34 protein-coding genes and 1 CRISPR repeat array (1 of these 35 running past the window's edge) are annotated in these 41935 nt (G+C 75.5%); of the genes, 16 read left to right on the top strand and 18 right to left on the bottom strand.

Features of this window, described 5'->3' with window-relative positions; all coding sequences use genetic code 11:
* Nucleotides 1–177 precede the first annotated feature (177 nt).
* Nucleotides 178–444, bottom strand: a complete 267-nt coding sequence (locus tag ACFC0B_RS11830; RefSeq protein ID WP_355376282.1) for a metal-sensitive transcriptional regulator — start codon at nt 442–444, stop codon at nt 178–180.
* 208 nt (nt 445–652) lie between these two features.
* The gene (locus ACFC0B_RS11825) at nt 653–1039 is read right to left on the bottom strand and encodes a PRC-barrel domain-containing protein (protein ID WP_376085114.1); all 387 of its coding nucleotides are present in this window, start codon (nt 1037–1039) and stop codon (nt 653–655) included.
* A gap of 303 nt (nt 1040–1342) precedes the next feature.
* Between ACFC0B_RS11825 and ACFC0B_RS11820 the strand changes: the two genes are divergently transcribed.
* Complete coding sequence (locus ACFC0B_RS11820) at nt 1343–2176, top strand: SAM-dependent methyltransferase (protein ID WP_376085040.1); 834 nt, start codon at nt 1343–1345, stop codon at nt 2174–2176.
* A 41-nt stretch (nt 2177–2217) separates the two neighbouring features.
* Here ACFC0B_RS11820 and ACFC0B_RS11815 read toward each other — a convergent pair whose 3' ends face one another.
* The gene (locus tag ACFC0B_RS11815) at nt 2218–3036 is read right to left on the bottom strand and encodes a class I SAM-dependent methyltransferase (RefSeq protein WP_376085038.1); all 819 of its coding nucleotides are present in this window, start codon (nt 3034–3036) and stop codon (nt 2218–2220) included.
* A gap of 181 nt (nt 3037–3217) precedes the next feature.
* Between ACFC0B_RS11815 and ACFC0B_RS11810 the strand changes: the two genes are divergently transcribed.
* Entirely contained in the window at nt 3218–3613 is a 396-nt protein-coding gene (locus ACFC0B_RS11810) for a hypothetical protein (protein ID WP_376085036.1), read from the top strand.
* A gap of 100 nt (nt 3614–3713) precedes the next feature.
* A complete protein-coding gene (locus ACFC0B_RS11805) occupies nt 3714–4613 on the top strand; it encodes a phosphotransferase (RefSeq protein WP_376085034.1) in 900 nt (299 codons plus the stop codon).
* A gap of 22 nt (nt 4614–4635) precedes the next feature.
* On the opposite strand, the gene ACFC0B_RS11800 is transcribed toward ACFC0B_RS11805, so the two are convergent.
* The 4 genes from ACFC0B_RS11800 to ACFC0B_RS11785 all read right to left on the bottom strand — a co-directional run bounded on the left by ACFC0B_RS11800 (nt 4636) and on the right by ACFC0B_RS11785 (nt 11306).
* On the bottom strand, nt 4636–5286 hold the full coding sequence (locus ACFC0B_RS11800) for a hypothetical protein (protein ID WP_376085032.1): 651 nt from the start codon (nt 5284–5286) through the stop codon (nt 4636–4638).
* Nucleotides 5287–6251: 965 nt separating this feature from the next.
* Complete coding sequence (locus ACFC0B_RS11795) at nt 6252–7739, bottom strand: SulP family inorganic anion transporter (protein ID WP_376085030.1); 1488 nt, start codon at nt 7737–7739, stop codon at nt 6252–6254.
* 118 nt (nt 7740–7857) lie between these two features.
* Complete coding sequence (locus ACFC0B_RS11790) at nt 7858–8460, bottom strand: carbonic anhydrase (RefSeq protein WP_376085028.1); 603 nt, start codon at nt 8458–8460, stop codon at nt 7858–7860.
* Between the two features lie 446 nt (nt 8461–8906).
* The gene (locus tag ACFC0B_RS11785; protein WP_376085026.1) at nt 8907–11306 is read right to left on the bottom strand and encodes a penicillin acylase family protein; all 2400 of its coding nucleotides are present in this window, start codon (nt 11304–11306) and stop codon (nt 8907–8909) included.
* Between the two features lie 323 nt (nt 11307–11629).
* Here ACFC0B_RS11785 and ACFC0B_RS11780 point away from each other — a divergent pair, with 323 nt between their 5' ends.
* Genes ACFC0B_RS11780 through ACFC0B_RS11770 form a run of 3 tightly spaced genes read left to right on the top strand, consistent with a single transcriptional unit; the run spans nt 11630 to nt 12622 of the window.
* Nucleotides 11630–11956, top strand: a complete 327-nt coding sequence (locus ACFC0B_RS11780) for a PadR family transcriptional regulator (RefSeq protein WP_376085025.1) — start codon at nt 11630–11632, stop codon at nt 11954–11956.
* The gene (locus tag ACFC0B_RS11775) at nt 11953–12309 is read left to right on the top strand and encodes a DUF1048 domain-containing protein (RefSeq protein WP_376085023.1); all 357 of its coding nucleotides are present in this window, start codon (nt 11953–11955) and stop codon (nt 12307–12309) included. Before ACFC0B_RS11780 ends, ACFC0B_RS11775 begins: the two co-directional genes overlap by 4 nt.
* A gap of 1 nt (nt 12310) precedes the next feature.
* Complete coding sequence (locus ACFC0B_RS11770) at nt 12311–12622, top strand: DUF1048 domain-containing protein (protein WP_376085021.1); 312 nt, start codon at nt 12311–12313, stop codon at nt 12620–12622.
* 12 nt (nt 12623–12634) lie between these two features.
* Here ACFC0B_RS11770 and ACFC0B_RS11765 read toward each other — a convergent pair whose 3' ends face one another.
* From ACFC0B_RS11765 to ACFC0B_RS11745, 5 genes are all read right to left on the bottom strand, one after another.
* Nucleotides 12635–13036 (bottom strand): hypothetical protein, encoded by a 402-nt coding sequence (locus ACFC0B_RS11765; protein WP_376085019.1) that lies wholly within the window; start codon nt 13034–13036, stop codon nt 12635–12637.
* On the bottom strand, nt 13033–13509 hold the full coding sequence (locus ACFC0B_RS11760; protein WP_376085017.1) for a hypothetical protein: 477 nt from the start codon (nt 13507–13509) through the stop codon (nt 13033–13035). Before ACFC0B_RS11760 ends, ACFC0B_RS11765 begins: the two co-directional genes overlap by 4 nt.
* Before the next feature lie 181 nt (nt 13510–13690).
* Nucleotides 13691–14573: a CRISPR direct-repeat array (repeat unit 28 nt; unit sequence GGACCATCCCCGCGCGTGCGGGGCCGAG).
* A 97-nt stretch (nt 14574–14670) separates the two neighbouring features.
* Entirely contained in the window at nt 14671–15354 is a 684-nt protein-coding gene (locus ACFC0B_RS11755; protein WP_376085015.1) for a response regulator, read from the bottom strand.
* Nucleotides 15351–16553 carry a sensor histidine kinase gene (locus ACFC0B_RS11750; RefSeq protein WP_376085013.1) on the bottom strand — a complete coding sequence of 401 codons (1203 nt, stop codon included), beginning with the start codon at nt 16551–16553 and terminating at the stop codon, nt 15351–15353. The genes ACFC0B_RS11755 and ACFC0B_RS11750 overlap by 4 nt, the downstream gene beginning before the upstream one ends.
* 240 nt (nt 16554–16793) lie before the next feature.
* On the bottom strand, nt 16794–19025 hold the full coding sequence (locus ACFC0B_RS11745; protein WP_376085011.1) for an MMPL family transporter: 2232 nt from the start codon (nt 19023–19025) through the stop codon (nt 16794–16796).
* Between the two features lie 497 nt (nt 19026–19522).
* Here ACFC0B_RS11745 and ACFC0B_RS11740 point away from each other — a divergent pair, with 497 nt between their 5' ends.
* Genes ACFC0B_RS11740 through ACFC0B_RS11730 form a run of 3 tightly spaced genes read left to right on the top strand, consistent with a single transcriptional unit; the run spans nt 19523 to nt 22751 of the window.
* Nucleotides 19523–20647, top strand: coding sequence for a DegT/DnrJ/EryC1/StrS family aminotransferase (locus ACFC0B_RS11740; RefSeq protein WP_376085009.1), 1125 nt, complete (start codon nt 19523–19525; stop codon nt 20645–20647).
* A 54-nt stretch (nt 20648–20701) separates the two neighbouring features.
* Nucleotides 20702–21646: an NAD-dependent epimerase/dehydratase family protein gene (locus ACFC0B_RS11735; RefSeq protein WP_376085007.1), complete on the top strand. Its 945-nt coding sequence runs from the start codon at nt 20702–20704 to the stop codon at nt 21644–21646.
* 19 nt (nt 21647–21665) lie between these two features.
* The gene (locus ACFC0B_RS11730; RefSeq protein ID WP_376085005.1) at nt 21666–22751 is read left to right on the top strand and encodes a hypothetical protein; all 1086 of its coding nucleotides are present in this window, start codon (nt 21666–21668) and stop codon (nt 22749–22751) included.
* 247 nt (nt 22752–22998) lie between these two features.
* Here the strand turns inward: ACFC0B_RS11730 and ACFC0B_RS11725 are convergent, their stop codons facing one another.
* Together ACFC0B_RS11725 and ACFC0B_RS11720 are read right to left on the bottom strand one after the other, a co-directional pair.
* Nucleotides 22999–25284: a hypothetical protein gene (locus ACFC0B_RS11725; protein WP_376085003.1), complete on the bottom strand. Its 2286-nt coding sequence runs from the start codon at nt 25282–25284 to the stop codon at nt 22999–23001.
* Complete coding sequence (locus ACFC0B_RS11720; protein WP_376085001.1) at nt 25281–25949, bottom strand: ABC transporter ATP-binding protein; 669 nt, start codon at nt 25947–25949, stop codon at nt 25281–25283. Before ACFC0B_RS11720 ends, ACFC0B_RS11725 begins: the two co-directional genes overlap by 4 nt.
* A gap of 110 nt (nt 25950–26059) precedes the next feature.
* Between ACFC0B_RS11720 and ACFC0B_RS11715 the strand changes: the two genes are divergently transcribed.
* Nucleotides 26060–26221, top strand: coding sequence for a hypothetical protein (locus ACFC0B_RS11715; protein ID WP_376084999.1), 162 nt, complete (start codon nt 26060–26062; stop codon nt 26219–26221).
* 36 nt (nt 26222–26257) lie between these two features.
* On the top strand, nt 26258–26962 hold the full coding sequence (locus ACFC0B_RS11710) for an alpha/beta fold hydrolase (RefSeq protein WP_376084997.1): 705 nt from the start codon (nt 26258–26260) through the stop codon (nt 26960–26962).
* A 236-nt stretch (nt 26963–27198) separates the two neighbouring features.
* Here the strand turns inward: ACFC0B_RS11710 and ACFC0B_RS11705 are convergent, their stop codons facing one another.
* The 4 genes from ACFC0B_RS11705 to ACFC0B_RS11690 all read right to left on the bottom strand — a co-directional run bounded on the left by ACFC0B_RS11705 (nt 27199) and on the right by ACFC0B_RS11690 (nt 35064).
* A complete protein-coding gene (locus ACFC0B_RS11705) occupies nt 27199–27972 on the bottom strand; it encodes a maleylpyruvate isomerase N-terminal domain-containing protein (protein ID WP_376084995.1) in 774 nt (257 codons plus the stop codon).
* A 277-nt stretch (nt 27973–28249) separates the two neighbouring features.
* Nucleotides 28250–30745: a hypothetical protein gene (locus tag ACFC0B_RS11700; RefSeq protein WP_376084994.1), complete on the bottom strand. Its 2496-nt coding sequence runs from the start codon at nt 30743–30745 to the stop codon at nt 28250–28252.
* Nucleotides 30742–31395: an ABC transporter ATP-binding protein gene (locus tag ACFC0B_RS11695; protein WP_376084992.1), complete on the bottom strand. Its 654-nt coding sequence runs from the start codon at nt 31393–31395 to the stop codon at nt 30742–30744. Before ACFC0B_RS11695 ends, ACFC0B_RS11700 begins: the two co-directional genes overlap by 4 nt.
* A gap of 213 nt (nt 31396–31608) precedes the next feature.
* Nucleotides 31609–35064 (bottom strand): hypothetical protein, encoded by a 3456-nt coding sequence (locus tag ACFC0B_RS11690; protein WP_376084991.1) that lies wholly within the window; start codon nt 35062–35064, stop codon nt 31609–31611.
* A gap of 171 nt (nt 35065–35235) precedes the next feature.
* Here ACFC0B_RS11690 and ACFC0B_RS11685 point away from each other — a divergent pair, with 171 nt between their 5' ends.
* From ACFC0B_RS11685 to ACFC0B_RS11665, 5 genes are all read left to right on the top strand, one after another.
* Entirely contained in the window at nt 35236–35877 is a 642-nt protein-coding gene (locus ACFC0B_RS11685) for a dihydrofolate reductase family protein (protein ID WP_376084989.1), read from the top strand.
* A 372-nt stretch (nt 35878–36249) separates the two neighbouring features.
* A complete protein-coding gene (locus ACFC0B_RS11680) occupies nt 36250–36681 on the top strand; it encodes a hypothetical protein (protein WP_376084987.1) in 432 nt (143 codons plus the stop codon).
* 175 nt (nt 36682–36856) lie between these two features.
* A complete protein-coding gene (secD, locus tag ACFC0B_RS11675; RefSeq protein WP_376084986.1) occupies nt 36857–39199 on the top strand; it encodes a protein translocase subunit SecD in 2343 nt (780 codons plus the stop codon).
* Nucleotides 39200–39371: 172 nt separating this feature from the next.
* Nucleotides 39372–41621 carry a hypothetical protein gene (locus ACFC0B_RS11670; protein ID WP_376084984.1) on the top strand — a complete coding sequence of 750 codons (2250 nt, stop codon included), beginning with the start codon at nt 39372–39374 and terminating at the stop codon, nt 41619–41621.
* Nucleotides 41611–41935, top strand: partial view of a hypothetical protein gene (locus ACFC0B_RS11665; RefSeq protein WP_376084983.1) — the 5' portion only. It continues 1013 nt past the right edge of the window; only the first 325 of its 1338 coding nucleotides appear in the window; its start codon is at nt 41611–41613; the stop codon falls past the right edge of the window. Before ACFC0B_RS11670 ends, ACFC0B_RS11665 begins: the two co-directional genes overlap by 11 nt.

Below are 41935 nucleotides of genomic sequence, written 5' to 3'. Positions count from 1 at the left end.
GGTGGGGGGGGTGGGGGGGCCCCGCCCCCCCCGGCGGGGGGGGGGGGGGGGGGGCCCCCCCGCGGGGGGGGGGGGCGCCGCCGGGGGGGCCCCCCCCCCCCCGCCGGGGGTCTGGGCGTGTCGGGGCCCTGCGGGGCAGCGGCCCAGGCCAGGGCGTTGCCCAGGCCAGGGCGCCGGTCAGGCCAGGGCCAGGAAGAGCTTCTCCAGCTCGGCCTCGCTCATCGGCGGCGCGTCGGCGTCGGCGCCCGCCATGCACTGGCGCATGCCGCTCGCCACGATCTTGAAACCGGCCCGGTCGAGGGCCCGGGAGACGGCGGCCAGCTGGGTCACCACGTCCTTGCAGTCGCGGCCGGCCTCGATCATCGCGATCACGCCCGCCAGCTGCCCCTGGGCGCGCCGGAGCCGGTTCAGGACCGCGCCGACGGCCTCCTCGTCCACCTGCATCTCAGGACCGCCTTCCGCTGTCGACTACCGGCTGTCCAGTGTACCCCGTGGGGTATCACTGCCCCGGTGGTCGACGGCGGGGGCCGCGGAGGCCGCCCGGCCGGGGAGCCGGGGCGGTCGGGGAGCCGGGGCGGTCGGGGAGCCGGGGCGGTCGAGGCGGCGCGGCCGGGGCGCATTCGAGGCGGCCCGGCCGGGGCGGTCGCGGAGGTCAGCGCCGGGCGAGCCTCCGCTCGCCGCCCGCGCCGGTGACGTACTCCAGGCCGTAGTGCGCGAACACCTCCGGTTCGGCCTCGGCGGGCAGCACGTCGTCGACGCCGATCGACGGTGCCTGCTTGACCAGCGCCCTCGGGAACGCCACCTTGACGTACCCCGGGCCCAGCACGGCTCCGTCGAGCGGGACAAAGACCAGCTTGCTGTTGACGTTCAGACCGACCGAGACGGCCGGGCCGACCGTCACGGTCGCGAAGTACGGCTCGTCGCTGGCGGTCTCGACGTAGACGGACTCCAGCTTGCCGATCTTGTGTCCCTTCTGGTCCACGACGGCCTGACCCCGCCACTCCCTGATGTCGGCCGGAACGATCTCGGCGACGGCCATGGCGACCTCCCGTAGCCGCCCCACGGCGGCGGCTCCTCGGTTGGGCAGTGCCCCGGACCCTCCCATCCTGCGCCGGGAGCGCGGAGACCGCCCGCCGAGCCCGGTCCTCACCCGATCGGGTGAACGTGCGGGTGTGCGGTCGTCCTGGGCGGGACCGGACCCCGTCGTAGCGAGTGACAGGTGGCAAGAGGCCCATTCCGCACAACCGGGGGTGAACCGACCAACAGCGCACACGCGTCCACCCGAACACCTACGCTGTCCGCCGACGGACCATCAGATCCCCTGGGCGGAGGCGCGGCAGCAGTGGTGAGTTACGAAGGCATGTGGGAGCAGGGCGAGCCGGGCGTCCCCGCCGACCTCCGCCCGGAGATCCCGCACCCCGCCCGGATGTACGACTACTACCTGGGAGGAAAGGACAACTTCCCTGCCGACCGCGAGGCCGCCGAGCGGGCTCTGGCGGCCAACCCCGAATTCCGGTCCACCGCGCGCGCCAACCGGGGCTTCCTCGCCCGGGCGGTACGGTGCGTGGCGGACCTCGGCATCGACCAGTTCCTTGACATCGGAACCGGCATCCCCACGGCCGGCAATACCCATGAGATCGCCCAGGCGGTCGACCCCGGCGCCCGGGTCCTCTACGTGGACAACGACCCGATCGTGCTCGCCCATGCCCGCGCCCTGATGGGCGGCACCGCCGTCGGCCGGACCACCGTCATCCAGGCCGACCTGCGCTCGCCCGTCGATCTCCTCGCCGACGCCCGGGCCGAGAAGCTGCTCGACCTCGACCGCCCGGTGGCCCTCGTGCTCGCCGCCGTCCTGCACTTCGTGCGGGACGAGGAGGGCCCGTACGAGGTGGTGCGCACGCTGCTGGACGCCCTCGCCCCCGGCAGCCACCTGATCCTGTCGCACGGCACCGCGGACTTCCTCCCCGCCGCGGTCCGCGACCGGGTGACGGGGGTCTACAGCAAGGCCACCGCTCCCCTGGTGGGCCGCACCCGGGACCAGGTGGGCGCCTTCCTCGACGGCCTGGAGGTCCTCGACCCCGGGGTCGTCACCGTTCCCCTCTGGCGCCCCGACGGCGCCCTGCCCGCGGGCGCCGACCGCGTCAGCATGTACGGCGCGGCGGCGCGCAAGCCCTGACCCCGGCGGAGGCGGCGGTCGGGCGCCGGCGGTGGGCGGGGCTACGCCGGTTTGCTCGCGCGGACTGAGTACATCAGCGGGACGCGCGGCTGCCCTTCCGGGAAGCGGAAGACCCCGTCCTGCCGGAGGACGGGGAAGCGGGCGAACACGGTGAAGTCGTGCTCGTGGAGGAACTCGATCCGCAGTCCCTCGGCCACCAGGGCACTGACGATCTCACCGATCCCGTGCTGCCACTCGACGGTCACGGTGGCGGCGGTGGGTGCCGGCTCGCCGTCGGTGTAGGTGCTGGCCTCGTCCCAGACCGTGCCCTCGCGGTCGAAGTAGTCGTACTCGACCGTCCGGCCGTCCTCGGCCAGGGTGTCGGCGAAGGGGTGGAACTCCGCGAGGTAGAGGAAGCCGCCCGGGGCGAGCAGGGTCGCCACCGTCCGCGCCCAGCGGGCGATGTCCGGCAGCCAGCAGAGCGCGCCCAGCCCGGTGTAGACGACGTCGAAGGTCCGCCCTTCGAGCGCGTCCACGGCGCCGTACACGTCGGAGACGACGAAGCGGGCGGTGTCCGCGCCGATCCGCTCGGCCAGGGCGGTCGCGGCCTCCACCGCCGGACGGGAGAAGTCCAGCCCGGTGACGGTCGCCCCGTGCCGGGCCCAGGACAGCGTGTCCTGCCCGAAGTGGCACTGGAGGTGGAGCAGGGTCTTCCCGGTCACATCGCCGACCTCGGCGAGCTCGAAGTCCCGCAGCGGCTCCTTGCCCGCGACGAACCCGGGCACGTCGTAGAAGTCACTGGCCACGTGCACCGGGACGCGCCAGTCCCAGTTGGCGCGGTTGGCCGCGAGCCAGTCAGCGGGCGTCGGGGTCTTCTTCATACCTTCCACGCTAGGCACCCTCCACGCCCCGCTCAAACCCTTTTCGGCCCGCGCCGTCGGACGTAGCGAATCTACGTCCGCCGCTTCGCACCGCCCGTCTGCCGCACTCCCCGGCGGTTCGCTACGTTGAACGGACATCGCGGTACGCAGCATCGGGGGTGGTGTGATGGTCCCGGGTCACGTGGGTGCCCTCGTCTCGTACGGCCTGCTGGCGGCGCTTCTCGGCGTCACCACCTTCTGGACCTTGCAGAACGGCGGCCCGCACACCACGCTGATCAGCGTCCTGACCGGAGTCTCCGCCGGCCTCGCCGTCCTGGTGGCGGCCGCCTTCGTCGCCGGACCCGGCACCCCGCTCGGCAGCCTCGCCGTCTTCCTCAACCTGCTGCTCTCCCTGGCCTGGAACATCGCGGCCCAGGGCCTGCTCGTCATCGGCGTCGTCCTGTCCATCACCCGCGGCGAGAGCGTGCTCGGCGACGACCGGCGCACCTGGCTCCTGGGCGCCGTGTTCTTCCTCGCCAGCGGCCTGCACTACGCGGGCGTCAAGCACCTCAACACGGCCATCGACCACTGGCGCTGAGCACGTCCGGCCGGCGGGGCGCGGCGTGCGCGCCGCCCGCATGACGAGCGGTCAGGCACCGGGAGCGGTCCGTTCGACGTCGATCAGTAGGGTTCGTCGCATGGACTTCCCTCGTGTCGATGCCGGTCCGCTCGACCGGTGGTGTGCGCGCCACCTCGGGTCGGGGATCGTGGCGGAGCGTTTTCGGAGCGGACGGCTCTCGGCCGTGATCGGCGCTGTGCTCGCCGACGGCCGGGAGGTCGTCGTCAAGGTCCGGGAGCCGGCCGCGCGGCTCGACGGGTGCTTCGCGGTTCAGGGGCTGCTGCACACGTCCGGGTACCCGGTGCCCGAGCCGATCCTCGGTCCGACGCCGTTCGGGAGGTGGACGGCCTGCGTCGAGGCGATGGTCGAGGGCGGCGAGGAACTCCCCTCCTCGGGGCGGGATCCGCGGCCGTTCGCCTCCGCGCTCGACGCCCTGGTGCGCGCCGCCCGTCCGTCGGCCGGCCGGGTGGACCTCGAACCCAAGCCGTCGTGGAACCGGTGGGACCACGCCGGGCCCGGGGTGTGGGCGACCGCCGAGGACGTCGAGCGGCCCTTCCACGCGGTGGCGGGGCCGGACTGGCTCGAACGGGCCGGCCGGGGCGCCCGGGAACGGATGGCCGACTGGCGGGCACCGACCGTCGTCGGCCACGGCGACTGGCACCGGAACAACTTCCGCTGGCGCGGCGAGGAACTCCACGTCGCCCACGACTGGGACAGCGCGATCAGCGGGACGGAGGCGGTGGTCGTGGGGATCGCCGCGGCCTATGTGGCCCCGTCCGTGGAGGAGTCGGCGGCGTTCCTCGCGGCGTACCAGGACATCGCCGGCCGGCGCTTCGAGCGCGACGAACTCGAAGCGTGCTGGGCGACCGGCCTCTGGCTGCGGGGGTGGAAGTCCAAGCGGCAGGTGGTGACCGGCGAACCGATCCGGTCGCTGACCGAGGAGGAGGCGGTCCGGCTGACCGCCCTCGCCGGGATCTGAGCGCGCCGCTACGGGGCTGCGGTCACGGCCGGAGCAGGCCGAACCGCGTGGCGAGGTGATCCGCCAGATCGGCGGCGGGCGTCGTGCCGTCGACCGTGAGGACGGCGGCGGTGTGGAGCGGGGCCTGGCGGCGGACCTCGTCGTCCCACAGCGCGTCGCGGGCGAGGCGCTCGGCGAGTGCGGTGCGCGGGTCCCGGTCGCCCCAGGTGGCCCTGGCCCGGGCGGGGTCGGCGTAGCGGGCGGCGAGTGCGGCCGCCCGGAAGGCGGGCGTGGGCAGCAGGAAGACGGCCTGCCCGGGGTGGCGGAGCAGGGGCGCGAGGTCGCGCGGGAGGATCCCGAAGTAGTCGACGAGGACGGGGCGGTCGGCGGGGAGCGCGAGGAGGTCGTCGACGAGGAACCCGGTCATCTCGCCGTGCAGGCTCGGCATGGCCCGGAACACCTGCCGCACGTCGCGGTCGCGCCACCGGACCCCGGGCGGCCGGTCCCGCAGAGCGGCGAGGTGCGGGTGGTGCTCGGCGCTGCACCGGTCGAGCCAGCGGTGCTCGGCGCGGTCGCCGTCGAGGACGGCGGCGCCGTGGCGCCCGGCGAGCAGGCCGGCCAGCGTGCTCTTGCCGGCCGCCGTGCCGCCGGCGATCCACCGTACGTGGGCCAGCCGGTCGGCGAGGGAGGTCATGGCCTCCATGGTCGGGGGCGCGACGCGAAAAATGCAGTCTTGTTCGTGGCCGCCGGCAGCCCGAGGATGGAGGAGAGGAGCCGTCCTCAGCCCGCCGGGGTGCGGCCCGAGGGGTGGCGGATCGCGGCAGGCCTGCCAGGGTGCCGCCGGAGGAGGCTGTGGTCGGGCCACGGCTGCCGGAACCGGAGCCGGAGCGGGAGGACGTCGTCGGGCTCGACGCCGTCGGGGAGGCGACCGGTGGCGGGCCCGAGCGGCCGTTCGGAGCGGAACGCGAGGTGGGCCCACACCTCCACCGCGAGCGGTACGGCGGTGGCCCCGGGCGGCGCCGGCCAGGGTTCGCCGGTCTGCGGGTGCTGCGGGGCGACGGCGATGGACGCCCCCGGACCGGGCTCGGGCAGCCCCGGCCCGGCGAGGGCCGTCCGGATCGGTCCGCGCCGCGCGGCGCGCTTCGTCGGCCAGGGTTCGCCAGGGGGTGACCGGACGGAGCCCGCCGGTCGGAACCTGGCGCACGGCCCCCGGATCCAGCCGGACGAGCTGCCGGAGGGAGCAGTCGTCGACGCGGGTGGCGACGAGCCGCCCGCACCCCGGGCGGGCGAGGCCGGGGCCGTCCCGGCCGTCGAGCCCGCAGCAGGAGCCGCCGGTGCGGGCGGGGACCGGAACCGTGCCGCGGATCTCCCCCCGGGGCGATGTGGACCGCCCCGGACGAAGGGTCCACCGCGTAGCCGCCCCGGTCATCAGCACCGGCATGGCGACGCCGTTGCCGACCGGTTAGCAGGCGTGGGCGGGAGACGCGACGCGTGACAACGGCGCCGAGAGGGCGGCGTCGCACCGCGCGCAGGCGAGGACCTCCCCGTGCCCCCTGTCGGTGGTTCCCGGGCACGCGAGTACCACCGCGCCGGGCGGGCCGTGGCCGGCGGTGTTCCGGCGGCCACGGCACGGGCGTACGCGAGTCGGGCGGAGGCGAGTCAGGCGGAAGCGGCGGGCAGGCCGAGGAGTTCGGCCGAGCCGCTGCGGTTGTGGCGTTCCTGCCAGAGTTCGAGGGCACTGCGGCAGGCGTGGTCGAGGTGGCGCACGCCGGCGAGGTCGAGGCGCACCGGGCGGTCGGCCGGCAGTCCCTCCAGGGACTCCAGGGTTTCGAGGAGGCGGGGCAGCCGGAGGAAGGTGGCGTTGCCGTGCAGGGTCACCCGGACGGCGCCGTCGGGGAGTTCGGTGACCGCGACCTGGAGATGGGAGGTGTCCCAGGCGCTCTTGAGCACCGCGAGGAGGAGGCCGAGCAGCACCCCTTCGAGGAGGTTGGTCGCCACGATGGCGATCGCCGTGACGGCCAGGATCGTCGCCTCGCCGCGGTCGGCCCGCCAGAGCGGCCGCAGGGTGCGGACCGGCACCAGCTTGGCCCCGGCGTGGACCAGGACGCCGGCCAGCGCGGCGAGCGGGATCGCGGAGAGGAATCCGGGGAGCAGGGCCGCGAAGAGCAGCAGCCAGAGGCCGTGCAGGACGCGGGAGGCCTTGGTGCGGGCGCCGGCCTGGACGTTGGCGGCGCTGCGGACGATGACGGCGGTCATCGGCAGGGCGCCGAGCAGGCCGCAGAGGGTGTTGCCGACGCCCTGGGCGAGCAGTTCGCGGTCGTAGTCGGTGCGCGGACCGTCGTGCAGCCGGTCGACGGCGGCCGCGCTGAACAGGCTCTCGGCCGAGGCGATCAGCGCGAAGGCGAAGGCCGTGCCGAGCACGCCGAGGCTGCCGAGCGCCGCGAGGTCGGAGGCTCCGGGGAAGTGCAGGACGCCGGTGAGTCCGGCGACCTCGACCCGGGCGACGGGCAGGTCGAACAGGGCGGTGACGGCCGTCGCCCCCGCGACGGCCGCGAGCGGCGCGGGCAGCACCCGGATCCGGGCGGGCAGACGCGGCCAGAGCAGCAGGACCGCCACCGTCCCGGCGCCGATGGCGGCCGCGGCGAGCGCGTGCGGGTCCCCGGCGGTGTCCGCGACCAGCCCCGGGAGTCCGGCGAGCTTGGCGGGGCCGCCGGCCGGGCCCTTGGCGTCGGCGAGCGAGTAGAGCTGACCGGCGATCAGCACCAGGCCGATCCCGGCCAGCATGCCCTGGACGACCGAGACGGAGATCGCCCGGAACAGCCGGCCGAGGCGGGCGGCGCCCAGGATGAGCTGGAGCAGGCCGGCGACGCCGGTGATGACGCCGAGGGTGGCGAGGCCGTGTTCCTGGACGGCCGCGAGGACCAGCACGGTCAGGCCGGCGGCGGGGCCGGACACCTGGAGGCTGCTGCCGGGCATCAGGCCGGTCACCAGGCCGCCGACGATGCCGGTGACCAGGCCGAGTTCGGCCGGGACGCCGGAGGCGACGGCGACGCCCACGCAGAGCGGGAGGGCGACCAGGAACACGACGAGGGAGGCGGGGAGGTCGGAGCGCAGAGTGCTCAGCCGAAGGGCGGGACGACGAGTCATCGGGTCCTCGGGAGAGGGTGGACGGTGCGGTGGACGGCGGAGTGGCGGTGCGAAGGAGGGCTGTGCGGCGCGGGGCAGTGCAACGCGGGGCGGTGCGACGGCGGGCCGTGCGGCGGGGTCACAGCGGGAGGAAGAGGCCGGCGTCGGGCCGGTGGGCGAGCACCAGTCCGGTGTGGATCTCGTAGAACCAGCCGTGCAGCCGGATCCGCCCCTCGCCCAGTCGGCGGGCGACGGCGGGGTAGCCGCGCAGCCGGTCGAGCTGGGCGAGCACGTGGCGCTGCACCGGGCCGGCCACCGTCGGGTCGAAGACGTCGGCGCCGTCCGCGCGGAGCGCGGCCCCGTCGGCGTGGCGCAGCCAGGAGCGGACGGCGGGCACGACGCTGAGGTCCTCGCCCCGGACGACGGCGCCGACGGCGCCGCAGTGCGAGTGGCCGCACACCACCAGGTCGCGGACACCGAGCACCTCGACGGCGTACTCGATGGTGGCGGTCTCCCCGGAGGCGTCGTCGGCCCGGTAGGCGGGCACGATGTTGCCCGCGGTGCGGAGTTCGAAGAGGTCGCCGGGGTCGGCGCCGGTGATCAGCGCGGGCACCACGCGGGAGTCGGAGCAGGTGATGAACAGGGCCTGCGGGGCCTGGCCGGCGGCGAGGCCGGTGAGTTCCCGGCCGGTGTCGCCCGCGCGCTGCGGGAACGCCCGGGCCCGGTCAATGAGCGGTTCCATGGGGGTGGATGCCTCCTTCGGTGACCCTCGCGGCGCCGGCCGGGAGGGGCGGTGGACGGGCAGGCACGTCGGAACCAGGCGTCTCCGGCGGGTGGGTGCGGCCGCGGCGGGCGGAAGGCACGCCGCAGGGCCGCGTCAGTGACCCTCGGTGTCCCCCCGGTGACCTGATGACGCGTCAAGAGGAAGTAAAACACGGGTATGGGGTCGGCAAAAGCGCGTCCAGGGCGCAGAGTGTGCCGATCTGGTTAACATCCTGTTGCCATGAACGGCACCAGGCCTTCCGCCTTGGCATTTGCACGCCCGGGGGAACTCGACGGGCCACCCAGGCGTTGGTGCACCGCGCATTCCGCACGCCCCTCGCGAGGTCGGCGCGCCCCTCAACACGCCTGCGGGCCACCGCCGTTCGGGGAACGGCGGTGGCCCGGGCGGACAGTTGTGACGGTGGGTCAGCGGCGCAGGGTGGTGACGGTGAGGCCCGGGGCGGAGCGGATCTCGGCCTCGGTGAAGCGCTCGGTCACCCACTGCTTGCGGGCGTAGCGGCGGGTCTGGTCGGTGAAGTGGGGCGAGGTCGGGTCGGCCGACTGCCCGTAGGTGAGCAGGGTCCGGGTGCGCGGGCCGCGGTCGGTCAGCTCGGTGGCCATCAGGAAGCTGGAGCCGTGCGGGACGCTCGCGCCGTCCGCCGGGTAGGTGCCGCCGCCCGCGCCCGAATCCGGCCCGGCCGTGAGCACGTTGAAGCAGCCGATCACACCGGAGCAGCCGTGCAGCGGGATCCCCGCCCAGCGCTGGACGCGGCCGATCGGGGCGTCCACCGGCAGCCCGGCGGCCGCCAGGCCGCGCACCGCGTCGGCGAACGCGCGCTGGGCGTCCGGGTGGTCGGCGGCGATGCCGCGCGGGGTGGTGAGCGGCCGGGCCGGGTCGTACGGGACCGTCTGCCAGGCCGTCGTCCGGGTCCGGGCCAGGGCGTCGCGGTACTCCTGCCAGAGCACGGCGCCCCGGCTGTCGGCGTCGGCCCGGCCGTTCCAGGCCGCGAGCACGTCGCACGCGGCGCGCAGGTCGACCCGGGCGCCGTCGGTGGCCGCGAGCACCGGGTGGGCGCGGCACAGGGCGACGGCGTCGTCGCGGTCCAGTTCGGCGCTCTGCACGCGGTTGCCGAACATGGTCGCCTGGAGGGAGGCGAGGGTGAAGCCGGGTGCGCCGAGGCCGTCGGTGCCGGCCCGGCGGTCGGCGATCATCCGCAGGCTCAGCTGCGGCCGCGCGGCGAGCTCCGGGGCGCCGTTGTAGACGGCGGGCAGACCGGCGAGCGGCGCGTCCGCGTTCGTCAGGTACGGCCCGTTGTTGGCGTTGGCCACGTAGTCGGCGCGGGTCAGCTCCGGGTGGTTGGCGGGACCGAACACCCCGGGGACCAGCGCGTCCGGGTCGCGGCCCGGGTCGCAGGCGGTGATCGCCCCGTCCAGCACGCCGTCGACGATGGGGTTGGGCACCAGGCAGCGCGCCCGCAGCGCGTCGGTGACGTGCGGGACGGCGGAGGAGTCGGTGAAGTAGGCGGTCCCGGAGGAGTCGACGGCCGTCGTGTACACCCACGGGGCGCCCTGATAGGTGCGCTGGGCCCGCCGCAGCTGGTCGAGGTTCTGCGACCGGCCCATCGCCACCCACTCGTTGAGGGAGCGGAGGTTGTCGGCGTTGGCGTCGCGCAGGGTGTAGGCGTGCTCGCCGGTCCAGCCCTCGGCCATGACGTAGCCGTGGCGGGAGCGGTAGACCGTCCGGTCGACGGTGGAGAGCGTGCCGTCGGCGGCCCGGACGGTGACCGGGAAGGTCTCCGCGGCCATCCGCTCGGCCTTGCCGTCCACCAGGTACGCGGTCGGGTCGCCCGGCACCAGCGAGAGCCGGTAGACGGTGGCGTGGTCGGCGTAGGTGGTGGTGTGGGTCCAGGCGAGGCCCTTGGTGTGGCCGATCTGCAGGAACGGGATGCCGTAGAGGCCGGCGCCGGCGACGTCCAGGACGCCCGGGATGGTCAACTGGGCCTGGTAGAAGCGCTCCGAACCGACCCACTTGAGGTGCGGGTTGGCCAGCAGCAGGCCGTTGCCGTCGCGGGCGGCGTCCCGTCCGATCGCCCAGGCGTTGCTGCCGGTGTCGGGGCTGTCGGCCGCCCGGCGCACCCAGGACGCCGGGCCCGGCACGGCGGCGGAGGCAGAGGCGGAGGCGGCCGACCGGTCGGAGGCGGGCACGGCGCCCGCTCCCGGGACGGCGGTGGCGGTGGAGCGCTTGGCGGTGCCCGCACCGGTGTTGACGTCGTAGAGGATGTTCCAGATGTCGTCGGCGGTGATCGGCCCGACCCATCCCCTCCCCCGGCAGGACGGGTCCGGGAGGCGGTCGGCGCCGGTGTCGCGCAGATAGCGGTTGTACCCCGCGACGTAGCCGTCGACCAGCTGCCGCACCTCGCCGGTCGGGCCGAGCGGCGCCGGCTGGGCCAGCAGCCGCCGCACCGTTCCGGAGCGCAGCACGCTCTGCTGGAAGGTGTCGCTCTCCAGGTTGCCGAGCCGGTCCACCGACTGGCCGTCCGGCCCGAACCAGCGCGAGCGCTCGCCGCGCACGGTGACCACCTGGTCGGCGAGCTGGCAGAGGCTGTCCTGGGCGAACGCGTACCCGTAGCCGTAGCCCACGCCCCCGAAGTCCTGGGCGAGGATGTGCGGGACGCCGTACTCGGTCCGGCGGATCTTGGCGGTCCAGCCGCCGCGGTCGGCCCCCGGGCCGGCCGCGAGGTCGGTGTCGGCGGCCTGCGCCGAGGCGGGCACCAGCGCGGAGAGCAGGCCCGCGGCCAGCCCGAGAGCGAGCGATCCTGCGGTCAATCGCCTCCTGGGCGAATGCTTCTGACGCTCGTTCACTGTCCTGTTGTCCGTCATGGCCCCCACGCTGCCGCCGCAGGCGCCCGCCGGTCATCGGCCCACGGGACGACCCGCCCCTCACCCGCTGGACCTACGGGCGTACCCCTCGGGGAGGGGGTGTTCCTTGCCCGAACCTCCCGTCCGGCGGAGGTCGGGCCCTTGTGATCACCGCCCGGGACCGGTCCGGCGCTCCGCTCGGCACGGCCCTGGCTCGTACCTCTACTCGGTGGTACCGTGTAGTGGTACTCAGTACTACGGAGTACCGGGAGGGCCGAGGAGGAGCCGCGATGGACGACCTGACGGAGATGCTGAAGGGCACGCTGGAGGGCTGCGTGCTGGAGATCATCGGCCGCGAGGAGACCTACGGCTACGCCATCACGCGCCGGCTGAACGAACTCGGCTTCGCCGACGTCGTCGAGGGGACGGTGTACACGATCCTGCTGCGACTGGAGCGGAACGGGCTCGTCCAGGCCGCGAAACGACCGTCCGGGCTGGGCCCGCCGCGCAAGTTCTACACGCTCAACGACGCCGGACGCGAGGAGCTCGCGACGTTCTGGACGAAGTGGCAGTACGTCTCATCGCGCATCAACGAGCTGAAGGAGGAGGGGAGATGAGCTTCTGGGAAACCGTCACGGGAAGCGGTCTCAGCCGGGAGTGGAAGGCGCTCGAAGCCCGGGCGGAGGCCCTGCCGGCCGACCACCGGGCGGCGTGGGACCAGGTCAAGGGCCACCTCGTCCCCTACGGGGACTTCTCGGGCCGCAACCTGATGCCGATCCTCGACGCCGCCCTGGGGCTGCTCGAAGAAGCCTCGGCCGACGGGCAGGGCGTCCACGAGGTGCTCGGCGACGACATCCCGGGCTTCTGCGCGGCGCTGGCCGGCGGCGAGGGGGCCCGGACCTACCGCGACCGGTGGCGCGAGCAGTTGAACAGGAACGTCGCAAGGAAACTGGGCCGGCTGGGAGGCTGACGTGGGTATCCAGGACATCATCGAGGGCAAGAAGCAGTGGCGGGCGCACCTGGCCCGGGTCAAGGCACTCCCGCCGGACTACCGGATCGTCTACCAGGAGATGCAGCGGTACCTGTTCAAGGTCGGCCCGGTCGACCTGCCCGACGGCCCGCTGCTCCCCGGGATCGTCGACTTCTTCGAGGAGGGCGCCGCGTCCGGCAAGGGCGTCCTGGAACTCATCGGCCCCGACGTCGCCGCCTTCTGCGACGGCCTGGTCGAGGGCTCGCGCACGTACGCGGACGTCTACCAGGAGTCCGTCAGGGGCGAGAAGTAGTACTCGTCCTCCTCAGCCACCCGGCCGAGGCACTACGGGGGCGCGCCACCGGAGGCGCGGACTCTCGCGCAGCTCGAAGTCGGGCGTGCCGTCGGCCCCCAGCCGGCGGACCGCCACCCCGCGGGTGCGGGCGGGCAGGACGGCGACGCCCAGCGGCAGTCCGGCGGCGTCCACCCACTCCAGGGGGTGGGACCGGCCTGAGCGGTCGGTGACCACCCACCGCTCCATCGGCCCACCCGCGCACGCCACGACCACCGGCTCGTGCTTCCCCCGTCCCATGATCGCCGCCGGCCCGCCGCCGAGCGGGAAGCTCCCACCCGCCCGGCCCCGCCCTCCGCGCGCAGCGATGGCCACCGCCACCTGCCCGTCGGGGAGCCGGTCCGCCGTCAGTGTCCACGCCCGTTGGTCCGTCATCGCTCCACCAGTTTCGAGACGCGGTCGGCCACCGGGTCGTAGCCGAGGACGGGGTACCCCAGGTCGCCTTCGGCGGCCATGGTCACCGGCCTGCCGAGTCGGCGGCCGATCGTCGACAACAGCCCGCAGAGGGTGTCCGCCCCCGCCTGGCCCTGCAACTCGCGCAGATCCACGTCGAAGTCGATCACCTCCTCCGACCAGGGCCGGAAGACCACCTCCACACCCGGCACCGGCCACACCCGCAGAACCTCGTCCACGTCGGACGACCGGGCGAAGACCGCGCCGGCCGACGGCAGCGGACCGCCGACCGGCCCGTCGGCGAACCGCCACGACCACCCGGGCATCGAGCCGACCAGGTCGAACAGCGCCTGCCAGTCCGCGACCGAGGTGTCCGCCACCTCCAGATCCGGCAGGGCACCCATCAGGTCGGGGTCGAAGAGGTCCCGCACGTCCTCCCACAGCAACTCGGCCATGCCGCCATCCTGCCGTGCCGGGCCCGACGGGCGCAGCCGAATTCCGCTCGTGGACGAACCGGCTGCCGGCCGGTCGGCGTGGTGCCGGCAGCCTTGGCCGATGCAGATTCGGCACACCGCACGGCCTCCCCGGCGGCGGCCCAGTCCCACGCACGAAGGCAGCCCAGCTGATCCCGCCCTTGGGGCCATCCCCGCACGTGCGGGGCCGAGCCGAACCGGGTGCCGTAGCAGGACGGGCACTTGGGACCATCCCCGCGCGTGCGGGGCCGAGTCAACAGGGCGATGTGTGCAGCCCGGCGGGCGGGGACCATCCCCGCGCGTGCGGGGCCGAGGAAAGCTGCGCCGTGATCCTGCAGTACAGGACGGGACCATCCCCGCGCGTGCGGGGCCGAGCTGAGCGACCGGCTGCGAGCTCGCGAGAAGTCGGGGACCATCCCCGCGCGTGCGGGGCCGAGGTCAGCACCTCGGGCGGCTCCGCCATCGGCGGGGGACCATCCCCGCGCGTGCGGGGCCGAGCAGGGCGTCGATCCATGTGGGGCCGGGTGTGCGGGACAATCCCCGCGCGTGCGGGGCCGAGGACGCCATCGTCCGCGGCGGCAGCATCGAGACGGGACCATCCCCGCGCGTGCGGGGCCGAGCTCGTCCAGGACCTGGACGCCCGGCCCAACGGCGGACCATCCCCGCGCGTGCGGGGCCGAGCCGCCCCCCGCCGGCTGGCGCTGAGCGCGGCGGGACCATCCCCGCGCGTGCGGGGCCGAGACGCCGGCGGCCTTGACCAGGTCGACGACGCTGGGACCATCCCCGCGCGTGCGGGGCCGAGTAGGTGCTCGCCGGGGTCTCGCCCTTGGGCGCCGGACCATCCCCGCGCGTGCGGGGCCGAGGCCCGCTGGCCCAGCGGGGCCGAAGCGAAGTTGGGACCATCCCCGCGCGTGCGGGGCCGAGCACCTCGACGGGCATCTCGACGACGGCCGGGGGGGACCATCCCCGCGCGTGCGGGGCCGAGATCAGGCCATCCGCATCGCGGAGGCTGTCGGCGGGACCATCCCCGCGCGTGCGGGGCCGAGGCTTGCTGAGCTGGGATGCTACCGGGCGAAAGCAGTGCAGCGCATCGGTTGACGGGGACGGGCCGGCGGCCAAGCCGCCGTGCCCGGGCTCCCCCGGCTACTTCGTCGGGCGCGGTGTCGGGACGAGGCCGGTCTGGTAGGCGAGGGCGACCAGCTGGGCGCGGTCGCGGGCGTCGAGTTTGGCCATGGCGCGGTGGATGTGGGTGCGGATGGTGAAGGGGCTGACGAACATCCGGGCCGCGATCTCCTCGTTGCTGAGGCCGGTGGCGGCCATGGCCATCACCTCGCGTTCGCGGGCGGTGAGGGCGGCGAGGCGTTCGGGGGCGGCGGCGGGGCCGCGGTCCGGTTCGGGGTGGGCGAGGAGCTGGTCGATGAGGGCGCGGGTGGCGGCGGCCGACAGCAGGGGGTCGCCGGCCGCGACGCGGCGCAGGGCGGCGAGCAGTTCGGTCGGCTCGGCGTCCTTGCCGAGGAAGCCGCCGGCGCCGGCCCGCAGGGCCTGGGCGACGTACTCGTCGATCTCGAAGGTGGTGAGGATGAGCACCCGGGTGCCGGAGAGGTCCGGGTCGCCGCAGATGGCGGCGGTCGCCGCGAGGCCGTCGACGCCGGGCATCCGGATGTCCATCAGCACCACGTCCGGACGGGTGGCCTGCGCCAGCTCGACGGCCTCGCGACCGTCGGCGGCCTCGCCGACCACCTCCATGTCGTCCTCGGCGTCGATGAGGACGCGGAAGGCCCCGCGCAGCAGCGCCTGGTCGTCGGCGAGCAGTACTCGGATGGTCACGGGTGTTCCTCTCGGGCGGCGGTGCGCAGGGGCAGTTCGGCGGAGACCAGGAAGCCGCCGCCGCGCCGGCGGTCGGCGGTGAGCCGCCCGCCGACGGCGGCGGCGCGTTCGCGCATGCCGATCAGGCCGAAGCCTCCGTCGGCGGGGACGGTGACGGCGGAGCGGGCGGCGGACGCCGGGCGGTCGTTGGCGACGGTCAGCAGCACCCGGCTGCCGGAGTACGTGAGGGTGACCTCGGCGGCGGTGCCGGCCGCGTGCTTGGCGACGTTGGTCAGGGACTCCTGGAGGATCCGGTACGCCGTGAGGTCCACGCCCGGGGAGAGCGGCTGCGGCTCCCCCTCGACGGCGAGCCGGACAGGCAGGCCGGCCCGTTCGAAGGCGCCGATGAGGTCGGGAAGCCGGTCCAGGCCGGGAGCCGGTTCGAGCGGCGCGTGCGGGTCGTCGGCGCGGCGCAGCAGGCCGACGGTGGCCTTGAGCTCGCGCAGCGCGGAGCCGGTGGCGTCGGTGAGGTGGCTGAGCATCTCGCGGGCCTGGGCGGGGTGGCGGTCGAGGAGGTGGACGGCGATGCCGGCCTGGGCGTTGGCGAGCGCGATGTGGTGGGCGACGACGTCGTGGAGGTCGCGGGCGATCCGGATGCGTTCGTCGGCGACCCGCCGGCGGGCCTCCTCCTCGCGGGTGCGCTCCGCGCGTTCGGCGCGTTCCTCGATGGCGGCCAGGTGCTCGCGGCGGCTGCGGACGGAGTCGCCGAAGGCGCCGGGCAGCAGGACCCAGGCGACGACGCCGATCTTGACGCTGAGGGAGGTGTGGGGCTCGTTGATGATCGTGGCGGCGGTCACCAGCACGGCCGAGACGGCGGTGGCGGCGCGCGCGGTGGTGCGGTCGGTGCGCACCGCGAGGAAGTAGAGGGCGGCGAGCAGCGGCGCGACGAGCCCCGCGTTGAGCTGGGTCGCGACGAAGCAGAGCGCCAGGCTGCAGGCGAGGGTGACCCCGAGGACGACGTAGGGCCGGCTGCGGTGGGCCAGGAGCACGGTGCTGGAGACGACGGCCAGGGCCAGCGCGGCCGGGTTCGGGTCGATGCGGTTGCCGAGGCGGTCGATGGTGGTCGTCCCGGCGGTGACGATGAACACGGCGACCACGAGCAGCGCGTCGAGCAGGCGGGGGTGGCGGCGGCGTACGCGGCGCAGCCAGGTGTCGGTCATGCTCGCTTCTCCCGGTCCGGGGCTGCCCTGGCGGGTCCCTCGGCCGGTCCCGGACGATCCGGCGAGGGGGGTGGGGGTACGGCCGGCGGTGGCGGCGTACTGCAGATGCAGTACGTGCGACCGCCGGGGTCGTCGTTCGAATGCGGTTCATACCATTTTGACCGGTCGGTGGGCCGACCGGTCGCGGACGGCCCTGCCGCGGCTCCCGTGGGGGTGGGAGCCGCGGCAGGGCCGGGTGGGTCAGACGCCCACGGAGTGGCGGGCCGGGTCGGCGCCGGGGCCCTCGGCCGGGGCCGGGACGGGCGCCGCGGTCTGCAGGCGGGCGCCCTCGACGTCGACGTCGGGGATGATCCGCTCCAGCTTCGCCGGCAGCCACCAGGCGCGGCGGCCGAGCAGGGCGAGGACGGCCGGGACGATCGCCATCCGGACCACGAAGGCGTCGAAGGCGACGGCGGCGGCCAGGCCGAAGCCCATCATCTTGACCATCGGCTCGGTCATGCCGATGAAGCCGGCGAAGACGCTGATCATGATGAGCGCGGCGGCGGTGACCACCCGGGCGTTGTAGCGGAAGCCGGTGACCACGGCCTCGCCGGGCTCCTCGCCGTGCACGAAGGCCTCCCGGATCCGGGTGACCAGGAACACCTCGTAGTCCATGGCCAGGCCGAACACCACGCCGATCATGAAGATCGGCATCATGCTCATCACCGGGCCGGTCTGCTCGATGCCGATCAGGTCGGCGAGCCAGCCCCACTGGAAGACCGCGACGACGGCGCCGAGCGCGGCGACCACCGAGAGCAGGAAGCCGAGGGCGGCCTTGAGCGGGACGAGGATCGAGCGGAAGACCACCAGGAGCAGCAGCACCGCGAGGCCGACGACGACCGCGAGGTAGGGCAGCAGGGCGTCGTTGAGCTTCTGCGAGACGTCGATGTTCATCGCCGTCGCACCGCTGACCAGCACGGTCGCACCGGTCGTGGACTTCAGCTCGGGGGCCTTGTCGCGGATGGCGTGGACGAGGTCGGTGGTCGCCGCCTCGCTCGGGCCGGTGGCCGGCACGGCGGTGACCAGCGCGGTGTCCCCGGCCTGGTTGAAGACCGCGGGCGCGACGGCGACCACGCCGGGCAGGGCCTTGACGGTCTCGCCGACCTTGGCGGCCGCGGCCTTGGGGTCGGCCGCGCCCTTGGCGTCGACCAGCACGGTCAGCGGGCCGTTGAAGCCGGGACCGAAGCCCTCGGAGAGGTGGTCGTAGGCGCGGCGCTGGGTGGTGGAGGTGGGCTTGGCCTCGTCGCCGGGCAGGCCGAGCCGCAGGTCCAGGGCCGGCAGGGCGAGGACGCCGAGGCCGACCACGCCGAGGACCAGCACCGTGACCGGGCGGCGCAGCACGAACCGGGCCCAGCGGGTGCCGCCGTTGGGGCGGTCGCCGGCGGCCGCGGCGTGCCCGCCCTTGCGGTCCTTGCGGTCCTTGCGGGACAGCGCCCTGTGGCCGAGGAAGCCGAGCAGCGCGGGGACGAGGGTGAGCGCGACCACGACGGCGATCACCACGGTGCCGGCCGCGGCCATACCCATCTTGGCGAGGATCGGGATCCCCACCACCGAGAGGCCGGCCAGCGCGATGATCACGGTGAGTCCGGCGAACACCACGGCCGAGCCGGCGGTGCCGACGGCCCGCCCGGCCGCCTCCTTCGGCTCGTGGCCGTCGAGGAGCTCGGCGCGGTAGCGGGAGACGATGAAGAGCGCGTAGTCGATGCCGACGGCGAGGCCGAGCATCATCGCCAGCGTGCTCGTGGTGGTGGACAGGCCGAGGGTGCTGCCGAGCGCGGTGATCAGGGCGATGCCGAGGCCGACGCCGATCAGGGCGGTGAGCAGCGGGAGTCCGGCGGCCAGCAGCGAACCGAAGGTGATCACCAGGACGACGGCGGATATCGCCATGCCGATCGCCTCGGCGGAACCGCCCGCCTCGCCGACCTCCATGAGCGCCGTGCCGCCGATGTCGACGGTGAGGCCCGCGTCGCGGGCGTGCTGGGCGGCGGTCTTCAGCGCCTCGGTGGCGCCCTCGCTGACCTTGCCGGGCTTCTCGCTGTAGCTGATCGTCGCGTAGGCGGTGGTGCCGTCCTGGGAGACCGCGCCGGCCTTGAACGGGCCGGTGGCACTGGCGACCTGCTCGCCGTGGGCGAGCTCGGCGACCGCGTTCTCGACCGTCTGCTGGTTGGCGGCGGCGGTGATCTTCTGGCCGGACGGGGCGACGAAGACCAGCCGGGCCGAGGCACCGTCGGACATGGCGCCGGGGAAGCGCTCGTCCATGAGGTCGAAGGCCTTCTGCGCCTCGGTGCCGGGCATCGCGAAGCCGTCGTCGGGCGCGGCCGGCGCCTTGGCGGCCAGCAGCCCGACGGCGGCCAGCAGGGCGACCCAGAGCAGGGTCACCAGCCGGCGCCTGAGGAAGGACCATCGGCCCAGGCGGTAGAGGAAAGTGGCCACGGGAGAGCGGACTCCTTCGGATGGCGGGCAGGTAGGGAGGACCGGGCTGCGTGTTCGGCCGGTGGGCCGGGGCGCCCGAGCATGGCCATCCTGCGTCGGCGGGGGTCTCCTCCGCGTCGGCTCTGTGCAGGCATTCCGGACTAATGCGGACGCAGCAGCGCGGCACCGGACGGAGTAGTCCCCGAGGCGGAGACCGGGCGCCGGGCTCCGACCTGCGGCCGAGGGCCGGTCGCGGCGGCGGGCGCCGGCGGCCGGTCCCCGGAGCGTCACCCGGGCGGAGGTGCGGACGGGCCGCGGCCCGCCGGGCGAAGTAGCGTGATGTGCCTGGCCCGGACGATTCGTCCTGGTCCGTACCGATCCCCACCGATGTGTCCCCGCGGCCTCCACGGTCTCCGTCAGCCCCGGCCGGTCCCCGACAGTCTCTGCCGGTCCCCGACGGCCTCTGCCGGTCCCCGACGGCCCGAGGGGCACAGCCCGTCCCGCAGCCGGAGGTGCCCATGGGCGTTCCCGCCGCCCGCATCGTGTTCGACGAGAACGACCGCGCGGCCGTCGCCGAGGCGGTGAGCGAGATGCTCGCCACCGGCGCGCTCACCCTCGGCCCCTGGACCGAGCGGTTCGAGCAGGCCTTCGCCGCCGAGCACGGCGCTTCGCACGCCGTCGCCGTCGCCAGCGGCACCGCCGCGCTGGAGATCATCCTGCGCGGCCTCGACGTCCGCGGCCGCGACGTGGTCGTCCCCGCCGTCACCTTCTACGCGACCGCCGGAGCCGTGCTGCACGCCGGCGCCCGGCCGGTGATCGCCGACGTCGACCCGGCCACCCTCGCGCTCGGCCCGGACACCCTGGAGGCCGCGCTCACCCCCGACACCGCCGCCGTCGTACTGGTCCACATCGGCGGGCTGATCACCCCCGAGGTGGACGCCCTGCGCGCGATCTGCGACGCCCGGGGCGTCCCGCTGGTCGAGGACGCCGCGCACGCCCACGGCAGCAGCTACCGTGGGCGGGCGGCCGGCGGCTTCGGCGCGGCCGGCGCGTTCTCCTTCTACCCGACCAAGGTCACCACCAGCGGCGAGGGCGGCATGATCCTCACCGAGTCCGCCGAGCTGCGCGACGAGGCCCGCGTCCATCGCGACCAGGGCAAGGGCTCGTTCACCACCAACCACCACGTCCGGCTCGGCGCCTCCTGGCGGATGAGCGAGCCGAACGCCGCCATCGGCACCGTCCACCTGCGCCGGCTCAAGGAGTTCGTGGAGACCAGGCGCCGGGTCGCCCAGCGCTACGACGCCGCGCTCGGCGCGCTCGACGGCCTGGACCCGGTCACCGAGCCGGCCGGCTGCCGCGGCAACTACTACAAGTACGTCGCCCTGCTGCCGCGCGGGGTGGACCGGGCCGCCTTCAAGCGCGCGGTCGCCGAGGAGTACGACGTACGGCTCTCCGGCGAGGTGTACGACCTGCCGCTGCACCTCCAGCCGGTGCTCGCCCCCTACCGGCGCGCGGACCTCCCGGTCGCCGAGGACGTCTGCGCGCGGCAGATCTGCCTGCCGGTCCACTCCGACATGACGGAGGACGAGACCGACCGGGTGATCGAGGCGGTGAGCGCCGTCCACCGCCGCTTCGCGGGATGACCCCGACACCGGCGCAGCACCCAGGCACAGCACGTAGACAAAGGAGAGGACACCGTGCGGATAGCAGTCACCGGGGGATGCGGATTCATCGGCTCACACGTCGTCGACCGGCTGCTCGCCGCCGGGCACGAGGTGCTCGCGGTGGACACCACCGACAAGTACCTCAACCCCGACGCCGACCACGCCCGGATCGACGTCCTCGACCTGCCCGCGCTCACCACCGCCCTGGACGGCTGCGAGGTGGTCTTCCACCTGGCCGCCCAGGCCGACGTCGAGCGGGTCGCCGCCGACCCGGTCGGCGCCGTCCGGGCCAACATCGACGGCACCGAGGCCGTCCTGGAGGCGGCCCGCCGCAACGACCTCAGCCGCACCGTCCTGGCCAGCACCGTCTGGGTGTACGGCGCCGCGCTCACCGAGGCCGCGCTGGACGGCGAGGAGCAGGAGCTGGACGAGCACGTGCCGATCGAGCTGGAGCGCAGCGGGCACCTGTACGTCGCCACCAAGCTGGCCGCCGAGATGCTGGTGCACAGCTACCGCCAGCTGTACGGCCGCCACTTCACCATCCTGCGGTACGGCATCCCGTACGGCCCCCGGATGCGCGACGAGCTGGTGGTCGCCCGGTTCGTGCAGGCCGCCCTCACCGGACGCCCGATCACCATCGCCGGCGACGGCCGGCAGAGCCGCAACTTCGTCTACGTCGAGGACCTCGCCGACGCCCACGTACGGGCCCTCTCCCCCGCCGCCGAGGACCAGACCTTCGCCCTGGAGGGCTCCACCGCCGTCTCCGTCCGCGACATCGCCGACACCGTCGACGAGCTGCTCGGCCCGGTCACCATCGAGCACATCGAGGCGCGGACCGCCGACTACGCCGCACGCCGGATCTCCGCCGCCCAGGCCAAACGGCTGCTGGGCTGGTCACCCCGGACCAACTTCGCCGACGGCGTGCAGCGCTACGCGGACTGGTACCGGGCGGAGGCCGCCCCGCAACCGGGCGCCTGAGAAAGGAGGGGGCGGAACCGTGCCGCACGCGCTGCTGGTCTCCGGCTCGCTCGGCCAGGGCCACGACGTGATGGCCCGGGCCTGCGCCGACTCCCTGGAGGCCCGCGGCTGGACGACCGGCACGGTCGACGCGATGGCCCTGCTCGGACAGCGCGCCGGCACCGCCGGGGAGGCGGTGTTCCGGCGGCTGCTCGGCCTGCCCGGCCTCTACGACGCGTTCCACTTCTCGGCACTGCGCCCCGGCGCCCGGATCGCGCTGCTCGCCGACGCGGCGGCGCGGCGGCGGCTGGTCCCGGCGCTGCGGGCGCTGCTCGGGGAGCAACGGCCGGAGCTGGTGGTGTCGGTGTTCGCCACCGCCACCTCGGCGGTCAACCGGCTCCGGGGCTCGGTCGGGCCCTTCCGCCACCTGGTGCTGTGCACGGACGTCACCCCGCACCGGCTCTGGGTGCAGGAGGAGACCGATCTCTTCCTGGTCACCTCCGAGGTCGCCGCCTGCGGCGTGCGCCGCTACCGCCCCGACGCCCCGGTCGCCGTCCTGCCCGCCCCGCTGCGCGCCCCCTTCTACCGCCCGCCCTCGCACGCCGGGGCGCGGGCGGAGCTGGGGGTGCCGGCGGAGGCGCGGTGCGTGCTGCTGATGTCCGGCGCGTGGGGCCTCGGCCCGCTCGCCCGGACCGCCGCCGCCCTCGCCGACGCCGGACCGCACGTCCTCGCCGTCGCCGGGAGCAACACCGAACTGGAACGCCGCCTGCGGAGCGCCGCCGCGCGCCGACCGAGGCTGCACCCCTTCGGCTGGACCGACCGGGTGCCCGCCCTGATGTCCGCCGCCGACCTGGTGGTGACCACCTCCGGCGACACCTGCAGCGAGGCCCGCGCCCTCGGCCGCCGTCTCCTCCTCCTCGACATCGTCCAGGGCCACGGCCGCGACAACCTCCAGCACGAACTGGAACTCGGCCACGCCGACGTCGTCTCCGCCCGCCCACCCGACGTCGTCCGCTCCACCCTCGCCGCCCTCGACCGCCCCGCCCCGCCCCCCTCCCCCGGCGCCACCCCGGAGGGCTGGCGCACGGGGTTCGCGGCGGCGCTGGAGAGGGTCGGTCTGGCCTGACCCCGCCCGCCCACGCCGAACCGATGCGCCGCGCCACTCCCGCCGGATAACATCGCAGCTCGGCAAGCCTCGGCCCCGCACACGCGGGGATGGCCCCCGCCCCGGGGAGGCGCCGACGGTGGCCGGCTTCTCGGCCCCGCACACGCGGGGATGGCCCCGTGGCCGGGTGCGGCAGATCGTCCTCCACCTCCTCGGCCCCGCACGCGCGGGGATGGCCCAGCCTCAGCGGCCGGTGATGAACCGGCACCTAGCGACGAGGGGTGCGCAGGGTGGCCCAGCTGCTGGCAGCGGCGGCGAGGACGACGACGCCGATGCCGGCACCCGCCGCGAGAAGGTAGGGAAGGCTGGTGTCGAGGTGGTCCTCGTTGATGCGTAGATAGGTGACGCCGACGGCCGTGGAGGCGAGGGTGGCCAGAGCCGCGGTGAGAGCGGCGGTGACGAGGGCTTCGGTGAGTTGGACGGCGGTCAGCCGGCCGCGGGCCATGCCGAGGGCCCGCAGGGCGAACCATTCCCGGCGGCGTCCGCCGTCCTCGGCGACGGTCAGCAGCGCGCCGAGGACGGTGAGGGCGGCAGCGGCGGTCAGCCCGAGCAGGACCCAGCTGCCGGTGCTGTCGGTGACCTCGGACAACTCGTAGGAGTTCTCCAGCCGGTAGGCGGGCGACGAGGACACCACCCAGGTCCTCGCCTCCTCCCAGGCCGGCAGGTCCACGGCGACACGCAGGTAGGCGGCGATCCTGAACGGGTCGCCGAGGTCGGCGAGGGTGGGGTCGTCGGGCGGCAGCACCATGACGGCCCAGACCGGCGTGTCCAGGCCGGCCGGCAGGTCGAGCGTCGTCGCGGCGGGCGGAACGCTCGCCTGCCGGGTCCGGTCGGCGGAGCGCAGGAGCAGGTCCCCTTCCACAGCCGACGGACCTTGCGCCGCAGGCTCCCCGTCCGCCGTCGGCGGGCCCCCGGCCCGCAGCGTCATCCGGCCGCCGACGCAGTCGGGCAGCGGCCGGGCAAAAAGCTCCTGCAACTGGCGGCAGTCGGCGACGAGCGCGGCGTGCGCGGGACGGGTGGCCGGGTCCTGGCCCGGGGCCCACAGGGCGACGGCGGGAACCACGCCGTGCACGGCCGCCGGGGGTTCCGTCAGCCGCAGGGGGACGGCTTCCAGGGTCTCGGCCTCGGCGAGCAGGTCGGTGTGGCCGGACGCGCGTGCCTGTGCGACCCAGGGCAGGTGGGGCTGGGCCACGACCTGGGAGACCGGCTGGGCGGCACCGACGGCGAAGACGGCGATCCCGACCATCCCGGCGACCCGGAAGCGGGACTGCGGATCCGCCGCCAGCCTCCGCATCGCCAGCAGCCACACCACGCCCGCCTCGACCCGCCCGAGGACCCGGGCCAGTTGCTGGCCCGTCCACGCGGCGGCGCTGGGCAGGCCCGCGCCGAGCAGCACGATCGCCGCCCACAGCAGCGGGTCACGCGGCTTGTGCCGGGAGTAGGCCACGGCCAGGAGCAGCAGTCCGGCGCCGAACAGCAGCGCCACCCACGGGCTGGTGAGCCGCACCGGCCGCAGGATCCGCACCTCGCGCGAGGCCCGGTCGGAGCCCGAGGCGGTGGCCGCGCCCAGGACTCCGGCGAGCACGGCGACGCCCAGAACGACCGCAACCGCCTGCCCGCCCGGCACCCGCAGGTCGGCGCCGAACAGCCGGCGGCCGGTGACCGGGAGGGCGAACATGTCCGGCAGCAGGAACGGCCAGGCGAGCGCGGCGGCCAGCGCGCCCGCCGCGACCGGCGCCGCCGTCTCCAGCGCACCGGCCAGCCGGGCGTGGGCGGCGGGCAGGCCGAGCAGGCGCAGCGCCTGGTAGCGGGTGGTGCGGACCTCGCGGCCGAAGCGGCTCGCGGTCAGGACGAGGGCGAAGGCGGGCATGACCAGGAAGAGCATGGAGCCGAGCGCCGGGTACCAGCCGAATCCGCCGCCGCCTCCACCGCCGAAGCCCGTCAACGGGCCCTGCTGGGTCCCCAGCTCTGCGGGCGTGACGCCGACGTAGGCGAGCAGCTGGCCGGCGCTGCCCACGGCACGGGGCGGAAGGACCTCGGTGTCCGTCCCGGCGAACCACCGTCCGATGGAGGCGGGGGCGCTGCGGATCAGCCGGTCAAGCGCGGGCGAGACCAGGGCCCGCCCGGGGCTCGGCCAGGCGGCGACACCGGGCGGGAGCGGGCCGCGGGCGTGCGGGTCGGCGACCCGCACGATCTTGACGGTGCGACCGCGGTACTCGTGCTCCAGTTCGCTCCAGCCGGTCTCGGCCACGCCGGGCCGGCTGAACACCGGTACCCCGCCGAAACCGGCCTGCGGGCCGAACACCGGAACCGCAGCGGCTGAGCGGGCACTCTCACGCCCCTTCATCGCCGCCGCACCGGCCGTGGCAAGGACCCCGAGTGCGGACACCGCCCCGACCAGGGCCAGCAGGACGACCCGGCGCCGCGCCTGACGGGACAGCACCGCCCGCCACGCGACCGCCAACGCCGCCCACACCGTGGCTTTCGGGTTCACGCCGGCTCCACCACCCGTCCTGCGGCCAGCACCACGGTCCGGTCGGTACGCGCCGCCAGGTGCCGATCGTGGGTGACCAGCACCACCGCCGCTCCGTGCTCCCGCGCCTGTTCCAGCAGCAGCCCGAACACCACCTCGGAGTTGCGGTCGTCCAGGGCTCCCGTCGGCTCGTCCGCGAACACCACGTCCGGACGGTGCACCAGTGCACGCGCGATCGCCGCCCGCTGCAGCTCGCCCCCGGACACCTCCCCGATCGTCCGGCGCCCCAGTCCCCCGACCCCCAGCGCCGCCAACTGCTCGCCGGCCCGCTGCCTGGCCTCCTTGGCCCGCAGCCCCTGCAACCGCAACGGCAGGGAGACGTTCTCCAGCAGGGTCAACTCCGGTACCAGGTCGCCGAACTGGAAGACGAAGCCGAAGTGCGAGCGGCGCAGCTCGTCGCGCCGGCGCACCGACATGGCCTCGACCGGCCGATCGCGGAACAGGACGCTGCCGCTGTCGGCGAGCAGGAGCCCGGAGAGGCAGTGCAGCAGCGTGGTCTTCCCCGATCCGGAGGCCCCCACCACCCCCACCACCTCCCCGGGGTCGACGCTCAGATCGACGCCCGCCACCGCGGCCGCCGGTCCGTAACTCAGATGCAGGGCCCGGGCTTTCAGCACTGGTGGCACGCGTTCACTCCTTGCGGGCCGTAGCAGCCCCGGTTGGTGTCGACGTCCAGTTGCCGGGAGACCCGGCTGCCGGCCGAGTGGTTCGAGTTGAACGAGGCGTCGACGTAGCAGTGGTCACCCTCATTGTGGTCGACGTCCCGGACATCGAACCGAGCGGCTTCGGCGGCGCCGGAGGGGAAGACCCGCAGCGGGGCGGACCGCTGGTCGCGGTCCCGGCCGGACCGGAGCCGAACGACGGTGCGAAGGCCGAGGAGTATCGTCAGGAGTCCTGAGCAGCCCCGCAGTCGAGACCACGGAGGCACCCGCAGATGACCGCCACCGAACGGCCGAGCTTCCTGCTGGTCCACGGGGCATGGCACGGTGCCTGGTGCTGGGACGCCGTGCGCTCCGCGCTGGATGCCGACGGCCGGCGGTCCCACGCCGTCGACCTGCCCAGCACCGACCCGTCGGCCGACCCGCGCGGAGGCAGCGCCCGGGCGGGCATGCGGGACGACGCGGAGGTCATCCGGGACAGCCTGCGGCGCATCGACGGCCCGGTGGTGGTGGTCGCCCACTCCTACGGCGGCGTCCCCAGCACCCAGGCCATCGCGGACGCCACCAACGTGACCCGCGCGATATACCTCGCCGCCTTCCAACTCGACGTCGGCGAGAGCCTCCTCAGCTTCCTCGGCACACCGGTTCCGGACGACGGCACGGGCCGCACCCCGCCCGACCCGAACGCACGGCAGGTGCTCTTCGCCGACGTGCCCGAGGCCGACGCCGAGCGCGCCGTGGCCCGGCTGCGCCCGCAGAGCATCCGCTCCTTCACGGAGCCGGTGACCACAGCGGGTTGGCGCACCGTCCCGTCAAGCTACATCGTCTGCGACCACGACCGGGCACTCGCCCCTTCCCGGCAGCACGAGCTCGCGACCCGCGCCGGCTCCGTGCATCAACTGCCGAGCAGCCACTCGCCGTTCCTCTCCATGCCCCGGCAACTCGCCACCCTGCTGGCCCGGATAGCCCCCGCTGGCTAGGGGCTGTCCTGGCGGCCACGAGCGGAGCCGGATGACGAGTGCTGCGGCGGTGACGGCGGCCGGGCGGCGCACCCGGATCCGTTCCGTGACAGCCTCGAAGCGGCCGCAGTCGACTCACTGACCGGGCGTCAGGCCGAGCGAGAGCCCTTCACCCTTGAACAGCAGGCCCGCGGCCTGCCCGGAGCCGCGCGATGTCCGCAGCCCCGGGCCGGGTGGCGCCCGCAAAAGCGCGTGTCCTACGCGTTCGGGTCCCACTCTGCGAGCTGCTCCATCGGCTCGGTGTCGCCGGTGTTCTCCAGGCCGTCGAGCGGGACGCGCGCGTAGAAGTAGAGGACCAGTTCGCTCGCTGCGCCTCGCATCACCAGGTCGCCCGGCTCCGCGTCGGCGGCGAGGTCGTCACAGCGGACGCCGTCGGCGTTGAGGGTCAGGCGCCAGGAGCGGCCCTCGGTCGCGTGCAGGTCGATGGTCGCCGGCTTGAACGGCCAGGGGACGGTCGTCGCCGAGACCGTCGTCAGGAACTCGTCGACGCCCTCGACCGCGATGTCCGTCGGCAGCGGCTGTGCGGCGCCCTGGGTGAGCTGGACGTCGTAGGTGTGGACCGCGATCTCCTGGATCTGGTGCCGGGCCAGGGCTCCGCTGGTCTCCGGGGCCTGCGAGCGGCCCCACCAGGTCCAGCAGCCGCGGTCCGGGCCGGCCTCGCGCAGCGCGTCGAGCATGAGCCCGGTCGACTCGGCGAGCCAGGCGTCCAGGGCTTCGCGGTCGCGGGGCGCGGTCGGGGCGCCCTTCGGGTCCGTCCTCGCCGGGGGCTCGGCGCCCGGGCCCGCCGCGACGATGGCGGCCTGGCGGCGGCGGCCGTCACCGAGGTGCTGCGCCAGTTCGCGCAGCGTCCAGTCCGGGCAGGTCGGGACCTGGACGTCAAGGTCGGGGGCGGACGCGATCGCGGCGCGGAACGCGGCCGAGCGGTCTTCGATCAGCCGCAGGACCTCGGGGAACTCCAAGATTTTTTGCACGCCGGTTGTGTATCACGGCGCGTCGGCCGCCGGGTAGCGAATTTTGTCGGACGAACGCGTCGACGGCCGGGCGGAACGAGGAGTGGAACGACAGCCAGTGCCGCATCCGGCGACGCCTGCCCCGTCGTGCCGTGTCGCCCGGTTGCTGTGCCGGGCGGCCCTGGGCGGTCAGGATGATCACGCGGCTGAACGTGTGCAGGTGCGTGAGATCGCTGCCGCCCGCACGGGAACGGCGAAGGCCCGTCACCGGGGGTGCCGGTGACGGGCCGTTCGGCCCTCAGCGCTCGCGCAGCCGGGAGTCGGTCCGGGGGCGCAGCGCGGCCGCCAGGGCCGACGAGGCCGTCGCGACGCCGAGCGCGGTGACGGCGATCGTCGACCACGGCATGGCCACCGGGATGTCCTCCGGCCACAGTTGGCTCCCGGCGACCAGCCAGCCGCCGAGGACGCCGATGAGCATGGCCAGGCCGGTGATGACCGCGGCCTGGGTCGCCAGGATCCGTCGCTGGACCCCGCCGCGGAAGCCGATGACCCGCAGCAGCAGCATGCGAGGGCGGATCTCCTGGGCGGCGCCGCCGGCGGCGGTCATCGCCGACACCAGGGCGATGACCGCGCCGATGGCGAGGGTCACCGACCAGCGCGCGGGCACCGGTGGCTCGTACCCTCGCTCGACGTGGAGGTCGGAGGTCGGGATGCCGAGCGGCTCCACGGCCCGGCCGAGCCGTTCCTCCAGGTCGGCCGGCGGGTTCTCGGGCAGGGTGGCCCGGTAGCCGACGGTGAAGGGCACCAGTCCGGCGGCGCGGGCGGTCGCGCTGCTCAGCAGGGCTTTCGCCTGGGTGAGCGTGACCGCGTCCACCGGGTCGGACCGGACGGCGTCCACCGGAACGGGCCGGGACGCCGCGTCGCCGGGTGCCGGTGGCAGCAGCAGTGCCACCGGGGCGGTTCCGGTCGGGGCGGTCCCGTCGAGGACGAGCAGCTGTGTCCCGCCGAGTGCCTGCCGTTCGCGGGGGGTGGGGGTGCGGCCGGTGAGGTCTCGGAACTGTTCGGGGGTGTCGACCACTTGGACGCTTCCGCCGGGCACGGTGCCGATCACGAGCCGGGCGGACGGCACCGAGAGCCGGTTGCCCTCGGCCGTGGGGCGGGCGCCGGCGGGGACGGCGGCGCGGATCTCCTCCACCGGTGCGTCCCGGCCGACGACGCCGCGGACGGCGGACAGGACCGTCTCCGAGGGTTCCGTGTAACGCAGGGGCAGTTCGACCTGGTTCAGGTGGCGCGAGCCGACGTGGGTGCGGCGGTCCTGCTCGGTCTGGGAAGCGACGAAGGAGGCCGTGCTGACGGCCAGGACCACGGCCAGGGCGCTGGAGGCGACGGCGGCGACCGGTCGGCGGCGTTCCCGGGCCAGGTCCCGCAGCGCGAAGCGTCCGGCCGGCGGCAGGCCTGCGGAGAGGCGGCCCAGGAGGTGCAGGAGGTCCGGCAGGGCGGTCAGGGCGGCCAGGACCATCAGGACCGCTCCGGCGGGGCCGATCACGCCGGCGCGCCGGGTCGTCGAGAACAGGAGCAGCAGCACACCTGAGGCCCCGGACACGGCGAGGACCGTGTGGCGGCGCGAGCGCCCACCGGCGCGCGGGGCGCGGGTGAGCCGCTCGCGCACCGATGCCGTCCGGGCGAGCCTGGTGGGCAGCCAGATGCCCGCGACGCCGCCGGCCACCGACCCGACGGCCAGCAGCGCGAGCGCGGCGAAGGGCACCGAGAACGCGCCGAGGTCCCGCTCCACGACCGAGCGGATCAGCGGCCGCAGGGCCTGGCCGAGGACGATGCCGCCCAGGACGCCGATGCCGGTGCCGATGGCGACGGCCGCGGTTCCGCCGGAGCGGGCCAGGCGCACCAGCCGGTCGCCGCTGAAGCCGACGGCGGACAGCATCGCCAACTGCCGGTTCAGTCGCCGCATCCGAAGGTTGAACGCGGCGGCGGCGCTGAACAGGACGAGTGCGAGTCCGGGGACGGCGAGCAGGCCCGGCTGGGCCTCCAGCAGGCTCCGGCCCGAGGAGAGGGCCTCGCGCGTGGTCACCTGCCAGTGCCGCTGTGCGGCCGCGGCGGTGATCCGCGCCTCGGTGGCGGCGTCGGTCCGCACCAGCCACTTGGTGGACAGGCCGATCAGGCCGGTGTGCGTCCGATCGTCCCAGCGGGAGAACAGTCCGGGGGCGCCGATGGCGAAGCGCGCCCGGTAGCCCGTCGGGTCCTCCACCGTCCCGACGATCCGCGCGGGTCCGGCGCCCTCGGGGGCCCAGGCGTAGCGGACGGTGTCACCCGGGGAGAGGTGCCGGTCCTCCGCCAGGGTGCGGGAGACCGCGATCTCGTCGGGGGCGCTCGGCAGCCGTCCCGAGAGGGTGCGCGTCATGCCGGAGAGCAGCGGGCTCGACCAGTCCGTCTCCCGGTAGGGGAGCTGCTCGGTCCGGCCCGAGACCACCACCGGGAGGGCCAGGGTCGAGCGGAGCGGGACGACCCCGTCGGAGGGCAGGGGGGCGCCGGGCACCGCCGAGGCGAGGTCCGGCTGCTCCGTTCCGACGACGGCCGGGGTCACCGCGAGGTTCGCCCGGCCGAGTTGGGAGCGGGCCTTCTGCGGGCCCGACGGGTTGAGCACCCCGATGGTCTGCATCGCCACCGTCGACAGCAGCACGGGGACGGCGAACAGCGCGATCAGGGTGAACCGGCGCCGGCCGCGGCCGACGACGAGCCGCCAGGCGAGCCAGAGCGCGGTGTCGCGTTCCCGCCTCATCCGTGTGATCCCGCGTTGCGCGGTTCGGCGTCGTTCGGGCGCGAGCCGCCGGCGGTGATCTCGACGATCCGGCCGTCCTGCATCCGCACGACGCGGTCGGCGTGTTCGGCGTTGGCCGGGTTGTGGGTGGAGACGATCGCCGTGACCCCGGAGTCGCACAGCTCGCGCAGCGTGCTCATGACCTGCGCGCCCGTCGCCGAGTCCAGGGCCCCGGTCGGTTCGTCGGCGAGCAGCAGCCGGCGCTCGCCGACCACCGCGCGAGCGATGGCCGCGCGCTGCTGCTGCCCACCCGACACCTCGTCGGGGAAGCGCGGGCCGAGGCCGGCGAGGCCGACCCGGGCGAGCGCCTCGTCGGCCCGCCGGCGGGCCTGCGCCCGGGCCACCCCGGCCCCCTCCAGCGGCAGCGCGACGTTCTCCTGCAGGGTCAGCTCGGGGAGCAGGTTGAACTCCTGGAACACGAAGCCGATGGAGACCATCCGTAACTGCGCGAGCCGGGCCTCCGACAGGCCGGGGAGGTCCATCCCCAGGACCTCCAGCCGCCCCGCCGTGGACCGGTCGAGGCCGCCGATCAGGTTCAGCAGCGTGGTCTTCCCGGAACCGCTGGTGCCCATGACGACGACGAACTCCCCGTCGGCGACTTCGAGATCCACACCGTTCACCGCGTGGACGTCCCCGCCGCTCGTTGGGTACGTCCGGTGAACCCCGGAGAGACTGACGCTTGCCATGTGTTCTTCCTCTTCGACCGGTGCAGAGCGGGCCGCCCCGAAGCGGCGGCCCGCCGGGTGTGCTCAAGCCTGACAGGCCTCTTCCTCGGCGCAGACCCCGCACACCGGGTGCCGCGCGCCGGACGGCCCGGCGGCGGGTCACTCTCGCTGGGTGACGGCCGCGAGGGCGCGGTCCCGGACGTCCGGCGAAGGATGCCGGCGCAGCTCGCGCAGGAGGGTCCGCCACTCCCGGGGCCAGCCGAGGCGGTCGCCGAACGCCTCGGTCAGCGCGGTCGCGAACAACCCGGCAGCTGCGGCGGTGTCGCCGTCCGGGCGGGCGGTGCGCACCAGCGCGTCGAGCGTCCCGGGCGGCGGCAACGGGCCCGAGGTGTGCTCGCGCAGCAGCGCCAGGGCGGTGAACGCGGCCGCCGCAGGCCGGTTCCGGTGGGCTTCGGCGAGCGCGCCGAGTGCGTCCGCCAGCGCCTGCGGCCCGGCCGCGGGGTCCACCAGCCGGCGCAGCGCGGCCGCTCTGATGTCCGCCAGGTCGGGTTCGGCCGCGAGCAGGTCGGCGACGCCGGCGAGCAGGGGGCGGTGGCGTTCATCGGCCGGGAGATCGGCGAGGTGGGCCAGCCTCCGGCGGGCCGGCAGGTCCCGGTCGTCCGCGGCGTGAGGGTCGTCCGTCCGCGTGGCGGCGGCGAGTTCGGTGAGCGTGCGGTGCAGGAGGCTGCCGGGGGCGGCGCCGCCGAGCGGGTGGGGCAGTCCGGAGGCGGCGAGCGTGCGGACGGCGCCCGCGGCCTCGCGCCAGCTTCCCCGGTTCGCGAGGTCGGTGACGGCCTGCCGGGCCACGTCCGCGGTCTGCGGGGCCCAGGCGGCCCAGCGCGGCAGCGTGGTGAGGGCGGGCCTGGCGACTTCCGGGTCCGGGGCGGCGGCGACGGAGGCCACCAGGTGGGCGTAGCGGGCCCGGTGGGTCTGAGGAAGGTGCCCGGGGTCGGCCCGCAGGACGGCGCGGCGCAGGGCCGGCGAACCCTGCCCGGCGGCCTCGGCGAGCAGCTCCCAGACCGGTTCGGCGTCCAGCAGATCGGCCGCGAAGGCGACCGCTGCGGCGCGCACGTCCTGGTGCTGGCCTTCGGCGCGGTACGCGGCGACGAGCAGGTCGGCGGCGGCCCGCGGGGGCAGGTGCTCGGCGGCCAGCCGCACCGCCTCCTTGCGGCTGGTCACCTTGGTGCCCTGCGCCCGGGACAGCAGCTCGCCGAGCCGCTCGGCGAGCTCGCCCGGCGGGGCGGACCGGGCGGCCCGGGCGGCCGCATACACCGCGACCCGGGCACGGTTGCCGCCCGCGTGGGCCAGCAGGTCGTCCAGCGCCTCGGCGGGCCGGTCCGTCCGGGCCAGCGCGGCGAGCGCCGCCTCGGCGAGCACCACCTCGGCCGAGTCCGGTTCGGCGGAGTCCTTGGGGGCGGAGTCCGGTTGGGCGGAGTCCTTGGGGGCGGAGTCCGGTTCGGCGGAGTCCTTGGGGGCGGAGTCCAGTTGGGCTCGGATGACCGCTTCGCCGTACTGCGGGATCGCGGCGGCGGCGTGGACGGCCGCGGCGCGACCGTGCAGCGGCACGGTGGGGTCGCTCGCCACTGCGGCGGCCAGGCCGGCGGCGGCCCGCCACTGGCGCGGCGTCCAGCGGCTCGCCGACCGGGTGGGTGGCAGGGTCGCCCGCTGCGGCCGTCGGAGGAACCGCCCGTACGGCGGCACGGGGTCGAGCAGGGGGTCGAGCAGGTCGGTGCGCTGCTCCACCAGCACCTGCCGAACCGGCGGCAGAACGGCGGCGGAGGGCTCGATCTGAAGGATCTCGGCCACCCGGGAACCGCGGGTGCGCGGGTCGTCCAGCCACAGGGCGGCGGCCGTGCCGAACGCGCCGTCCGGCCCGAACCGGAGGGCGTGCAGGAGGAGTTCCTGCAGGTCCGGGATGCCGCGGGCCCGTCGACCGAACGAACGGGCCAGGGTGAACAGGAGCCAGTGGTCCGCGGTGCCGGCCATGGTGTCCAGCCACGGCCGCAAGGTCGCGAACACGGCGTGTTCGTCTCCCCGCCGCAGCCGGTGCTCCAGTGGGCCGAGTTCGACCGTGCCGGTCTGCCCGGCGATCCGCCGCAGGCTCCGCAGCGCCCAGTCGACCAACTCGGCTCCACCGGCGAGGGCGTGCTCGCGCAGGACCTCGGTGACCAATCGCTGCAGGGCGGCGCGGGTGGCGTGCGAGCAGTCACGGGCGCCGATCGCGTCCTCGACGGCGGCGTCGAGGAGGGGCACCGCCGCCCGGGTCAGCAGCCGGGCGGGCACCCGGACGAGCGCGGTCAGCGCCGCGCAGCGCACCGGGTCCTGCTCGTTGCGCAGCCTCGGCAGCAGGCCGAGCGCGTCCTGGACGGCGGCCCGGTCGTCGGAGGCGGCCGCGTTGGCGAACAGGGCCGTCCACGCGGCGGCCCGGTCGCCGGCGTCCGGGCGGGAGAGAGCGGCCCGCAGCTCGGGCTGGGCCTCCTCGGTGGGCAGGTACGCCAGGGCGGGGGCGATCCGGGCCCAGGGACGGCCCTCCGCGCGGCGTGCGGCGACCTGCCGCCGCGCCTCGGCATGGCGGCGGGCGTGCGGGAACAGCGGGAGCAGGAGGGAGAGTTCGGCCTCCCGAGGGAGGGCTCCGGCGTACACGAGGTCGAGGAACGCCGCGCGCCGGCCCGGCGGGAGGGCCCGCAGCAGGGCGGCGAAGCAGCGGGGCGCGGCCAGCCAGTGGCGGCCCAGGTCGGGGAGCGAGGGCGGGTCGGCGCGCACCAGTCGGCGCAGCGTGCCGGTGGTGGGCGGTGCGGTGTACGGTCCGACCGCGCCGCGCCGTGGATCGGCGAGGAGCCGGACGGTGCGTTCGGCGTCCGTGGCGGCCAGCCGCGGCAGCTGGTCGCGGCGCAGCGGGAGGTCCGGGCCGAACCGCTCCAGCAGGTCGAGGACCCGTTCGGGGCGGGCGCGCACGGCGGCGCCGAGGGCGTCGGCAAGGGCGGGCCACTGCCCCAGCCGCAGCGTCTCGGGGTGCTCGGCGAGGACCCGCTCCAGGTGGTCCAGGACCTCGTCCGGGAAACGCGCGGCGAGCGGGGCGAGCGGGGCGGCGTGCGCGAGGTCGGGCAGGGTCCGGCCGACGAACGCGGGGCCGCAGGCGGACAGCAGCCGGGCGGCCTCGGTGTCGCCCCACTCGGCGCGCAGGTCCTCCACCAGCCGCTCGGCGAGCCGGTGGCGGCGGCCGTGCCGGACGACCCGGGCCAGCTGTCGGCGCAGGACGCGGGAGGCCCCGGTGAAGGCCGCCTCGATCGCCGCGTCCGGGATGCCCCGGGTGCGGGCGGCCCGCAGGGCGTACCCGCGGACCACCGGGTCGGGGTCGGTCAGCCGCTCGGTGAGGTGGTCGGTGGCGCCGCCGGCCGACGCGGCGAGCGCGGCCAGCCGGCGGCCGTACACACCGCGGCGTTCCAGCTCGGCCAGAAGCCCCGGGAGCCCGCCGTCGGCGGCGAGCTCCCGGGCCCTGCGGGCGACCAGCCGTTGACGCTCCGGGTGAGGGAGCGGGTCGAGGTCGGCGAGCAACTGATCGGCGTCGTGCGGCATGCGGTCATTGTGGCCGGGTGCGACAGGGGTGTCCCACCGGTTTTCCGCCGCCCGGCCCGGGTGAGCCGGACGGCGGGTACGGAGCAACCGGGTACCGGCGCGGCGATGAGTTCTCCGGCCCCGGCAGGTCTATATCTCGACCGCGACGACCAACTCATCGGGAGTACAGACATGGGCCTCATCCACATCGAGCTGTTCGCGACCCTCGACCTCGTCGGGCAGTCGCCCGGCGGACCGGACGAGGACCCGGCGGGGTTCCCCTTCGGCGGCTGGCAGGCGCCCCTGCTGAACGAGGTCACCGGAGCGCAGATCGGCGCCGCGTACGAGGGGACGGACGCCCTCCTGCTCGGCCGCCGTACGTACGACATCTTCGCCGGCTACTGGCCGCACCAGAAGGAGGGCGAGATCGCCGAGCTCTTCAACCGCGTCCCGAAGTACGTGGCCTCGCGCGGCACGCCGGACCTGTCGTGGGCCGGGTCCACGCACCTCGGCCCGGACCTGGCCGGCGCGGTGCGCGAGATCCGGGACCGGCACGAGCGGGTGAAGGTCGTCGGGAGCCTGAACCTGGTACAGGCCCTCCTGCGGGAGAAGCTCTTCGACCGCCTCGACCTCTGGGTGCACCCGATCGTGCTCGGCGTCGGGAAGAAGGTGTTCGACGACGGCGCGGTGCCCACGAACCTGACGCTCCTCGAACCGCCGGCGGCCGATCCGCAGGGCACCGTCTACCTGCGCTACGGGCTCGCCGACGGCACGCCGGGCACGGGCGACATGAGCGCACCCGACCGCGGCCTCGGGCACGACGGCAATCGGTGACCGGTGACCGGTGTCAGCGCCGACGGGATCGTTGTGGGCATCGACGTCGGCGGGACGGTCGCCCGGGTGGCCGCGCGGGACCGTCCGTCCGTCCGCGCTCGCGGCGCTCGCCCTGGGCCGAACCCGTCAGGGACGGGCAGCAGAAGCCGGTCCCGGCTCACGAGGTCTCCAGTGATGTGGTGCTGATGCGCCGATGACGACAGCCCTGGCCGATGGCAGTGCGGCCCTCGGCCCAGCGGGATGACGACCGTGCCCCCGGCCCCGGCCGGTCAGCTCCGCCGCCCGGACTCCCCGCGCGGCGGCGCCGTCGCCTACAGTGAGAGCTTCTTTCGGACGGGACCGGGTGGCGGCACGAGCGGGGAGGGGGCCGGAGTGGAGCGACGCGTACGTCGAACCGCGGCGGCCGCGCTGTCCTGCGCGTTCCTCGCGGCCTGGGCCGTCTGCCAGGTCCTCCTCGGTACGGCGACGGGCGCGGCGCAGCCGGCCCCCGTCGCGCCGCCCGCCGTCACCGCCCCGGCCGCCCCCGTCGCTCCCGCCGCCGTACGGCTCGGCCCGGCGGGCGCGGAGGTCCGGCGCACCGCGGACCACCCCGGCTCCGACGTCGCCCAGCGGCGCACGACCGCCGCCGAGCCCGGCGTCCGGCTGCCCGCGCTCCCGCCGGTCGCGCTCCCGGGCACCCGGACGGACGCCCCCCGGCCCCGGCCCGGGGTGTACGCCCAGGGGCCGCGCCAGGAGCGGGCGCCGCCGTCCGACCGCTACGACCCCCGCCACACCCGCGGTCCCCCCTCCACCCGGTCCAGCTGACGTTTCACCGCGCCCGCCGACCCGGGTGCCGCGGCCTGCCCGCGGCCCGGATGGGAGGACTCCGGCCACCGTGCCCGGAGCGTTCCCGGCGGCGCGCCGTCCCCTCGCGTCCGCCCGTCCCGGGTGCGGCGTCCCCTCGGACGCCCGGCTCCCGCGGACCGCCCGTGGAGTACCCATGTCTACTCGCCGTGCCACGTTCTGGCGCGCGCTCGTCGCGCTCGCCGTCGTCGGTGTCTCGCTCTACGTCGCCCTGACCACCCCGCCCCGCCTCGGCCTCGACCTGCGCGGCGGCACCCGGATCGTCCTGGAGACCCAGGACTCGCCCACCGTCCGCGCCGACGCGGACGCCACCGACCGGGCGCTGGAGGTGCTGCGCCGCCGGGTCGACGGCCTCGGCGTCGCCGAGCCCTCGCTCGCCCGCGCCGGGGAGCGCCGCATCATCGTCGAACTCCCCGGAGTCCAGGATCCCCGCGAGGCCGCCGGGGTCATCGGCCGCACCGCCCAGCTCACCTTCCACCCCGTCACCGCGACCGCCGACGGCCCGGCCGGGCCCCCCGCGGCGGACGGCTCCCGGGTCCTCGCCGACCCCGGCCTCCCCGGCGGCCACCTGCGGCTGGGCCCGCCGGCGCTGACCGGTGACGGCGTCAAGGACGCCTCGGCCGTCCTCGACACCCGGACGGGCCTCGGCTGGAGCATCGACCTCTCCTTCCGCGGCTCGGCCGGCGACGCCTGGGCCCGGCTCACCGGGGAGGCGGCGTGCGCCGCGCCGGCCGACCCCGCCCGGCGGGTCGCCATCGTGCTCGACGACCGCGTCCTGTCCGCCCCCGGCGTCCAGGACAGCGTGCCCTGCGGTCAGGGGATCACCGGCGGTTCGACGCAGATCACCGGCGGCTTCTCGGCCGACGAGGCCCGCGACCTCGCGGCCCTGGTGAAGGGCGGTGCCCTGCCCGTCCCGGTGACGGTGATCGAGCAGAGCACCGTCGGCCCCACCCTCGGCGCCGAGGCGATCCGGGCCAGCGCCCTGGCCGCGGTCATCGGCCTGCTCTGCACCGGGGCCTTCATCATCGCGGTGTACCGCCTGCTCGGGGTGCTGGCCACCGTCGCGCTCGCCCTCTACGGACTGATCTCGTACGCCGCCGTGGTCGCGCTCGGCGCGACGCTCACCCTGCCCGGGCTGGCCGGCTTCGTGCTCGCCATCGGCATGGCGGTGGACGCCAACGTACTGGTCTTCGAACGGGCCAGGGAGGAGTACACCGCGCCCCGGGCGGCCGGCCGCGGCAAGGAGCGCGACCTGCGGCGCCCGCTCCGCGTCGGGTTCGCGAAGGCGTGGAGCGCGGTGGCCGACTCCAACGTGACGACGCTGCTCGCCGCCGGGCTGCTCTTCGTGTTCGCCACCGGCCCGGTCAAGGGCTTCGGGGTGACGCTCTCCATCGGCGTGCTGGCCTCGATGTTCTCCGCCATGCTGATCACCCGGCTGCTCGCCGAGTGGGCGGTGCGACGGCCGGCCGTCGCCCGGCGGCCCGCCCTGACCGGCATGGCCACCGTCGGCCGGCTCCGGACCCGGCTGACCCGGCGGCCGCCCCGGCTGATGCGCCACCGGCGGCGCTGGCTGGGCGCTTGCGCCGGCCTGCTGCTGCTCGCCCTGGCCGGGATCGGCGGGCGCGGCCTGGACCTGGGCGTCGAGTTCACCGGCGGCCGGGTGGCGCAGTACACCGCCGCGCAGCGGGTCGACGCGGACGCCGCCCGCGCGGCGGTGGTCGGTGCCGGGTTCCCGCAGGCCGTGGTGCAGACCACCGGCGACACCGGCGTGTCCGTCCGCACCAAGGAGACCGGCGACGACCAGCAGCAGCGCATCCGGGAGGCGCTCACCGGCGTCACCGGCGAGCTGTCCGTGGAGCGCGACGAGCTGATCGGGCCGAGCCTCGGCAGCGAGCTGCGCGGCTACGCGCTGGCCGCGCTCGGGCTCGCGGTCGCCGCCCAGCTGCTCTACCTCACGATCCGTTTCCGGTGGACCTTCGCGGCCGCCGCGGTGATCGCGATGGCGCAGGACCTGCTGCTCGTCCTCGGCCTCTTCGCCTGGCTGGGCAAGCCGGTGGACAGCGTCTTCCTCGCCGCGCTGCTCACCATCGTCGGGTACTCGGTCAACGACACGGTGGTGGTCCTGGACCGGCTGCGCGAGCTGCGCCGGACCGGGACGAAGGCGAGCTGGGCGGACCTCGCGGACCGCGCCGTGGCGCAGACCCTCCCCCGGACGGTGAACACCGGCATGGGAGCGCTGTTCGTCCTGGTGGCCCTGGCGGTCCTCGGCGGCGACTCGCTCGCCGACTTCTCGGTGGCGCTGCTGGCCGGGGTCCTGATGGGCACGGCGTCGACGGTGTTCACCGCGATGCCGGTGGTCGTCCTGCTCCAGGGGCGGTTCCCGGACCGGCCGCGGGAGGCACGGAACGCACGCGAGGCCCGGACGCCGCACGCGGCGGGCGCGGCGCGGGCGCGCGACCACAACGGGGCGGTGGTCTGAGCGGCGCGCGATCCGCTCCCGGACTTCGGTCCGGGAGCGGTGCCGCACCGTCCTGCCGCCCCCGTGACGCCTCCCCCGATCCCCCGCCTCGCGCCGCCCGGACCGGGGCGTCCGCACGTGTCCGAACCAGGCACGGGTAAAGTGACCGGCCGAACCACCGGGAGGGGCGCCGATGCTGACACCGACAGGGATACGGAGACGGATCGGAACCTTCCGGGCCCGGGCGGACACGGCGCTCGCGGCGCTCGTCCTGCTCGTCCTGCTCGCACTGCTCGGCAGCGCCGGAACGGCCGTTGCGGCCGACCCGAACACCGCGCCGAGCCCCACGGCAGCGTCCCCGACGACCGCCACCGCCGCGCCTACCGGTCAACTCACCGACGGCGCGACCCGGTCCGAGCGCCTGGCCGAGGAACTGCGCAGGAACCCGGTCTACGTCTCGGCCGCCCAGCCGCGCAGGCTGCCGCGCTCGCTCGCCCCGGAGATCGCCGCCCTCGCGCAGCGCACCGGCGTGCCGACCTACGTGCTGGCGCTGCCGGACGGCGACGCCGCGCTGCTCGCCCTGGTGCACGACCGGCTCGGCGCGGACGGCCTCTACGTGGTGATCGGCGGCTACGGCCACATCACCGCCTCCGCGTTCGGCGTCGACATCCCGGTGGACGACGCCCGACGGATCTCCCTGTACGGCACCCCGTACGGCGCCGGGCCGCTCGCCGCGTTCGAGAACTTCGTCGACGCCGTCGCCTCCGGCAAGGACCGGGCCGCCGCCAGGGCCGAGGAAGTGCACAGCCGGTACCACGACAGCGACCGGCGTCGCCTGTACATCAGCGCCACCGACCGGCAGAACCAGAACCTCCTGCTCGGGCTGGCCGTGGTGGTGATTCCCGGCCTGGTGCTGGCCTTGGGCCTGCGCCTCTCCCTCCGCCGGACCCGCGCCTCGGGCCCCGCCCCCGCCCGGAAGGCCGGCCCACAGCCCGGCCGCCCCGGCGAGCCGACCGGCGCGGCCCCGGCCGCCGGCCCGGGCAGGAAGGCCGCCGTCAGTCTGGACAAGGAGCCGGAGGCGCCACACGGTGCCCGGGGCCGGGGCGCCGCGTGGCGCGGCCGCGGCCTGCTGCCGGTGACGCTGCTGGCGACGGCCGCCGCCGTGTTCGGCGTGGTGCACTACGCGCCCACCGCTTTCCCCCAGGTCATCGACAGCCCCTACCTGAACGTCACCCCGGCCGACCTGGACGCCCGCGTCGACGAGATCGCCGCCGGGCTCACGGCCGGCCCGGTCTACCAGGACCCGTCCGGCCCCGACGCACTGACCGCCGCCGAGCTGCCCGCGCTCCGGCAGCGGATCACCGAACTCGCCCCCAAGGGCCCGGTGCACATCGTGGTCACCCCCACCGACAGCGACGACGAGACCGGCCACGACAGCGACCTGCTGCTCGCCCGGATCCACGAACGCACCGGCCGCGACGGCGTCTACATCCTCGTCGACCCGCTGACCGGCGTGATCGACCTCGACAGCTACGGCACCGACCGGGACACCCTGCGCCGCTTCGCACGCGTGCCGGCCGAGGTCAGGTACGCGTACGGGCAGACCAAGGGTCTGAACGTGGCGCCGCGGCTGGACCAGGTGCTGGACGCCGTCGCCGCCGCCGAGCCGAAGCCGGGCCACGACCCCGCGGAACGCCGCACCACGCTGCCCCCGCTGCACGACAACCGGCTGCCCGCCCTGTTCAGCAACGACTTCGGGGGCGGCGTCGGGCTCGGCGTGATGCTGCTCGGCGTCCTGCTGTTGCTGGCCTGGGCCGCCCTCGCCATCACCCGGGCCGTGATCCGCTCCCGGCACGCCCGCGCGGCCGGCTCCTCGCCGCAACACGCCAGGCCCCGGCGCACCACCCCGCTGCCGTCGCTGCGGCAACTGCGCGCCTGGGCCGGCGAGGACGTCCGCGAACTCGCCGCGCAACTGGCCGCCGCCGACCAGCACGCGCCCGGCCGCAGCCGCGCCTGGGACTGCCTCGACGCCGCCCAACTCCTCGCCCACAGCAGCGGACAGCGCCCCGACGAGTCGACCGAGGCGGGCGATCTGACCGCCGTCGTGGTGCTCGCCCAGGCCGGGCTCGCCGCCCTCCGCGGCCACCTCCACCGCACCGTCTGCCGACTCGACCCGCTGCACGGCGAAGCCACCGGCGGCCGGGCGCCGGCCTGGTTCGCCGAGCTCGGCATCGGCCCCCGGTCCGCGCAGGTGTGCCCCGCCTGCGGGGACGCCCTCCGCAGCGGCGGAGCGGGCCGCGCCCGCGACCGGCTGCTGCGCCTGCCCGGGGCGAACGACCGCACCCGGACCGCCTGGGACGAGGCCGGGCAGATCCTGCCGGCCGCCCGCGAAGGGCTCGACGCACTCATCCTCAGGGCCAGGGAGTCCGCCAGTGTCCAGTGACCGCCCGACCGTCCGCCACCCGTCCGCCGGCCCCGACCGGCGCCTGCTCGGAGGGCTGTTCGCCGCGCTGCTGATGGCTTGCTCGGCGTTGCTCGGCGCCGGTGCCCCCGCCCGCGCGGACGGCGCGGGCCCCGGACCGACCGCCACGGCGATCGTCGAGGCGCTGGCCACCGCCCCGGTCTACGTCGACCCGTCCTTCGCGGCCGCCGTCACCGCCTCCCAGCAGCGGGAACTCGCCGACCGGATCACCGCGACCGGCCTGCCGATCAAGGTGGTGCTGGTGCCGCTGAAGAAGGGCGACGCGTTCGACGGCA

Source organism: Kitasatospora sp. NPDC056184 (assembly GCF_042268405.1).
Classification (GTDB): Bacteria; Actinomycetota; Actinomycetes; order Streptomycetales; family Streptomycetaceae; genus Kitasatospora.
Note: the sequence above shows the minus strand (reverse complement) of the source record. Positions and strands in the feature narration are given on the sequence as shown.

Coding starts and splice junctions, on each gene's coding strand:
- ACFC0B_RS11800 (WP_376085032.1), bottom strand. CDS start 5,286: ATGACCTCCCTCGCCGACCGGCTGGCCCACGTACGGTGGATCGCCGGC.
- ACFC0B_RS11700 (WP_376084994.1), bottom strand. CDS start 30,745: ATGAGGCGGGAACGCGACACCGCGCTCTGGCTCGCCTGGCGGCTCGTC.
- ACFC0B_RS11710 (WP_376084997.1), top strand. CDS start 26,258: ATGACCGCCACCGAACGGCCGAGCTTCCTGCTGGTCCACGGGGCATGG.
- ACFC0B_RS11780 (WP_376085025.1), top strand. CDS start 11,630: ATGGACGACCTGACGGAGATGCTGAAGGGCACGCTGGAGGGCTGCGTG.
- ACFC0B_RS11765 (WP_376085019.1), bottom strand. CDS start 13,036: ATGACGGACCAACGGGCGTGGACACTGACGGCGGACCGGCTCCCCGAC.
- ACFC0B_RS11825 (WP_376085114.1), bottom strand. CDS start 1,039: ATGGCCGTCGCCGAGATCGTTCCGGCCGACATCAGGGAGTGGCGGGGT.
- ACFC0B_RS11750 (WP_376085013.1), bottom strand. CDS start 16,553: ATGACCGACACCTGGCTGCGCCGCGTACGCCGCCGCCACCCCCGCCTG.
- ACFC0B_RS11830 (WP_355376282.1), bottom strand. CDS start 444: ATGCAGGTGGACGAGGAGGCCGTCGGCGCGGTCCTGAACCGGCTCCGG.
- ACFC0B_RS11795 (WP_376085030.1), bottom strand. CDS start 7,739: ATGACTCGTCGTCCCGCCCTTCGGCTGAGCACTCTGCGCTCCGACCTC.
- ACFC0B_RS11690 (WP_376084991.1), bottom strand. CDS start 35,064: ATGCCGCACGACGCCGATCAGTTGCTCGCCGACCTCGACCCGCTCCCT.
- secD (WP_376084986.1), top strand. CDS start 36,857: ATGTCTACTCGCCGTGCCACGTTCTGGCGCGCGCTCGTCGCGCTCGCC.
- ACFC0B_RS11805 (WP_376085034.1), top strand. CDS start 3,714: ATGGACTTCCCTCGTGTCGATGCCGGTCCGCTCGACCGGTGGTGTGCG.
- ACFC0B_RS11815 (WP_376085038.1), bottom strand. CDS start 3,036: ATGAAGAAGACCCCGACGCCCGCTGACTGGCTCGCGGCCAACCGCGCC.
- ACFC0B_RS11790 (WP_376085028.1), bottom strand. CDS start 8,460: ATGGAACCGCTCATTGACCGGGCCCGGGCGTTCCCGCAGCGCGCGGGC.
- ACFC0B_RS11670 (WP_376084984.1), top strand. CDS start 39,372: ATGCTGACACCGACAGGGATACGGAGACGGATCGGAACCTTCCGGGCC.
- ACFC0B_RS11760 (WP_376085017.1), bottom strand. CDS start 13,509: ATGGCCGAGTTGCTGTGGGAGGACGTGCGGGACCTCTTCGACCCCGAC.
- ACFC0B_RS11685 (WP_376084989.1), top strand. CDS start 35,236: ATGGGCCTCATCCACATCGAGCTGTTCGCGACCCTCGACCTCGTCGGG.
- ACFC0B_RS11740 (WP_376085009.1), top strand. CDS start 19,523: ATGGGCGTTCCCGCCGCCCGCATCGTGTTCGACGAGAACGACCGCGCG.
- ACFC0B_RS11775 (WP_376085023.1), top strand. CDS start 11,953: ATGAGCTTCTGGGAAACCGTCACGGGAAGCGGTCTCAGCCGGGAGTGG.